This window comes from Clostridium sp. CTA-6 (genome assembly GCF_054768115.1).
Window position 1 is genome coordinate 57,672 of record NZ_BAAAAU010000004.1, and the last position, 57,671, is coordinate 115,342.

49 protein-coding genes, 1 tRNA gene and 1 other annotated feature (2 of these 51 cut by a window edge) are annotated in these 57,671 nt (G+C 26.2%); of the genes, 40 read left to right on the plus strand and 10 right to left on the minus strand.

What is annotated here, in order from left to right; all coding sequences use genetic code 11:
- The 4 genes from ACYUDJ_RS07410 to ACYUDJ_RS07425 form a co-directional block, all read left to right on the plus strand.
- A protein-coding gene (locus ACYUDJ_RS07410; RefSeq protein ID WP_042386105.1) for an exonuclease SbcCD subunit D crosses the window boundary here: on the plus strand, positions 1-272 show its 3' end. 958 nt of this gene lie to the left of the window's left edge; the window shows 272 of its 1,230 coding nt (coding positions 959-1,230); its start codon lies beyond the left edge, outside the window; it ends in the stop codon at positions 270-272.
- On the plus strand, positions 247-3,777 hold the full coding sequence (locus ACYUDJ_RS07415) for an AAA family ATPase (protein ID WP_043031271.1): 3,531 nt from the start codon (positions 247-249) through the stop codon (positions 3,775-3,777). Before ACYUDJ_RS07410 ends, ACYUDJ_RS07415 begins: the two co-directional genes overlap by 26 nt.
- A 27-nt stretch (positions 3,778-3,804) precedes the next feature.
- Positions 3,805-4,353: an NUDIX domain-containing protein gene (locus tag ACYUDJ_RS07420; RefSeq protein ID WP_003488364.1), complete on the plus strand. Its 549-nt coding sequence runs from the start codon at positions 3,805-3,807 to the stop codon at positions 4,351-4,353.
- An 864-nt stretch (positions 4,354-5,217) separates the two neighbouring features.
- Positions 5,218-6,069 carry a YitT family protein gene (locus ACYUDJ_RS07425; RefSeq protein ID WP_003488366.1) on the plus strand — a complete coding sequence of 284 codons (852 nt, stop codon included), beginning with the start codon at positions 5,218-5,220 and terminating at the stop codon, positions 6,067-6,069.
- A gap of 94 nt (positions 6,070-6,163) precedes the next feature.
- On the opposite strand, the gene ACYUDJ_RS07430 is transcribed toward ACYUDJ_RS07425, so the two are convergent.
- On the minus strand, positions 6,164-6,325 hold the full coding sequence (locus ACYUDJ_RS07430) for a DUF1540 domain-containing protein (RefSeq protein ID WP_003488367.1): 162 nt from the start codon (positions 6,323-6,325) through the stop codon (positions 6,164-6,166).
- 213 nt (positions 6,326-6,538) lie between these two features.
- Here ACYUDJ_RS07430 and ACYUDJ_RS07435 point away from each other — a divergent pair, with 213 nt between their 5' ends.
- The 4 genes from ACYUDJ_RS07435 (at position 6,539) to ACYUDJ_RS07450 (ending at position 9,872) form a co-directional block, all read left to right on the plus strand.
- Positions 6,539-6,904: an ArsR/SmtB family transcription factor gene (locus ACYUDJ_RS07435; RefSeq protein WP_003488369.1), complete on the plus strand. Its 366-nt coding sequence runs from the start codon at positions 6,539-6,541 to the stop codon at positions 6,902-6,904.
- Between the two features lie 75 nt (positions 6,905-6,979).
- Entirely contained in the window at positions 6,980-9,214 is a 2,235-nt protein-coding gene (locus ACYUDJ_RS07440) for a heavy metal translocating P-type ATPase (RefSeq protein WP_003488371.1), read from the plus strand.
- 425 nt (positions 9,215-9,639) lie between these two features.
- Positions 9,640-9,714, plus strand: a tRNA-Glu gene (locus ACYUDJ_RS07445).
- A gap of 11 nt (positions 9,715-9,725) precedes the next feature.
- Positions 9,726-9,872 (plus strand): hypothetical protein, encoded by a 147-nt coding sequence (locus tag ACYUDJ_RS07450; protein WP_154698160.1) that lies wholly within the window; start codon positions 9,726-9,728, stop codon positions 9,870-9,872.
- Positions 9,873-9,900: 28 nt separating this feature from the next.
- Here the strand turns inward: ACYUDJ_RS07450 and ACYUDJ_RS07455 are convergent, their stop codons facing one another.
- Positions 9,901-10,038, minus strand: a complete 138-nt coding sequence (locus tag ACYUDJ_RS07455) for a site-specific integrase (protein WP_003488373.1) — start codon at positions 10,036-10,038, stop codon at positions 9,901-9,903.
- Between the two features lie 315 nt (positions 10,039-10,353).
- Between ACYUDJ_RS07455 and ACYUDJ_RS07460 the strand changes: the two genes are divergently transcribed.
- Entirely contained in the window at positions 10,354-11,319 is a 966-nt protein-coding gene (locus tag ACYUDJ_RS07460; RefSeq protein WP_003488375.1) for a C40 family peptidase, read from the plus strand.
- Between the two features lie 455 nt (positions 11,320-11,774).
- Here ACYUDJ_RS07460 and ACYUDJ_RS07465 read toward each other — a convergent pair whose 3' ends face one another.
- A complete protein-coding gene (locus ACYUDJ_RS07465; protein WP_003488379.1) occupies positions 11,775-11,954 on the minus strand; it encodes a hypothetical protein in 180 nt (59 codons plus the stop codon).
- 559 nt (positions 11,955-12,513) lie between these two features.
- Here ACYUDJ_RS07465 and ACYUDJ_RS07470 point away from each other — a divergent pair.
- The 18 genes from ACYUDJ_RS07470 (at position 12,514) to ACYUDJ_RS07555 (ending at position 32,053) form a co-directional block, all read left to right on the plus strand.
- A complete protein-coding gene (locus ACYUDJ_RS07470) occupies positions 12,514-13,890 on the plus strand; it encodes a PhoH family protein (RefSeq protein ID WP_003488381.1) in 1,377 nt (458 codons plus the stop codon).
- 449 nt (positions 13,891-14,339) lie between these two features.
- Positions 14,340-15,344 carry a phosphodiester glycosidase family protein gene (locus ACYUDJ_RS07475; protein WP_003488383.1) on the plus strand — a complete coding sequence of 335 codons (1,005 nt, stop codon included), beginning with the start codon at positions 14,340-14,342 and terminating at the stop codon, positions 15,342-15,344.
- A 9-nt stretch (positions 15,345-15,353) separates the two neighbouring features.
- On the plus strand, positions 15,354-16,370 hold the full coding sequence (locus ACYUDJ_RS07480; protein ID WP_003488385.1) for a hypothetical protein: 1,017 nt from the start codon (positions 15,354-15,356) through the stop codon (positions 16,368-16,370).
- 321 nt (positions 16,371-16,691) lie between these two features.
- Positions 16,692-16,865 carry a clostridiolysin S gene (closA, locus tag ACYUDJ_RS07485; RefSeq protein ID WP_003359769.1) on the plus strand — a complete coding sequence of 58 codons (174 nt, stop codon included), beginning with the start codon at positions 16,692-16,694 and terminating at the stop codon, positions 16,863-16,865.
- Positions 16,866-17,029: 164 nt separating this feature from the next.
- Positions 17,030-17,986 carry a SagB/ThcOx family dehydrogenase gene (locus tag ACYUDJ_RS07490; protein ID WP_043031275.1) on the plus strand — a complete coding sequence of 319 codons (957 nt, stop codon included), beginning with the start codon at positions 17,030-17,032 and terminating at the stop codon, positions 17,984-17,986.
- A gap of 2 nt (positions 17,987-17,988) precedes the next feature.
- Entirely contained in the window at positions 17,989-19,071 is a 1,083-nt protein-coding gene (locus ACYUDJ_RS07495; protein ID WP_043031277.1) for a streptolysin associated protein SagC, read from the plus strand.
- Positions 19,072-19,086: 15 nt separating this feature from the next.
- Positions 19,087-20,445: a YcaO-like family protein gene (locus tag ACYUDJ_RS07500; RefSeq protein WP_043031279.1), complete on the plus strand. Its 1,359-nt coding sequence runs from the start codon at positions 19,087-19,089 to the stop codon at positions 20,443-20,445.
- Positions 20,420-21,058 (plus strand): CPBP family intramembrane glutamic endopeptidase, encoded by a 639-nt coding sequence (locus ACYUDJ_RS07505; RefSeq protein ID WP_042386110.1) that lies wholly within the window; start codon positions 20,420-20,422, stop codon positions 21,056-21,058. The genes ACYUDJ_RS07500 and ACYUDJ_RS07505 overlap by 26 nt, the downstream gene beginning before the upstream one ends.
- 49 nt (positions 21,059-21,107) lie before the next feature.
- Positions 21,108-21,794, plus strand: a complete 687-nt coding sequence (locus ACYUDJ_RS07510) for a SagF family protein (protein WP_242867296.1) — start codon at positions 21,108-21,110, stop codon at positions 21,792-21,794.
- Between the two features lie 161 nt (positions 21,795-21,955).
- A complete protein-coding gene (locus ACYUDJ_RS07515; RefSeq protein ID WP_043031283.1) occupies positions 21,956-22,888 on the plus strand; it encodes an ABC transporter ATP-binding protein in 933 nt (310 codons plus the stop codon).
- An 11-nt stretch (positions 22,889-22,899) separates the two neighbouring features.
- Positions 22,900-24,024, plus strand: a complete 1,125-nt coding sequence (locus ACYUDJ_RS07520; RefSeq protein ID WP_043031285.1) for a SagG family ABC transporter permease subunit — start codon at positions 22,900-22,902, stop codon at positions 24,022-24,024.
- Between the two features lies 1 nt (position 24,025).
- Positions 24,026-25,168: an ABC transporter permease gene (locus ACYUDJ_RS07525; RefSeq protein ID WP_043031287.1), complete on the plus strand. Its 1,143-nt coding sequence runs from the start codon at positions 24,026-24,028 to the stop codon at positions 25,166-25,168.
- Positions 25,169-25,410: 242 nt separating this feature from the next.
- A complete protein-coding gene (locus ACYUDJ_RS07530; protein ID WP_080333485.1) occupies positions 25,411-26,061 on the plus strand; it encodes a site-2 protease family protein in 651 nt (216 codons plus the stop codon).
- A gap of 791 nt (positions 26,062-26,852) precedes the next feature.
- Positions 26,853-27,413, plus strand: a complete 561-nt coding sequence (locus ACYUDJ_RS07535) for a sensor histidine kinase (RefSeq protein ID WP_265450141.1) — start codon at positions 26,853-26,855, stop codon at positions 27,411-27,413.
- A gap of 171 nt (positions 27,414-27,584) precedes the next feature.
- On the plus strand, positions 27,585-28,217 hold the full coding sequence (locus ACYUDJ_RS07540; protein WP_242850917.1) for a response regulator transcription factor: 633 nt from the start codon (positions 27,585-27,587) through the stop codon (positions 28,215-28,217).
- A gap of 613 nt (positions 28,218-28,830) precedes the next feature.
- Positions 28,831-29,766, plus strand: coding sequence for an ABC transporter ATP-binding protein (locus ACYUDJ_RS07545; protein WP_043031293.1), 936 nt, complete (start codon positions 28,831-28,833; stop codon positions 29,764-29,766).
- A 2-nt stretch (positions 29,767-29,768) separates the two neighbouring features.
- Positions 29,769-30,905 (plus strand): ABC transporter permease, encoded by a 1,137-nt coding sequence (locus tag ACYUDJ_RS07550; protein ID WP_242867271.1) that lies wholly within the window; start codon positions 29,769-29,771, stop codon positions 30,903-30,905.
- On the plus strand, positions 30,905-32,053 hold the full coding sequence (locus ACYUDJ_RS07555; protein WP_003488413.1) for an ABC transporter permease: 1,149 nt from the start codon (positions 30,905-30,907) through the stop codon (positions 32,051-32,053). Before ACYUDJ_RS07550 ends, ACYUDJ_RS07555 begins: the two co-directional genes overlap by 1 nt.
- 125 nt (positions 32,054-32,178) lie before the next feature.
- Here ACYUDJ_RS07555 and ACYUDJ_RS07560 read toward each other — a convergent pair whose 3' ends face one another.
- The 3 genes from ACYUDJ_RS07560 to ACYUDJ_RS07570 all read right to left on the minus strand — a co-directional run bounded on the left by ACYUDJ_RS07560 (position 32,179) and on the right by ACYUDJ_RS07570 (position 35,479).
- On the minus strand, positions 32,179-32,649 hold the full coding sequence (locus ACYUDJ_RS07560) for a hypothetical protein (RefSeq protein WP_003488415.1): 471 nt from the start codon (positions 32,647-32,649) through the stop codon (positions 32,179-32,181).
- A gap of 106 nt (positions 32,650-32,755) precedes the next feature.
- A complete protein-coding gene (locus ACYUDJ_RS07565) occupies positions 32,756-34,018 on the minus strand; it encodes an ArsB/NhaD family transporter (protein WP_042386453.1) in 1,263 nt (420 codons plus the stop codon).
- 126 nt (positions 34,019-34,144) lie between these two features.
- On the minus strand, positions 34,145-35,479 hold the full coding sequence (locus tag ACYUDJ_RS07570; RefSeq protein WP_163247283.1) for a hypothetical protein: 1,335 nt from the start codon (positions 35,477-35,479) through the stop codon (positions 34,145-34,147).
- 261 nt (positions 35,480-35,740) lie between these two features.
- On the opposite strand from ACYUDJ_RS07570, the gene trmB reads away from it, so the two are divergent.
- Positions 35,741-36,394, plus strand: coding sequence for a tRNA (guanosine(46)-N7)-methyltransferase TrmB (trmB, locus tag ACYUDJ_RS07575; protein ID WP_043031295.1), 654 nt, complete (start codon positions 35,741-35,743; stop codon positions 36,392-36,394).
- Between the two features lie 218 nt (positions 36,395-36,612).
- A complete protein-coding gene (locus ACYUDJ_RS07580) occupies positions 36,613-36,876 on the plus strand; it encodes a DUF3892 domain-containing protein (protein WP_003356414.1) in 264 nt (87 codons plus the stop codon).
- A 96-nt stretch (positions 36,877-36,972) separates the two neighbouring features.
- Here the strand turns inward: ACYUDJ_RS07580 and tpx are convergent, their stop codons facing one another.
- Positions 36,973-37,467: a thiol peroxidase gene (gene tpx / locus ACYUDJ_RS07585; RefSeq protein ID WP_003488423.1), complete on the minus strand. Its 495-nt coding sequence runs from the start codon at positions 37,465-37,467 to the stop codon at positions 36,973-36,975.
- 372 nt (positions 37,468-37,839) lie between these two features.
- Here tpx and ymfI point away from each other — a divergent pair, with 372 nt between their 5' ends.
- Together ymfI and ACYUDJ_RS07595 are read left to right on the plus strand one after the other, a co-directional pair.
- Entirely contained in the window at positions 37,840-38,583 is a 744-nt protein-coding gene (gene ymfI, locus ACYUDJ_RS07590; protein ID WP_003488425.1) for an elongation factor P 5-aminopentanone reductase, read from the plus strand.
- Positions 38,584-38,644: 61 nt separating this feature from the next.
- Complete coding sequence (locus ACYUDJ_RS07595; RefSeq protein WP_042386118.1) at positions 38,645-39,595, plus strand: response regulator; 951 nt, start codon at positions 38,645-38,647, stop codon at positions 39,593-39,595.
- A gap of 146 nt (positions 39,596-39,741) precedes the next feature.
- On the opposite strand, the gene ACYUDJ_RS07600 is transcribed toward ACYUDJ_RS07595, so the two are convergent.
- Positions 39,742-41,958: an SH3 domain-containing protein gene (locus ACYUDJ_RS07600; RefSeq protein ID WP_061329591.1), complete on the minus strand. Its 2,217-nt coding sequence runs from the start codon at positions 41,956-41,958 to the stop codon at positions 39,742-39,744.
- Between the two features lie 306 nt (positions 41,959-42,264).
- Here ACYUDJ_RS07600 and ACYUDJ_RS07605 point away from each other — a divergent pair, with 306 nt between their 5' ends.
- The 8 genes from ACYUDJ_RS07605 to ACYUDJ_RS07640 all read left to right on the plus strand — a co-directional run bounded on the left by ACYUDJ_RS07605 (position 42,265) and on the right by ACYUDJ_RS07640 (position 55,078).
- Complete coding sequence (locus ACYUDJ_RS07605) at positions 42,265-43,209, plus strand: alpha/beta hydrolase (protein ID WP_043031299.1); 945 nt, start codon at positions 42,265-42,267, stop codon at positions 43,207-43,209.
- 512 nt (positions 43,210-43,721) lie between these two features.
- On the plus strand, positions 43,722-44,969 hold the full coding sequence (locus ACYUDJ_RS07610) for a response regulator (RefSeq protein WP_003488429.1): 1,248 nt from the start codon (positions 43,722-43,724) through the stop codon (positions 44,967-44,969).
- A 295-nt stretch (positions 44,970-45,264) separates the two neighbouring features.
- The gene (locus ACYUDJ_RS07615; protein ID WP_042386125.1) at positions 45,265-45,849 is read left to right on the plus strand and encodes an HD-GYP domain-containing protein; all 585 of its coding nucleotides are present in this window, start codon (positions 45,265-45,267) and stop codon (positions 45,847-45,849) included.
- 35 nt (positions 45,850-45,884) lie between these two features.
- Positions 45,885-47,915, plus strand: coding sequence for a methyl-accepting chemotaxis protein (locus ACYUDJ_RS07620; protein ID WP_003488431.1), 2,031 nt, complete (start codon positions 45,885-45,887; stop codon positions 47,913-47,915).
- A 214-nt stretch (positions 47,916-48,129) separates the two neighbouring features.
- Positions 48,130-48,924 carry a Na-translocating system protein MpsC family protein gene (locus ACYUDJ_RS07625; RefSeq protein WP_043031301.1) on the plus strand — a complete coding sequence of 265 codons (795 nt, stop codon included), beginning with the start codon at positions 48,130-48,132 and terminating at the stop codon, positions 48,922-48,924.
- Positions 48,925-49,033: 109 nt separating this feature from the next.
- Positions 49,034-49,241 (plus strand) — a binding site (T-box leader).
- Between the two features lie 78 nt (positions 49,242-49,319).
- A complete protein-coding gene (serS, locus tag ACYUDJ_RS07630) occupies positions 49,320-50,597 on the plus strand; it encodes a serine--tRNA ligase (RefSeq protein ID WP_043031303.1) in 1,278 nt (425 codons plus the stop codon).
- Between the two features lie 588 nt (positions 50,598-51,185).
- A complete protein-coding gene (locus ACYUDJ_RS07635; RefSeq protein WP_043031306.1) occupies positions 51,186-53,540 on the plus strand; it encodes an ATP-dependent DNA helicase in 2,355 nt (784 codons plus the stop codon).
- A gap of 182 nt (positions 53,541-53,722) precedes the next feature.
- Complete coding sequence (locus ACYUDJ_RS07640) at positions 53,723-55,078, plus strand: MATE family efflux transporter (RefSeq protein WP_003488435.1); 1,356 nt, start codon at positions 53,723-53,725, stop codon at positions 55,076-55,078.
- Positions 55,079-55,366: 288 nt separating this feature from the next.
- Here the strand turns inward: ACYUDJ_RS07640 and ACYUDJ_RS07645 are convergent, their stop codons facing one another.
- On the minus strand, positions 55,367-55,558 hold the full coding sequence (locus tag ACYUDJ_RS07645) for a hypothetical protein (protein WP_003491632.1): 192 nt from the start codon (positions 55,556-55,558) through the stop codon (positions 55,367-55,369).
- 372 nt (positions 55,559-55,930) lie between these two features.
- A complete protein-coding gene (locus ACYUDJ_RS07650) occupies positions 55,931-56,551 on the minus strand; it encodes a TrkA C-terminal domain-containing protein (protein ID WP_003488437.1) in 621 nt (206 codons plus the stop codon).
- A 258-nt stretch (positions 56,552-56,809) separates the two neighbouring features.
- On the opposite strand from ACYUDJ_RS07650, the gene ACYUDJ_RS07655 reads away from it, so the two are divergent.
- Positions 56,810-57,671 carry the 5' portion of a N(5)-(carboxyethyl)ornithine synthase gene (locus ACYUDJ_RS07655; RefSeq protein ID WP_003488438.1) on the plus strand. 92 nt of this gene lie beyond the right edge of the window, so only the first 862 of its 954 coding nucleotides appear in the window; it begins with the start codon at positions 56,810-56,812; its stop codon lies beyond the right edge, outside the window.

A 57,671-nucleotide genomic window follows, 5' to 3' on the forward strand; every position in this document is an offset into this window, starting at 1 on the left:
ATTTACATATAAAAACAAAGGAATATATAAGTACGGAAGATATAAAAGCATTAAAAGAAATAAAAAAAGATATAGTGGAGATAGTACCAGAGATAGAGGAAAAAAGGGAAGAAGTTTTTAAAGGAAATATAAAAGAAAAATCTATGGCAGAATTATTTAAATCCTTTTATTTTAATCAAAGAGGAATAGAGGCTAATGAAGAATTAATGGATTTATTTTTAAGTATAGCTCAAGAGGAGGATGCACATGAAACCGAAGAAACTTGTGATTAAAGGTTTAAACAGTTTTATAGAAAAGCAGGAAATAGATTTTGAAACTTTAGTTAATAGAGGTTTGTTTGGTATATTTGGCCCTACGGGCAGTGGAAAATCCAGTATATTAGATGCTATAACTATTGCTTTATATGGAGATATAGCAAGGGATAGTACTCAGTTTATAAACTTAGATACAGATTCCTTATTTGTAAGCTATGAGTTTGACATAGCCTCAGTGAACAAAAGAGAAGACTATATTGTTTCTAGAACAGTAAAAAGAGATAAAAAAGGTGGTTATAAGACTACTGCAGCTAGGTTAGTTAAAAATAGTGAAGGTGAAGAAGAAATAATAGCAGATAAGCCTAGAGATATACAAAAAAATATAGAATCTATAATAGGTTTAACCGCAGAAGATTTTACTCGTTCAGTAGTGTTACCTCAAGGTAAATTTAGTGAGTTTTTAAAGTTAAGTGGGAAAAGCAGAAGAGATATGTTAGAGAGAATATTTGGACTAGAAAAGTATGGCAAAAAACTTTCAGAAAGAATAAGAAAAGCAAGAAATAAGGAAATATCCTCTTTAATATTAATAGAAGGAAGATTAGAACAGTATAAAGATATATCCAAGGAAAAATTACAAGAGCTAAAAATACAATATGAAAATTTATTAAAAGAGAAATCTAAAATAGCAAAAGAAAAAGAGGAAATGGATAAGCTTTATGAAAAGTATAAAAATATATGGGAACTTCAAGAAGAGTTAAATGTTTATTTAAATAAATTAGAAGATCTTAAAAAAGGGTTATTGGATATTGAAGGGAAAAAAGTAAAAGTAGAAAAAGGAAAGAATGCCTTAAATGTTAAACCCTATATAGATGAGATCAACAAAATTGAAAGAGATAAAAATATAAATGAAAAGGAATTAAATGCTGCAATAGAGCAGTTAAAAAATATAAATTTAAATTTGAAAAATTTAGAGGATGAATATAAGAAAGCATCAAAGGATAAAGAAGAAAAAATCCCTTTATTAATGCAAAAAGAAAATAATTTACTACAGGCTATAGAAATAAAGAAGAAGGTTGAAACTATAAAGAGAGAAAAGGCAACTTTAGCACAAAAATATAAAGAAAAAGATGCTTCAATAAAAAATAAAAATATAGAGAAGAGAAATATAGAAGATAATATAAATAAAATTTCTGAGGAAATAAAATTAAAAGATGAAGAAACAAATTCATTAAAAATAGATGGGGATAGAAGGGAAAAGATACAGAAACTATATGAAATAGATAAAGAATATAAAAGATTAAATTTAGAAGTTTATAATATAACAGAAAAAATAAATAAAAAAATAAAAAGTTTAAAAGAGTATGAATTAAAGTATAAAGACACATTAGAAGCACAGAAGGATATAAATAAAAAATTAGAATATGTTTTAGATAAAAAAGAGGAATTAATAAAAAACTCTCATGGAAGTAATGATATTTTGCTTGATAAAAAAGATTACATAAATAAATTAGGTGAAACTTTTAATAATTTAAATAAAATAAATGATAAAAAACAGGAATTAAAAAAAAATCTAAAAGAAAAACAAGTAGTAAAATTAAATTTAGAAAAACAGCATAAAGAAATATTAGAAATATTAAAGTTTAAAGAAGAAACGGTTGTGAGTCTAGAGGGAAAAATAAAAGATATAGAAAAAATGGATATGGCCTTTATATTAGCTGCTAATTTAAAGGATGAAGAACCTTGTCCTGTATGTGGATCTATGCATCATATTAAATTAGCTAAAAAGGTTGATATAAAAGAATTAGAAATTTTAAAAGAAGAACATAGTACTATTTTTAAAGAATTAGAAAATATAAAAATAGAAGAAAATGAAAAAAATATACTTTTAATTTCTATGGAAAAAGAAGAAGAATTAATATTAAAGGAATTAGAAAATTTAAAAGAGCAATTAAAAAATAGAAACTTAAAGAATTTAAGAGAAGAACTACAAAAAGAAAAAAATGATTTTCAAGAATTAAATAAAAATATAAAGTCCTGGGAAGAAGAAAAATTAATATTAGAAGAAAATATAAACAGGCTACAAAAAGAAAAAAACCATATAGATAAAGAGGAAGCTAAAAATCATGAAGCTATATCAAAGGAGAAAGAACTAATAGCTTCTATAAAAAAGGACAAGGAAGAAAGAGAAATATTATTTAAGGGAAAAGAAAAAGAATATTTAAATTTAAAAGAAGAAATTAAAGTTTCTAATGTGGAAGAAGAAATAAGCAGAATTAGAGCTTCTGATAAAAAAATAGAGGAATATAATAAGGTTATAAAAAATAAAAGAGAAATTTTAGAGAGTGAGAATAATAAAAGAGAAGAAATAATTAAGCACATAAATACTATGGAAATAGAGTTAGGCAAAATAATAGAAGCTGGAAAAGAAAAGAAAAATTTTATAGACAAAGAAGAGGGGGAAATAAAAAAATTAAATGTAGGAGAGATTTCTAAGGAACATTTAGATGATGTAAAAAAAGCTATAGAGAATATAAAGGGAAAAGAAGAAACTTTAAAATCTAAGTTAGAGTTAGAAGGTAAAAATAGAGAAGTATTATGGGAAAATAAAATAAGTAAGGAACAAATAAAAATTAATCTAGAAAAACTTTATAATGAAAAATTTATTCAGTTAAATAAAGCATTAGAGGAAAATAAATTCCATACTTTAGAAGATGCAAAATTAATGTTAATATGTAAAGAAGAAATAAAGGAATTGGAAAAAGAAATAGAAAAATTTGAAAAAGAGTATAATAATTTAAATATGAATATAGAAAGAGTAAATAAAAAATTGAAGGGGGAAAGGATAGAGGAAGAAAGCTGGAAAGATATAAGGCTTAAAAAAGAAAATAAGGAAAAAGAACTAGAGGATATAATTAAAAACATTGTAATAGAAGAGAAACTTATAAGTGATATGGAAAGTAATATAAAGGCACTAAAGGAACTATTAGATGAAAAAGAAAAGGTATCTCATAAAAAAGCTTTGTTAGAAGATATAGATAAACTAGTTCAGGGAAATAAATTTGTAGAATTTGTAGCTATGAATCAGTTAGAGTATATAGTTTTTGAAGCTTCTAAAAGACTTAAGGATATAACTAGAGGAAGATATGCATTAGAATTAGATTGTAATGGGAACTTTACTATGAGGGATGATTTTAATGGAGGCGGTATAAGACCTACAAATACTTTGTCTGGTGGGGAAACCTTCTTAACATCATTGGCGCTAGCTTTGGCGCTGTCTTCACAGATACAGCTAAAAGGAAGCTCCCCTTTAGAGTTTTTCTTTTTAGATGAGGGATTTGGGACTTTAGATAGTGAGCTTTTAGATACAGTTATGACTTCTTTAGAAAATTTAAGAAGTGATAGATTAAGTGTAGGAATAATAAGTCACGTAGAGGAACTTAAAAATAGAGTACCAATAAAACTTATAGTAGATCCTGCGGTGCCAGGAGAGGGTGGAAGTAAAATAAAAATAGAGTATAGCTAATGGTAGACAAAATATGGAGGTAATTAGATGAAGAAATTAGAAGAGAAAATATTATACAAGGGTAAATGGATAAGTTTTAAGGAAATAAGTTATTTAAATAATGAAGAAGAGATTTTAAAATGGGAGGCAGTAGAGAGAACTAATACAACTAAAGCTGTGGTTATTGTGGCAAAATTAGTTCCAACAGAGCGATATGTATTTATAAAACAATATAGACCAGCTATAGATAATTATGTTATAGGATTTCCTGCGGGATTATTAGAACAGGAAGATATTGAGCTAGAGGCTAAAAGAGAATTAAAAGAAGAAACAGGTTATATAGGTAAGGTTGTGGATATAAGTCCAGAGATAAGACCTAATCCAGCTTTATTAACAGATTATACTATATTAGTTCAAATGGAAATTGATGAAAATGATGAATTGAATAAAAATCCTAAACAAGAACTAGAACCTTCAGAGGATATAGAAGTTATATTAGTGTCTAAAGAAGAAAGTAGAGACTTTTTAATAGAACAAAAAAATAAGGGTGTAGATGTGGGGGTAGGTCCTTGGTACATATTTGGATTTAAATTATAATTAACTGTTTATTAAGTGAATATAGTTTTATTTTTTAATTTAAATATAAAAAATAAGGTGTTTCAAAATAGATTTTATATTATATGTATTAAATTTAAATCTGTTTTATTATGAAACATCTTCTTTTTTTGATTCATCAAGTGAGCAAAAGGGGCTTAAAAAATTTTATCTATATTTTAATTAAATTATAAAGTATTTTTATAGAGTTAACTTATATAAAATATATATATGAAACCTTCATAGTTAATGAAAAATATATAGAAATTAAAAAAATATATAACATTTGCATAATTTCCATCAAAAAAGAAATGAAATAAAAAATTCACTAGTGTATAATTGGGATATAATTAAATATAGTAACATATTATTAACGAAACTAGAATCCATTGATAAATAAGAGGTTGACACATCATGAAAATATTTATATATTAAATAAAAAGAAGGTTTTTATTCATTTGTTTAAAATATTTGCAAAATAAAATTTTAGTTTATATATTTTAAAAAAAATAAATAAAATTTTATTGATAAAAATGCAAGTTTTCATTCAATGTGTTTCATAGCTGCTACTAATAATATAAAAACTTAGTACAATATACTTTAAAAAAATAAAAAAATTTAAAGAAAATATAAATATAATTGCTGCGTAATACAAAGTAACTTAATAAAAAAATAAATGGGGTGTTAATTTTATGTTTGACAGCGGGTAATATATTAAATTTCCCAATAAATGAATATTTAAAAATTAATTATTCATTTACCTAAAAATAATTACTAATAAAAATATTTTTTAAAAGAATAAACATATAAGTATGTATGTTATAGTAAAAAATAAGTTTAATTTTATTTTGGAGGTTTTTATTTATTATGCATCTTAAAAAGGAAAATGTAAAAAGATTGCTTTTAGTAATGATGGGAAGTTTAATATATGCCATAGGAGTTAATATGTTTCTTATTCCTCATAGATTACTAAGTGGGGGAGTTGCTGGTATCGCAATAATGCTTCAATATTTAACTAGTATACAATCAGGATATTATATCCTTCTTATAAATATACCTATATTCCTTATAGCTTTTAAGGAAGTAGATTTAGACTTTGGTATTTTCAGCTTTGTTGGAATGATAAGCATGTCTTCATTTTTAATTTTAAGTAGAAATTATATGGACTTTTACGTTATGAATGATATTTTACTTTCTTGTATATGTGGGGGCGTTCTAAGTGGAGCTGGTATGGGACTAATATTTAGAAACAGAGCTTCACAAGGAGGAACAGATGTAATATCTGTTTTAGCAAAAAGGAAACTTGGAATAAAGATATCAACTATAGATTTTATGATAAATTGTGTTGTAGTTACTATCGGTGCTTTACTAGGAAGTTTTGAAGTAGCTATTTATACAATGATATCTATGTTTGTAAAGTCACAGGTTATGGGAAAAGTTATAGAAGGCTTTGATGGTAAGAAAATACTATTTGTTGTGACAGATCATGATGAAGAAATAAAGAAACAATTATTAGAAAAATTAGGAGTAGGTGCAACTATTATGTATGGTGAGGGTGCTTACTCTGGAGCAAAAAGAAAAATAATATATTGTATTATGACTAGCCAACAAATAGTAAAAGCAAAAAAAATAATAGAAGATTTTGATGAACATGCATTAATATCTGTATCTAATACTACAGAATGTCAAGGTGGAGGTTTTAAAGCAGCGGCCTTTTAAAAATAAAAAAATAATAAGATTAATTATTAATTGAGAAAATAATGAGGGTTTATATTAAAATGCTTTTAATATAAACCCTTATTTTTATCTTTAATTAGTGGCTAGCTTCAAAGCTTCCACAATCTGTGGATTCAACACTTGCAGCCTCATGTGTATGCTTAGTTACTTGGATTTTGTTAAGTGTACAATAGTCTGTGCTTTGAGCGTGATATTTACATTCATGAACACTACATCCTATACTATCATTATGATTCATATTAAATTACCTCCTACAAATTGAAATGTTTTTTTATTTCTCTATTATTATTTGATTATAGATTTTTTTTATGTGTAGAAAAAATAGTAAATTATTTTTAAAATAATATTGTAATTTAAAAATAAATGTGATACATTATATTTAAACATATGAACAATTATTCATGTGTTCACATATAATATTAATTAAGATACAGTAAAGGAGAACATAAATATGGATAAAGAAAGACAGATAGATACTTGTACATGCAATGTAATTCACCATGATGTAGTAGATAAAGTTAAAGATAATATGATAGAAGAGGATAAAGTACAAGATTTAGGAGATTTTTTTAAGGTTTTATCAGAACCAACTAGAATAAAAATTTTATATGCATTGTCATCATCAGAAATGTGTGTATGTGATATTTCAAATCTTCTTAATATGACACAATCAGCAGTGTCTCATCAACTTAAAGTTTTAAGAACAGCTAGACTCATAAAATTTAGAAAAGAGGGTAAAGTTGTTTATTATTCATTAGATGACTCACATGTAGAAAATGTATTTAAGCAAGGATTAGAACACATAATGCATAGATAAAATTAAGTTTAATATTTTATTGTAATTTCAGAAATTTTGATTTTTTAATAACTATTTTAGAAGGATGGTGGGAGTATGATTATAAAAAAGAAATTGCTTTTAAAAGGCTTACATTGTGCCAATTGTGCAGCAAAAATAGAAAGAGCTGTTCAAAAGCTAGATGTAATAGAGGAGGCTACCTATAATTTTAATAATTCAACTTTAATTATAAACTTAGAAGAAGTTCATAAAGATAGCATTATAAAAACAGTGCAGGAAATAGTAGATAGAATAGAACCTGGAGTAAAGGTGATAGATAAAGAAAATTTAAAAAGGAAGGTAGTACAGGCACCTGTTAAAAATAGTAATAATTTGAACGTGCAGAATAATAAAGAGGAAAATTTAAAATTAGATAAAAAAGAAAATAGTTATGAGCATAATCATGATCATAATCATAATCATGGACACAGTCATGATGGAGAAGATAGTGATGCCTTAGAAAAGAAGACTCTTATAAGAATTATTTCAGGAGTTATTTTATTAATTTTAGCTACCGCATTTAAATCTAGAGAAACTTTATCTATAGGTTTATATTTAGCTTCCTATGTATTAATTGGAGGTAAGGTAATATTAAGTTCTATAAGAAATATATCTAAAGGACAAGTATTTGATGAAAACTTTTTAATGGCTGTTGCAACTGTAGCGGCTATAGCAGTAAAACAGTATCCAGAAGCAGTAGCGGTTATGCTGTTTTATGAAGTAGGAGAGTTCTTGCAGGATAAAGCTGTTAACAAATCTAGAAAATCTATAACAGCACTTATGAATATAAGACCTGACTATGCTAATTTAGTTAAAGGTGAAGAGATAGAAGTAGTTTCTCCAGAAGATATTAATATAGATGATATTATAATGGTAAAACCAGGAGAGAAAATTCCGCTAGATGGTATAGTGATAGAGGGACAATCTTCTGTGGATACATCAGCTATAACAGGTGAATCTTTAATAAGTGAAGTTGCAAAAGATAGCAATGTATTAAGTGGATATATAAATAAAAATGGAGTTATAAAAATAAAAGTTACAAAAACCTTTGAAGAATCTACAGTTTCAAAAATATTGGAATTAACAGAAAATGCATCAGCTACTAAAGCAAATACAGAAAAATTCATAACAAAGTTTGCCAGATATTATACTCCTGTAGTTGTTTTTGCAGCTTTAGCTCTAGCATTAATCCCTACACTAGTACTGAAAGATCCAGATATATCTAAGTGGGTTTATAGAGCAGCCGTATTTTTAGTAGTATCTTGTCCCTGTGCTTTAGTAATATCAATACCTTTAAGTTTCTTTGCTGGTATCGGAGGTGCATCTAAAAAAGGTGTTTTAATAAAAACAGGAACAGCATTAGAAGCTTTAAATGATGCAGATACAATAGTATTTGATAAAACAGGAACTCTAACTAAAGGTGTATTTAAAGTATCAAAAATTGAGCCAGAAGAAGGAGTAAATTCAGAAGAATTAATAGAATATGCCGCTTATGTAGAAAGTTATTCTAATCACCCTATTGCAAAATCTATACTAAAATATTATGAAAAAACCATAGATAATAAAAGAATAGAAAATTATGAAGAAATAGTTGCAAGAGGTGTAACTGCTTATATCGATGGCAAAAAAGTTTATGCTGGTAATAATAAATTAATGGAAGAATTAAATATTAACTACAAAAAAGCTCCGGAGGATGGGGTAATCCTTTATATAGCATTAGAAGATAAATATATAGGTTATATAGTTATAAATGACGAAATAAAGAAAGATTCAAAAGAAACAATAAAATCATTAAAAGATATAGGCATAAAAAAAGCAGCTATGCTTACAGGAGATAGAAAATCTACAGCCAATAATATAGGGACATTCCTAGGAATGGATGAAATATATTCAGAACTTTTACCACAGGAAAAGGTAGAAAAGATGCAGTCTTTAAAGTCCCAAACATCTAAAGATGGAAAAATTGTTTTTGTAGGTGATGGAGTAAATGATGCTCCAGTATTAGCCATGTCAGATATAGGGGTATCTATGGGAGGATTAGGATCTGATGCAGCTATAGAAGCATCTGATTTAGTTTTAATGTCTGATGAACCATCAAAATTAATAGATGCTATAAAAATAGCTAGAAAAACTCATAAAATAGTATGGCAAAATATAATTATAGTTTTAATAATTAAGTTTGCAGTACTAGCTCTAGCTATAATGGGAAAAAGTACTATGTGGATGGCTGTTTTTGCAGATGTAGGAGTTGCTTTAATAGCGGTAATAAATGCTTTAAGAATACTAAAATAAAAATTTACTAAAATTATAACTTTCTAAAGAACAATAGAAGTGAATGATTTTAAATAAAGATATCTATATAATCATATTTAGATTTATATGGTTTTAATTAAGTAATTTTTAGGTTCAGATGGAGTTGCCTTAGAATAATTACTTTTCTCCATCTGAACATTATTATTTATTAGAGAGCAATAAATATAGAAGATTAATTTTTATGAAAACATAAAAATATCAAATTGTATAAATAAAAGTATACTTATGAGAAATTATAAGATAAGCATTGTGTGTTTCTATATATTTTTCAATGGATGTTATGTAAGAATAAAAGGTTTAATAATTCAATAAAAAAATTAAAAACAAATGAAAATATTTCTAAAAAACATTGACTTAAAATTTAGGCTGTAATATAATTATAAATGTTGAAAGAAAATAATTGAGGCTTCTTGGTCAAGCGGTTAAGACGCCACCCTCTCACGGTGGAATCAGGGGTTCGACTCCCCTAGGAGCTACCAGATTTGAAGAAATGCTGCAAACACTAGTGTTTGCAGCATTTTTTTATTTAGAGTGGAATTTTTTATGCTTGATACCAGCATTTTTTAGTATACTAGTTTATGATTTAGAAAAATTATTTTCATTAATAGGCAATCCAGTATTAGTTGTAAATACATAATCAGTATCATTATAATAATTGCCACATTTTAATTTATCAGCTTTTTTATTTTAGATTCTTTATCAAATAATTTAATTAAGTTGCTAGGAATAGGAACAGAACATATAGAACTTTTACTTTTAGGTGGTTGTTTTATTACTTTCCATTCCTTTTTATTATCCTCCACATGGTGGATATATTTATGGTAAATATGTAAGATATTAAATTTAAAAGGTACTTATATAATGGGAGTACCTCCTTTTTTATGAATTATGATAAAATTTTTAAATGAAATAAATGAATTATAGGTAGATTTTCAAGACAATTAGAATATTAAATTAAGAAAATACTTCTATATAATAAGTTATATTTAAAATATAGAATAATGCATGAAAAAGTACGAATATGCAGGATAAAAAAAGAAGGAGTTCGATTAACTGTGAAGAATATGGATATTGATAGTAAAAACATAAAATAAAATAGACAAATAGGAGGAAGCAACATGAAAAAAAAGGCAACTTTATTAAGTATCTTTCTAGCTGCATTTATGACTTTATTATTAAATGTAGGTAATGTTAAGGCTGCAGCAACTGGGCAAGATATAGTAAACTATGCCAAACAATTTCAAGGAGTTCCATATGTTTGGGGAGGTAAGTCACCAAGTGGATTTGATTGTGCAGGCTTTGTATACTATGTATATAAAAATGCTGCAGGTATAGAATTGCCAGGAGATACATATGGACAGATTACAAAAGGTACTCCAGTATCACAAAGTAATTTACAACCGGGAGATTTAGTATTTCCACATACGGGTCATGTAGGCATATATGTTGGAAATGGGCAAATGATACATGCTCCAAAAACAGGAGATGTAGTAAGAATTGCACCAGTATATGGATTTTATGCAGGTAGAAGAATTATAAATAAACAACAATCTTATGTTAAAGTAGATGGTTGGGGAGCATTACCTCATAATGGTACCTCCGCAATGAATTTAATAATAAAAGATTACTCCGATGATGTAGCTAGGGTTTTTGCATGGGTTGACAATGATTCAAATTCATCTTGGGCATTTGAAAAAGTACCAGAAAATGATAAGTATACAAAATTGTATAAAGGAACAAATAGGTATATAAATTTTAGAAATGGTGGACAACCTTTCACACCTGGTGCAAGTTACAAAATAACAGTTAGAGGTTATGATAATAATAGAAAGGTTATATGTACAGAAACTATAAGTTTAAAAGTGCCAAATGCAATAACAAATTCATCAGCTAAACCAGTTTTATCAGGTTCATTTACTGTAACATCATCAACAGTAGCAAGAGATTATCCAAGACAAAACGGTTCAGTAACTAGAAATTTAAAAAAAGGTGATAAAGTAGATGTATATGCGGTATATGGAGATTGGTATTTAGTTGCAAGAGGAACTCCTCAATGGGTAGAGAAACAATATTTAACAAGATAGATAATTGAAAGCAGTCCATAATTGGGATGCTATTTTTTATTATTTAAAGGAATTTTTAGTATTTATAGAATATTAAATATAATAGCTTTCTATAAGTTATACATAAACCTCTACATAAAAAAAGAACCCCATTTTATTACTGGAGTTCAGGCTGCTGATAAACATATTTTGTTAACAGCCTGGGGTGGCAATTACGATATTGCTACCTGAATCTTTTCCACACTAGTTTCAAATGTCCTTGATTTCGTACAAAATATTATAACCATAAACAGAGTAATATCAACGGATACAGGTATGTAAAAATTTTATTAAACTTTGCAAAAACAAATTAGGGGTTCGATTCCCCTAGGAGCTACCAAATTGTAAGAAATGCTGTAAACACCAGTATTTGTAGTGCTTTTTTTATTTTAAATTTTAAAGCTGGGTACTGCTAAACACTATAATTTAATATATATTTATTTATTTTCAAGATTTTGTTTTTGAGCTGCAATGGTTAATAAGATAGTTCCTACTGCGGCAACGAGATTTCCAAGTACATTTAATTCGTTGGCATTTTTCCCTCTAGATAGTTCTAAGGCTATTAAATTAGCAAGGAGAGCCAATTCTTCAGGGCTTATACAATTTAGATCCTTCATATATATAACTCCTTTTATAGTATATACTATATTAAATGATATACTATAAAATTTGGTTAATGAAATATCCTCATTAATAATAAAAAGTCGATTATTTAGTATATAAAGATGATAAATATATAATAAAATTTAGAGTAATTTAGAAGTGTTTATTAATTTGGATGCTTTTAATTATTTGTAAAAAATAAGTATTAGGAAAATTTAGAAAAAAATATTGACAACCCTTAGGATGTGATATATAGTTTTATTAAGTGGTATAGTTTACTACTTAATAAAACTATTTTTACTATTTATTATTATATAGGGGATATTCTTATTTACGCCTCTTTATTTTATTTTTATTTAAAGGATTTCTATTAATATAGGGGTCTTTTTTTTATTTAAAGGATTTTTATTAATGTAGAAATCTTTTTTATTTCAAATTATATAAAAAGAGTATTAGATAGTTTAGAGAATATAGTACTACAAGAATATAATATTTTTCATTTAATAAAGTGAAGAATTTAATAAAGTTATAACTTTAGTTGAATATAATAATATAAAGAGAGGAGGAGTAGACTTGAAACTAACTTATGTATTAGATACTAATGTTATTTTGTATTCACCAGGAGCTATATTTTCTTTTGCTGATAACGATGTAGTTATACCTGAAGTAGTTTTAGAAGAATTAGATAGCTTTAAAAAAAATAATAATGATTTAGGGGCTAATGCTAGGTATGCGGCAAGAATAATAGATAAATTAAGAAAAAATGGAAGTTTAATAGATGGTGTAGTGTTACCTGGTGGAGGAACTTTAAGGGTGCAAATGAATCATTATGATGTAAAATTGCCTCCATCTTGGGATAAGAGTAAGCCAGATAATAGAATAATACAAGTTTGTAAAGGATTAAAAGAAAAAGGGGAAGAGGTAGTATTAATTACAAAGGATACTTTTGAGAGGATAAAGGCAGATACTATTAATATAGATGTAGAAGATTTTTATGAAAAGGTAGTACCAGAATATGAAAGTCAATATAAAGGAAGATGTGAAGCTTTTGCATCTCACAATACTTTAGAAAATTTTTATAAGAATAAATATATAAATGTAGAAAACCTATTTTTTTATTCAGAGGAAAAGAATGATTACTATAAAGCAGAAATTAATATAAATGAATTTATATTAATTAAGTCTATGGAAAATCCAAAACAAACAGCGCTGGGAAGATATAATGGAGAAAAAGTTGTTCCTCTTTTTTACAAAGATATCAAGCCTTTAGGAATAAGTCCTAGAAACATAGGACAAAAGTTTATGTTAGAAGCTCTTTTAACAGATTCTAAAAATGCACCATTAGTCATAGTAAAGGGACCTGCAGGTACAGCTAAAACTTTATTTTCTCTAGCCACAGGACTTCATAAAGTTATGGAAGAGGGAGAAGAGGGATATAGAAAGCTTTTAGTATGTAGGCCTAATGTAACTATGGATGAAGATATAGGCTTTTTACCTGGAACAGAGGAAGAAAAAATAATGCCTTTTATGCGACCTATTTTTGATAATTTAGAGATCTTAGTGGATTCTGATGAAAAGGAAAGATATAAAAATGAAAAGGAATTATATGATAAAATAAAAGAGTTATTTGATAGAAGAATTATAACTACAGAAGCAGTAGCCTATTTGAGAGGTAGATCTATAGTAAAAAATTGGGTTATAATAGATGAAGCTCAAAATTTAACACCAAAACAAGTTAAGGCTGTTATAACTAGAGTAGGACAAGGAACGAAACTTATATTAGTAGGTGATCCAGATCAAATAGACCAACCATTTTTAGATTCTAGGTCAAATGGTTTATGTTATGCATCAGAAAAAATGAAGGGAAGTAAACTTTGTTATCAAGTAACATTAAAGGACCATGAATGTGAAAGATCACCATTAGCCTATGAAGGAGCAAAGCGATTATAAACAGAGTTCTTGGCTTCAGAGGAAGTTATTACTTCCACTGAAGTTCATTAACAGAATTCTTAGGAGTTTTACTCCTTAGAAGTCGTTATCCTTTAGGGAAAATCGTTATCCAGGGACATAGCCGCTCTTTACTCTTAACTTTAAGAAGATGGGAGTATTAGAGCGGGTAGTCATCGGATAAATTTTATACTATAGATAAGTAAAGGGTGTCTCAAAGTTAAATATATTTTGAGATGCTCTTTATATTTTATGTAATATAATTTATTTTAATGAAAATTATGGTGATTACTGTATAAATAGCTTTAATTTGGACAATTTATTGTGGTTTAAAGAAAAATTAAATGAATTTTAGAAAGTTTTACAATATTTCATAAAGCTTACTATTTAAAAAAATTTATATTTAGTGTACAATAATGAAAGATGTAAAATAAAGAGAAAGGAATTTTTAGATGGAAAATAAAGAGAAAAAGTCGAAAAATAAGAAATTTTCTTTTAAAATATTTTTATATTTTATAATTTTTGAGTTGTTTTTTACAGCAGCTACAGCGCCCTTTATAATATTTCATGGGCCTTTTAAAAATGTTAAGAAAACTATGGTGGGAGCAGCTATGACTACTTTAAGCCATCAATATATAGCTAAGACATTTTTGTCAGATGCTGAAATAAAAGAGATACTAGGTGAAGATTCTATACAAACTATAAAACAAGATAAAAATTCTGTACTAAAATTTGAAAATAAACATGATAGTACAATAGAAAGATATGATATAAGTTACGGTAAAAAGTTTAAGGGATATATGTTAGTAGTTCATGATCCAACTAGAGTAAAGGTTGGATATAGTTCAAAATTAGGGGTACAGGGAGAACTTACAAGTCAGATAGCAAGAAACAAAAGAGCTGTTGCAGCTATTAATGCTGGTGGTTTTACAGATAAATCAGCTAATAGCAAGTGGACAGGTACCGGTGGAAATGTTGAAGGAGTAATAATTAATAAAGGTGAAGTTAAATACAATAGTGATAAGCAAGGAAACTTTACAGGAGATGTAGCAGCCATAACTAAAAAGGGAGCTTTACTTGTAGGTAAACATAGTTTACAAGAATTAAAAAATTTGAATGTACAAGAAGCCATAACTTTTGGACCAGCTTTAGTAGTAAATGGACAAGGTACCATAACTTCTGGAGATGGTGGATGGGGAATGGCACCTAGAACCGCCATTGGACAAAAAAAAGACGGAGCTATACTTATGCTGGTTATAGATGGTAGGCAAGCATCTAGCTTAGGGGCTACCTTAAAAGATGTACAAGATATCATGTTACAATATGATGCATATACTGCTACAAATTTAGACGGTGGATCTTCAACTACAATGTATCATGAAGGTGAAGTTATAAATAATCCTGCCAATTCTTTAGGCGAAAGATCAGTACCATCTATTTTGTATGTTGAACCTTAGGAGGAAAATATGAAAGTAGTAAAAAAAATAATATTATGGGTAATGATTTCATTAACGTTACAATTCGCAGGATTGTTTTATATTGATAAATATTTTTTAGCATCAGGGGGAACTAAGATAAAGGCTAAAAAAGTTACAAATACAGGAACGGAAAATAAAGATTATGATGTAAATATACCAGAAAACGTAGAAGAGTTAGATGTATCCTTTAATGGAAAATATATTTCTTATTTTAAAGATAATAAATTGAATGTAATCAACACTAAAAATGGTGAAAAAAAGAATATTGAGTTTGAAAGTAAAAAAGATAGATTAGAATATATATGGCTTTCAGATAGAAATAGAATTATATATACGGAAAATAAAGAAGGACAAGTATTGCTAAATTCTTATGATGTAGATAAAGATCAAAAGGATAAAATATGTGAATTCAATTTTGAAAGTTCAAGTGCTAAAATTGAGGATATAAAAGCAGCACCACTTATGAATTTAATATATGTTAAGGTAAATGTTGGTGGAAATAATAATAGATTATATAGTGTTAATATAATGAAAGAAAAAGATAGAATAGATATAATGACAGAAGCGGTTGGAGACATGAATATAGTTCCTCATGAAGATATATTGATTTATGAGGATAAAATAAATAAAAAGATTTTTGCTACACATAGTGAATCATCCATAAATATAGAAGGCGTAAAATCACCAAAATTGTTATCTATAGATGATAACGATAATGTATATATAGGAGAATTACAGGAAGAAAAAGTAGTAAAAGTTTATTATGGTAATGTAAAAAATAACACATCTACTTGGAAATCATTAGATATACCTAATGGAGCTAAAGTAAAAGATATTTATGTTTCACCACTAGGAAGCGTATATGTAAATGATGACTTAAGGGGTGTTATAAAAGAGATAAGCACAGGAAAAGAGACAAAGTATTCTGGAGTTATGATGAAGATGTATATAGATGGAGTAGCTTCTATTAGTGATGGTAAGTTAGTAAAAACTAAGTTTAAATAATAATATAAAATCCAAGTGTACATGAAAATAATTAAAAAGGATTATTAGGTATAATAAATTTGAGGTTGTCTCAAAATAAAATATATTTTGAGATAACCTTTTTTTCTATAATTCTATTTATAAGATGAATTTTCTAATACAAATAATAGGGTATAGCCAATATTTTTATAAAATATATAACAATTTGGTTATTTTTTTTTACAAAATTGTTAAAAAGTATAAATTATATATAAAGCTATTCGATACTATAAATATAAAGAAGTATTAAATTAAATATTAAATGTCATTTAATTTAATATTTAATGGTAAGGGGTGAAAGATATGTTAAAATTTAATGAACACGTACTGACAACTACTAATAACAATAATAATAAGGTTACTGTGGCTCCAGGAAGTTGTTGCTGCTGCTCTTGTTGCTGTTGCGTTAGTGTTAGTGTAGGTGGCGGTTCAGCATCAACAGGTGGCGGAGCAGCTGCTGGACAAGGTGGAAATTAATAATTTTATCTTGTACAAGCATCTTTCACAATTCAATTATTTAATAATAATTTAAACCCAACTAGCCAGGTGATTATAATTTAATATTATTTTATCACCTGGCTAATATCATTTAAATATTTAATTTATATTTAAGATTTAAAAATATACACAAGGAGCTAAAAATGTTACTAAAAAACTTGAAGAAACAAAAAGTAAAAAAGCAAAAAAATACTGATATAGAAAATAGAATGCTTATTCATTTTAATACTCAGTATTCTAGTATATCACCCTATGCTGATAGTACTGTGGTTAAAACCCCAGATACAGTAATAAAAGGGAGTTTATACTCTAAACATAACAGATTTGTAAGTGAAGAATATCTCTTAAATTATAGATCTAACAATAATAATTTAGGATTTAGAACAGGAGTAGCAAGTTTTTTCCAAAGGGATGCTGCTTTAACTTCTGTAAATTTAAATATGGAAGAAGAAGGGGAAGATATTATAGAACTTCCATCTTTTAAAAATATAAGAGTAGGTTTATCAACAGCTATAAAATCCAGACGGAGTGTAAGAAGATATTCTAATAAATTTATGTCTTTAAATGATGTGGCAAATATACTTTACTATACTCAGGGGATATGTGATGAAGTAGAACCATATAATCTTGAAAGTAATGAAAAAAAAATTAAACTGCGAGCTAATCCATCCGCAGGAGGGTTATACCCTATACAATTATATGTATATATGAAAAATATAAAAGACCTAGAGGATGGCGTATATACATACTATCCTTATTCTCATAGTCTAAAACCTATTAAAGTGAATAAAGAAAGTTTAAAGATAGATAAGTTCGCAGAATTTGGAACTTTGAATTCTGAAAATGCAAATATAATTGTTTTTTATGTATATAATTTCTTGAAAAATTCAAGAAAATATGGGGATGGAGGTTTTGCTTATGCATTAATTGAAACAGGAGAAATTGCTCAAAATCTGCAACTAGTGTCTACGGCTTTAGGTTATGGAGCTTGTGATATAGGGGGATATGAAAAACAATACATAGAAGAGCTTTTAAATATAGATGGAGTATTAAAACATGTAGTACATATGACTGTTGTAGGTTGGGAACAGGAGGATTAATTATGGAAAATAATACCATATACAAATTAAGCAATAATTTAAGAATATATGATAGCGGTGAAAATGAAATAAGATTTAGAAGTGGATTGTGGAACTATAATGAAGCAGTTTTAGACTTAAGCTCAGAGACACCAAATTTTATAAAAGCTTTTAGAATTATTATAAATGATTTGAAAAATAATAAAGCTTTTTCAATGAAATATTTAGATAAACATAATCTAAATGACCAAGAGAAGAATAATTTAATTAATGTTATAAGCTCTTTAAGTGAAGCAGGTATGTTATGTAGTGAAAATGAAAAAGACAATGAATTTGAAATGTCAAAGGTATTATTAGGGGATTTTAGATATAATCTTAATAAAAAAGAGGGGGAGCCCCAAAAAGTATTATTTATATCAGATAATGATTATGCTAAAGAAACTGCTAAAAGTTTATCTGATGGAATGAATATGAAATTAGATTTATGTGCAAAAGAAACTATAGATAATATAATTTCTATAGATTTAACTTCTAATTTGGATGCTTTAGAAAAAAAATCAAACACAGAGAATCTAAAAAATAAATTAAAGAATTACTCTAGCATATTAATATGTATGGGTCACATTAATATGAATTTATTTAGAAATATAAATAGAGTATCTATAGAACTTAAAAAACCTATTATTATGTCCTTTATTGATGGCCCATTTATAACTATTTTAAGTACATTACCACCTAAAACGGGATGTCTAGAGTGTTTTGAACAAAGAATACTATCAAGACTTGAAGATCATGTTTTATATCATAAATTTATAGAAAGTGACTTCAAAACTAGTGAAAAACCTCATAAATCCATAATTCCTTTATTAAATATTATGACTAATATGTTGATATCTGAAGGGTTTTTAATAAATAATTTTAATACTTGTAAAATTGAAGGTAGGGTACTTAGTATATTTGTACCTACTTTAGAAATACAAACTCAAGATTTATTAAGAGTACCATTTTGTCCTGCTTGTGGAAATATATCAAAGGCTAAGTTAAGTGAAATAAATATATCCACTAGAAATATTGTGGATGAAATTTTAGAAGATATTAATTCTTAACTAGGAGGCTTTGAGATGATAAAATTTTACCCAAGTTTTAATAATATATTAGAGAACTTTAAAGCTTTATCAGGAAATCAAAGTGGTATATTAGAAGCATCCTGTATGCCTGTAGTTAATTTTAATAGTGATGTGTTTTTGAAAAGTATAACAGGAAACATGCCAGATTATCATAAACAAGTATTTAATAAGGATGTATCTATGCAATATCACATAATAGGTTATGGATCCCATTATGAGGAAGCTTTAATTAAATATACCGGTGAAAGTATTGAAAGGTATTCTAGTATTATGGGACCTACACTATTAAAGGATAAGATTATATATAAAAGTTATAAGGAATTAAGCAAAAATAATAAAGTGATGCCTTTAAAATATATAGATGTATTTACAGAAAAACAAATAAAAAAAGCTAAAGAATTAAATGTGGCTATTTGTGATAAAAAAGTAAAAGAAGATGACATAATAGGATGGATTAAATGCCCTTCTTTATTAAACAAAGGTGAAGAAATATATGTACCAGCAAAAATGATGTTTGTAGGCTATGAAGAGGATAAAAGTAAAGGAGAAATGAATTTTATACCATCCTTTAGTACAGGTACTGCAGCTCATAAAAGTTTTAAAAAAGCTCTTTTAAATGCTCTAATTGAATATATTCAAATTGATTCTTTTATGATTACCTGGTATACAAAAGGGAAATGTTCTTTAGTTAAAATAGATGATGAAAATGTGCTTAAAGTTTTAGAAGATGTAAATCTAGGAGAAAATTCTCCCTATGAAATAATACCTGTATATATGGCTTTAGAGGAATGCCCTATACATAATTTTGGAGTTTTTTTAAGAAGAAAGGATAATAAACTTCCTTATTTACTATTTGGTGTACAAGGAGGATTAGATGCTTCGCATGCTCTAACTAGAGGAATAATGGAAGCAGCTTCAATATCCTATGGAGCATATTTTAATACGATTTATAATAAAAATATGCTAAATAATGTGATGAAAGATGATCATAAATTTTTGGATTTAGATTCAAATGTGCTATATTATTCTCTTCCAAGCAAAATTGAAGAAAAAAATAAACTAGTAGAAGAGTTTATAGAGAATGAAATTAATTTAAGTTCTTTAAATAAATTAAATATAGAAGATGTAGATGAGCAGATAAAGACTTTATTAAATTATTTAAAAAATATGAGTGAATATGCAGTATATTTAGATTTAACGCCGCCAGAAACTAGGGACAAGGGTTGGTATGTTATGAGAGTTATGATTCCAGAATTAATTGAAATGTGTATACCAGAGTTTCCCTTTGAAAATCATCCAAGAATGAAAAAATATGGGGGGGTAATTAATGAACATCCGCACCCAATGCCTTAATTTATTAATACTATTAGTTACCTTTAATCCGATAGTATTAACTCAGTTATTTTTAAATAATGAAAAATCCTACAATGAATCATTGAAAAAAAGCCTTAAAATACTAGCTATAATTTATATAATAATACTCATGGGGATATTTGTTATTTCCCAGGAAAAATTTTATATAAATATAGATAATAATTACTATTGGTATATTATTGCTGTTATATTTGTACCATTAACTATAATTTTGGAAATAATTGTAGGATATATTGTGATAGGTATTTCTGATAAGATCCTTCCCAAATTTAAAATATCCTTGGCATTTACAAAAACCAATATTAATGTCATTATATTATCTGTTTTTATAGGTATTTTTGAAGAAGTTGTATATAGACAATTATGGTTTAATATTTTATTTAAAGATTTTAAGTTACATATAGTGGGAGTTTTTATTATTACATCCTTTGTATATGCCTTAAATCATATATTTTTAGGTAAACAGGTATTATTTCAAAAAATACTAGCAGGGGTTGTTTATGGAGGATTATTTTATTTTAGTGGATTTAATATATTAATTCCTATAATAACTCATTGCTTAGAAAATACAGTCATTCTCTTGAAAGGTTGATAAGTTTATGAGTTTATATTTTAAAATTTTAGTATTTATTTTAATGAGTATGTACATAGTACTGCTTTATTTACCTATTAATATTAATTATAAAAAATTTAAATCTATAAAAAAATTATGTTTAAATTTAGGTGGATTTATAGGAATATCACCAACTAATTGTTGGAAATTAATAAAATATATACATTTATTAATTATAGGTGTAATACCCATGGCATACTTTTTATACAAAGGTTTTGTTAAAAGTTATAACATATATACCCAAACAAATATAATTGAGTCTTTTATTTTGATAATATTGTCTTTTATAGGGGTTTTAGAAATAAGCTTTTTTATAATTATAGTTATTATTTCATATTTAATGAAAAAGGATAGTAGAAAAGAAATGAGTAAGGTATCCTGGATAAAATTTAATAAAAGATATCCATTCCATACAGGAATAGTTAAACCAATAATATATGCTTTCTTTGAAGTGATTCTTTATTATTATGTAATGTTATATATATTTAATGATTTTTTAGAATTACCTCTTATATATTCTATTACTGGCATAGCAATATTATATTGCGTAAGTAAATTAGTTTTTACAAAAAACAAAGAGCAAGCCTTAATATATGGAATTTGGGCCTTTGTTTTAAATTTTATTGGGTCTTGTATAATGATTTACAGTAATTCCATCATTCTTACTCTTATTCTATATTTATTTTATTCATTTATAATAGCTTTTAAAGAATAAACCTTAAACATTATACTTTTAGAGAATAGTAAATCGTATATTTTATACAAGAAATGTTATATGAAAAAATATACACTATATCCTTTTATCATATGTATAAAATATTATAAATGTTTATTTTGCACGATTACTGTAGGAGATATTACAAAGGAGATGATCTTATGAATATTGTAGAAATAAAAAATCTTGAAAAAAAATTTGGACAAAATACTGCCGTTAATAACATAAATTTAGCTGTTAAAGAGGGACAAGTCTTTGGATTTCTAGGGCCAAATGGGGCAGGAAAAAGTACTACTATAAATATGATTTGTGGACTTTTAACTCCAACTAAAGGTGAAATATTTATCTTAGGTAAGAAAATGGACAATAAAGCTAAGGATTTAAAAAATAATATTGGCATTGTTCCTCAAGATATAGCTATATATGAGGATTTAACTGCCTATGAAAATGTAGCTTTCTTTGGAGGTCTTTATGGTATAAGAGGACAAGAACTAAAAGAAAGAGTAAAGGAAACCTTAGAATTTGTTGGTTTATTAGATAGAGCAAAGGATTTTCCATATAAATTTTCTGGTGGTATGAAGCGTAGATTAAACATTGCTTGCGCTCTAGTACACCAACCTAAACTTATTATAATGGACGAGCCTACCGTAGGTATTGATCCCCAATCAAGAAATCATATCTTAGAGTCTATAAAAAAGCTAAATGAAAGAGGGTGTACAATAATATATACAAGTCATTATATAGATGAAGTAGAACAATTATGTACAGATATAGCTATTATTGATAAGGGAACTATCATTGCTAAGGGTAAAAAAGATGAACTAGTAGAAAAATATTCGGACTTAAATATGGTTGTAATTAATACTGAAAATTTAACTAAAGTAGATATAAAAGCATTAAAATCTATAGATGGCGTAATAGAGGTTAATATTAAAGAAAATACTATTGAAATTACAAACAAGTCATCTGATAATTTGGATGATATAATCATGTACTTTTTAAAGAATAAAATTAAAATAAAAAATATAGAAAATAAACATAGTGATTTAGAAACAATATTCCTTAAATTAACTGGCAAAAAATTAAGAGATTAGAGGTGACCTCTATGAAAATATTAAATATATTAAAAAAAGAAATACTTCAAAATTTGAGAGATAAAAAATCTATGCTTTTAATGACCTTGTTTCCTATGCTTTTAATTACTATACTAGGAACGGTTTTTTCAGGAAATTTTGCATCTACAATTAATATCCCAGAGATTAATGTTATGTATTCTATAAATAAGGATGTAAAAATAGATAAAAACTTTAAGGATTTTACTAAAGAAATTGAAAAAACTATGAAAGTTAATTTTAAAGAAACTAAAGATGAAAAGGATGCTTTAGAAAAAATAAGTAATGGTAAAACTGATGTATATATAAAGATTCCAAATGATAAAAAAATATATATTTATGAAAATAATTTGCGAGCATTTAACTCCCAATTAGTTAGTACTTTGTTGGATGCTTTTGTGGATAAAGTGAATATGACAAAAGAAGTGGCATCAAAGAATCCAATGGCTTTGTCTAAAATAAAAGTTAATACCTCACCTAATTTTGTAAATACAAAAACTATAGATGGTAAATATTCTCCAAGGGGAATAGATTATTATGCTGTTACTATGCTTACTATGACTATTTTATATGGAACAGCAGTAGGAGCTATGAGTATTGCTAGTGAAATAAAAAGAAGAACTTATAAAAGATTAATCTGTAGTAATACCTCACCTTTAAAAATATTATTTTCAAAAATATTAGCTTCTTTTTTGGTTATAGCCTTTCAAAGTTTTTTAATATATTTGTTTAGTAAATATATTTTAGGGACAAATTGGGGGAATAATAAATTAGCTTTGGTTTCTGTGGTAGCATCTTTAATATTTATGGCAGTATCTGCAGGGGTTTGTATAGCTAATACTATAAAAAATGAAGGGGTTATGTCTATAATTATATATATGTTCGTACCTATTTTAACTTTCCTCGGAGGAGGTTATGTACCTTTAGAACCAATAGGAAGCAAAATGTTAAATTCTGTATCAAATATATCACCACTTAAATGGAGCAATGATGCTATATTTAAAATTATTTTTGGCAATAATCTAAGTATATTTGGCATAACTATGCTAATTAATATAGGGGCTGGAGTTTTATTTTTATTAATAGCTATATTATTTCCAAGAAAGGATGTGATATAAAATGAAACAAGTATTTTTATTAACCAAAAGTATTTTAAAAAGAACCTTTAGAAAAAAGTCTAATATAATAACCTTTATATTACTTCCTTTATTGGCTGTATTTATAGCTTTATTTTTAAATGCCTCTGGAACTTCTTATAGCAAAATAGGAGTGGTAGATTTAAATGAATCTTATTTATCTAAAGATATGATAAAATCAATAGATTCTAAGAAAAATTTTGTTGTAGTTAAAGTTTCAAAGAATAATATGAATAAACAATTATTGGATAAAAAAGTAGATTGTGTAGTAGTTATTCCTAAGGATTTTCATAAGGAAATAATAGAGGGTAATTTTAAAAAACTAGATATAATATCTGTTAGAGGAGAAGATATTACTTCTTGGATAAAAAATTATTTGAATTATTATATAGATACTCTTAATAATATAAGTACGGTTTCTAATAAGAATGAAAAAACTTTTAAAGATATGTATGATGGATTTAAAAAACAAGATTTAAAGCTTAATTATAAATCTATAGGAGATAAAACTAAGAGTAAATCCGTAACAAAACAAAGCATAGGGTTATTACTTGTATTTATGCTTATAGCCTCTAGTACAGCATCATCTTTTATATTAAGGGATAAAGCTAATAAAACATATTATAGAATATTTTGTTCTAATATTAGTAAAAGTAAATATATAATAGCTAATGTAATAGCTAATTTTATAATTTTTTTAATACAGATATTTGTAATTTTGTTTATGTCATTATATGTTCTGAAACTTAATTTTTATATAGATACAAAGATAATGTTTATAATATTATGTTCCTTCGGATTTGTATCTATTGGTTTTGGAATAATTATTGCAGCTTTTTCTAAAAGTCTTAATCAATCATCCTATTTATCAAATATACTAATAACTCCAACGTGTATGCTATCAGGATGCTTTTGGCCTTTAGATATGATGCCAAACTTTATGCAAAAATTAGCTAATATATTTCCTCAGACCTGGATACTTAAAACTATAGATTCTCTTCAACAAGGGAAGAGTTTTAATGAGGTTGTTTTATATATTGGTATAGTAATTTTATTTGCAGTAAGTTTTTTTATTATAGGAATATTAAAATTAACTAAGGATGAAAACTTAAAAAGTATTTTTTAAGATATAAAAAATAAATGTTGATAAAAATTTTTAAATAGGTTTTTATTAAAATTAGTGGACTAAAATAAAATTAGTATGTTAATATTTGTAAAGTTATAAAAGCATTTTGAGAATTTTAAAGTTGATATAATGTGAATATATGAATATCCATTTATTTTATATTAATATTTATTTAATTGTTGTATTTATTTAAATTTGCTATAATTGTTTTGAAGTTTCAATTTTAGGAGAGGATGAGTTTTTTGGACTTAAACTATAGAATACTTTCAAAAATACTAATAATACCAGCTATATTAGTAGGTCTTACAGTACATGAATTTGCTCATGCCTATGTAGCAGATAAATTAGGGGATAAAACTCCTAAATTTCAAGGAAGATTAACATTAAATCCCTTTTCACATATAGACATTATAGGTTTTGTAATGATATTATTGATTGGATTTGGATGGGCTAAACCAGTACAAATTAATCCAAGTGCATTAAAAAGAGGATATAAAGATGAGATAAAAGTTTCTGTAGCAGGGGTAACTGCAAATGTAATTACAGCATTTTTATTTGCATTATTAACAGCTTTCTTGTTAAAGTTAAATTTAGTGAACTTTGGAGATATAACTTCCTTAGGTGGTATAATAGGTTTAATATTGAACTATATAGTTAGAATAAATTGTATGCTAGCAATATTTAATTTAATGCCTATACCAGGACTTGATGGCTTTGACATATTGAGAGATTTATGGCCTAAGACTTTTTATAAAATATCTGATGTAATTTATAGATATCAAATGATTATTCTATTGATATTTGTGGTAACTCCTATTTCATCATTTTTAGTAGGAATTCCAACTAATTTTTTACATTCTTTTTTTATCAAAATAGCTATGATTATATTTTAAAATTTAAAAAAGAGTTCCTCAAAATTAAATCTATTTTGAGGAACTTTTTTAGTTAGTGGAAATTATAGACGATTTACATAAAATAATCTAAGTAAAAGTAATAGTAAAACTGATTTATTGCTTAAAAATAAAAAGATTGTTGATTCAATTGCAAATAATGAATAGAATTAATGATATAAATGCATTTTATGTTTTGTGATATATAAATTTAAAACTGTATTTTTTATTAATATGCTTAGCATACTAAGTGGGAGAATTTTATGAGAGAATACATAATTTATAATAAAATGATAATATTTTTATATTGTGCATATACGTATACGGAACAAAGAGTTTATACTTGGACTATTTTATATTTTCTTTTATATATAATATTTAACTTTTCTATAGAAATTTCAAAAAACAATAAGGTAAAACTTATTTTAAATTTGTGTTCTATAATTTTGTGGTTATTGTTTATAAGCAAGGGTGAATTTAATATATTTTTAATAATAGTTAATATATATGATATAAACTATTATTTTAATGAGAAAAATCATATAGCATTAATTATAATTTTTATATTAAGTTGTTTTATTCCTTATGAAATAGCCAAGGAATTTTTAGTAATAGCTCTACTAAGTCTTATGAATTTTTTATTGTATAAAAAATGTTATAAAAGGATAATTGAATTGACGGAAAAAAATTATAATATTACACAAAAAAACCATAACTTAAATAATCAAATAGTTCTAAATGAAAAGCAAGAAAATTATAATTTATATTTGTCACAATAGGAGGAAAGAAATAAAATTTCTCAGGAAATACACGATAAAATAGGACATGTGTTAGCAGGGAATATAATGCAGTTGGAAGCTTGTAAAATATTAATGGAGAAGGATAAAGAAAAAAGTGAAAAATTAATAGAAAAATCCATATCATCTTTAAGAGAGGGATTAGAAGAAGTAAGGTTAACAGTTAGAAATTTAAAACCTCCAAGGGAACAATTAGGTTTGACAAAGATAGAAACTGTTATAAATAATTTTATGTTAAAAACAGATATAGATACAAAATTGGTTACTAAAGGGGATTTAAGTTTAGTAGGCTACAAGCAGTGGAAAATAATTCAGGAAAGTTTGCAGGAATGTCTTACCAATATAATAAAATACTCTAAAGCTACCAAAGTTTCTATAATTATAGAAGAGCTAAATAAATTCATAAAGTTTAATATAAAGGATAATGGAATAGGGTGTATAAATATAGAAAAAGGAATGGGAATGAGAGGGATAGAGGAAAGATGCGAAAATGAAAATGGTAAATTAATAATAGATGGAGGAGATGGTTTTTCACTCATAATACTTTTACCTAAGTAAAAAATTATTTTTGGTGAACACATTGTAAATTGCTCATTCTTTAGTAATAACACTTAAGGTTAAGAAATAATTTATTTTCTATATATTTTAAGATTGTATGTATTTAAAATAGTAATGTAATTAGAAAGTGTATTTAAAATATAATTAATGCATAAAAAAGGGGGGAATAGAGTGATTAAGGTTTTAATTGCAGATGACGATGCTTTTATAAGAGAAAGCTTAAGTATAATATTAGATATGGATGAAGATATAAAGATAGAGAAAACCGTAGAAAATGGATTGCAAGCAGTAGAATATTGTAGAAATAATAAAATAGATATAGCACTTTTAGATATAAGAATGCCTATTATGAATGGAGTAGAAGCTACAAAAATAATAAGCAAAGAAGGTTATGGGAAGGTTTTAATATTAACTACTTTTGATGAGGATGATTACATAAGAGAAGCTCTTCATTTTGGGGCTAAGGGATATATTTTAAAAAACAATACTCCAGATACTATAATAGATACTATAAAAATGGTTTATAAAGGTAATTCTGTTATACAGGACGTAGTTATGGATAAAGTACTTAATTCCTGTAAATCAAATATTAAAAATATTAATAAAGATATGTTTTCAAGAAGGGAAATAGATGTAATAGAGGCTATATCAGAAGGATTATCTAATAAAGAAATATCAGCAAAATTATTTATTTCAGAGGGAACTGTAAAAAATTATATAAGTTCTATTTTATCTAAGACTGGTTTAGAACATAGAACTCAAATAGCCATATACCATTTGAAGGGGGAATTAAGTGATTCTTAGATTTAGATAGAATTTGATTATAAGGATACCCGCTCCAGTTAAATCTTAGAAGAACTTATTCAAAGATATAGTTTTCGTTATTTATAATATTTAATAATATAAAGATATTGTGGTAGGTAGGCAGGGGATAATTAAATATATTACTTTCGTCATACATATAAAATGACCTTTTACACTGATGTGAAGGGTCATTTTTTTATAGAATTAAGTTATCCGATGACTACCCACTCTAATACTTCCATCTTTTTCAAAGTGAGAGTAAAGAGCGGATACGTCCCTGGATAACGATTTCTAGGCTTTAGAGGGAGTGAAAACTCCCTCTAAAGCCAAGAACTCTGTTTATAAACTAAGTTCTAATTTAGTTTAATTAAAACATTATATAAGTAAAGATTTGATTAAGAATATACTTTACTAGATCTGATATCACTAACAGAGTTTCTAGGAGCTTGGTTCTTATTAATGAAGGATATAGATATATGAACAGCAGTTAAAAAGTATTGGGCAATTATAATTTTGTTAAGCTATTTGTTAAATATATGAAATAGTATAGAAAGGAAGTGAATATTTAGTGGGGAGGTATAGATTCAATACATTGTCTCACTAAAGATAATTTATGAATATTGTTAAAATAGATAATTTGAGTAAGAATTTTAGGAAAGTTACAGCTTTAGATAATGTAAGTTTAGAAATAAAAGAAGGAGATATATATGGACTTTTGGGGCCAAATGGTGCAGGGAAAAGTACCATGATAAATATAATTAGCGGACTATTAAATTTTAATAAGGGAAATATTGAAATTTTAGGTAAGGACATAAAAAATAATATGAGGGAAATTAAAAAAAATATAGGCGTAGTTCCTCAGGATATAGCTTTATATAAAGAACTTACTGCCTATGAAAATATTAAATTTTTTACTTCTCTTTATGGTTTTAAGGGAGATGAGTTAAAAAATAGAGTGGAAAAAGCATTGGAATTTGTTGGACTAAAGGATAAGGCTAAGGGACACCCTAATGAATTTTCTGGGGGAATGAAAAGAAGATTGAATATTGCTTGTGCTATTTCTCACACACCTAAATTAATAATAATGGATGAGCCTACAGTAGGTATAGATCCACAATCAAGAAATCACATATTACAATCAGTAAAAAAACTTAATGAGATGGGATCAACCATAATATATACTAGTCATTACATGGAGGAAGTTGAAGAAATATGTACTAATATAGGAATAATAGATCATGGTAAATTAGTGGCAGAGGGTACAAAGGAAGAATTAAAAGCAATAGTTAGAGATAAAAATACAGTATATATAACAGTTGGTGGAATAGAAAATATTGATGAAAAAGAAATAAAAGATATAAATGGAGTTACTGATGTATATGTGAAAGATAATTTAATAAAAATAGATAGCTATAAGGAGGTAAATAATTTAGATAAAATAATTTTGTTTTTTACTAATAAAAATATCCCTATTAAAAATGTTGAAACTAAAAATCCGGATTTAGAAACTGTATTTTTAAGTTTAACAGGAAGAAAATTAAGAGATTAAGGGTGAGGAAAATAAAATTTTTAAATATAGCTATTAATGAAATAAAAATTAATTTTAGAGATAAAAAAAGTATGATAATGTTTATAATTTGGCCTATGATGCTTATTACAGTGCTAGGATTTTCTTTAAATAGTGCTTTTAATAAAATTGATTTATTCAAGGATACTAAAGTTATATATACCATGGGAGAAGATACAAAGAATAAACAAGCATTTGAAGAATTTTTAGATATAATAAAAAAACAAGGAATAGAAATTTATAAAGAAAATAATACAAAAATAGCTAAGGAGAAAGTTCAAAATAAAGAGTATATTTGTTATTTGAATTTTCATAAAGAGGGTAATAAAATTGATTTTTATAAAAATGATAAATATAGTTCCCAGGCTTCAGTAGTAGAAGTAATAACGAATAGCTTTATTAAAAAATATAATACGGTGGTAGAGGTAATAAAAATAAATCCCACACTTATTAAGAAAGATAATATAAATAAAATAAATAAATATGTGGAAATGGAATCCTTAGAAAATAAAAAAACGCCTAGTTCTTTGGAATATTATGCTGTAGCTATGATAGTAATGATAATTCTATATATATCCTTAGCAGCAGTGAATTCTTTTGGCAATGAATATACTAGAAATACTATAATTAAGTTAACCTCTTCTCCTGCCTCAAAGCATGAGATATTTATAGGAAAAGTATTAGGGTTAACTTTTGTATCTGTAATACAAATCTTATTGGTATTTTTATTTAGTAAATATGCATTAAAAGTGTATTGGGGAAAAAGTGAAGGAATAATACTTTTAGTTTTACTATCAGAAATAATTATGGCTATATTTGCAGGAATATCTATAATATATTTATTCAAAAAACAAAGTGTAGCAGAATCATTTTTAAATGGTATATTGCCCTTTATAACATTTTTGGGAGGGGGATATACACCTATAGACTTTCAGGAGAGTAAAGTATTAGGATTGATTTATGATTTTAATATATTTAGCAAGATTAAGGATGCTATATTTAATAGTATGTTTTTTAATAATAATGATTTAAGTTATAAAATTATAATTATAAATTTATCTATAGCATTTATATTTTTAATTATCTCCTCTTTAAATTTTAGTAGAAGGGAGGCAATATAATGAGGGAAAGCTTATTAATAGTTTTTAATACGATAAAAGTAGCTATGAAGAAAAAGAGTACCATATGGATAACTTTCGTACTACCAATTATATTAGCAGTATTTATGATAATAATGAATACTAGTGGTGGAAGAGATATAAAAATTGGTATAAATAATAAGGATGCTGGAATAATATCTAAAAAATTAATAAAGTACGTAGAAAAAAGAGATAGATTTAAAATAGTAAACGTAAAGGAAAAAGAAATAAATAATTTTATTTCAAAGGAAAAGGTAGATTGTGTAATAGTTATACCACAGGATTTTTCAGAAGAAGTATACAATAATAATATAAAAAGAATAAAAATAGTATCTATAAAAGGAGCTGAAGTTACGGGTTTATTAGAAAATTATTTAAATATATATATAGATAATTTAAAAATTATAGGTAACCTCCATAAGGAGGATAAAAAAAGTTTTGATGAATTTTATAATAAGACTGAAAACGGAATACTTAAACTTAATGTAGAAAAAGTTAAAGATAAATCTAGAGAAAAAGAATTAAGCTATATAACTATAGGAATGTTATTGATGTTTGTATTAACTTCCTCTTCTAATATAAGTAAGTTTATATTAGAAGAAAGAAAAAATAAAACCTATAATAGAATTGCAACAACTCCTGTAAGTCCTAAGCAATATATTTTGGGAAATATACTCTGTAATTTTATGTTTAGTTTAATTCAAATAATTATAGTTATGATTATAGTAGACAAATATGTATTAAAAGAAAATCTTATGGGAAGTAAAAATTTTATAATACTTTTAATATTAATTATTTTTTCTATAGTTGCTATTTCTCTTAGTATATTTATAGTAACTATTTGTAAATCTTCATCAGAAGCCTCTAATTTAAGTGTAATAGTTACAGTATTAAGCACCATGATAGGAGGAGGCTTTTGGGAGATAAAAATAATGCCAAAATTTATGCAGAATTTAGCTAGCTTTACACCACAAAAATGGGCTATTGACGCTATCTTTAAGATAAATACTGGAGCTAATTTTAAAGATATAGGTATAAATATGCTAATTTTAATATTGTTTGCAAGTACATTTTTCATTATTACAGTATATAAGCTAAAAATGGAAAATAAGACAGAGGAGTTTATATAATTTAAAGAAAAAAAGTCTAGGAACATATATTTGAAAAATAGGTTCCTAGACTTTAATAGTTTACTAGTATTATAGTTTTTATACTTTCATACATTATAAATTATTTTTAGTTTAATAATCTTCAGTTATTTTGTAGGCTTATCATAAACTACATCAGCTTTAGTAGATACTTCTTCTAACTTTTCTTTTAGGCTTTCTATATTTTGCTGTATATCAGCTAAATCATATTTTGAAACATTATAGTGTAAATAAAGATCTTCAAAAGATTTAACTATATCAACAAAATCTTTCCCAGTATTAATAAATTTATTAAATTTATTACTATTTTTTGCATTTTCAAACTTAGATATATCTATTTTTATGGTGTTTATCACATCTTCTTCTTTCTCAAACTGTCCAATAGCTACATTGTAGGGAGAAATTCTTTCTAAGAAGTATTTATTTTTTTTATCTAAGTGATACATATATTTTATAATGACAGAGTGTATGGTGAATTCAACATAGCATACTATTCCTGTGATTCTATGAATTTTAGCTCCCATTTGTTCTAATAAAAAAGTTAACATTGAATTTTTAACTTTCATATAATTGTCCATTTAAAAGCCCCCCTATAAACTAAGTGAGTTATCCTTTGTTTATATTATACCATTAAGCAAGTGTTAATATCCACAATTTTCAAAATATTATAAAATAATTTTAGAATCATTTCAAAAAAAACATTAAAAGATAAGCAGTACATATTATTATTGACACTAACATTACAGGAAATCCAAGTTTAAAGTAGTCCTTAAAAGAAATTTTATAACCACTTTTTTCTGCTATGCCAATTACTACTAGATTAGCAGAAGCTCCGATCATAGTTCCATTTCCACCAAGACAAGCACCCAAAGATAATGCCCACCAAAGTGGAGTTATATTCATACCGCCCATGGTGCCCATAGCTTTTATTAAAGGTATCATAGTAGCTACAAAAGGAATATTATCTATAAATGCAGAGGCAATAGCAGATATCCAAAGCACAAATATTCCCGTCATAACTAGGTTGCCTTTTGTTAGTGACAAGGTTTTTTGTGCTAAGACCTCCATGATGCCAACATCTTCTAAAACCCCAGTCATTATAAATAAACCTATGAAAAAGAATATAGTACCCCATTCTGTTTCTTGTAGTATTTCATCTGGTTCTACCTTGCTTATAGCTAATAATATAGCAGAACCAGCTATGGCGATAGTTGCAGATTCAAAACCCAAATAACTATGAGTTAGGAATCCTACTAAAGTTAAAAATAGTACTGTTAGACATTTTTTCATAAGAGACCTATCACGAATAGCTTTACTTTCATCTAAAGCCATAATTTTTTTCTTATCCTCTTCAGAAGTTTGCATAGAATTTTTATATAATTGGTTTATTCCTAATAATGTAACTATAAGTATTATTATAATTACAGGAGCTAAGTTTTTAACAAAATCTAAAAAGCTTAATCCTGCAGCACTTCCTATCATTAAGTTTGGTGGATCTCCTATTAAAGTAGCAGTGCCTCCTATGTTAGATGCAAATATTTCACACATTAAAAAAGGAATTGGATCTATTTCTAATGTTTTAGTTATAACCAAAGTTACAGGTACTATTAAAAGCACAGTAGTAACGTTGTCTAATACTCCAGATAAAACAGCAGTTATTACAGAAAATAGTATTAATATTTTAATAGGATTCCCCTTAGAAAATTTAGCTGCTTTTATAGCTATATATTCAAAGATACCTGTTCTTTTAGTTATATTTACTATAATCATCATCCCAATTAATAAGCCTATAGTATTAAAATCAATTTTTAAGAAAGCTTTTTCTTGGGTAATTAATTTTAATATGAGCATAATAGCAGCTCCACTTAGAGAAGCAACAACCCTGTTCACCCTTTCCGAAATAATTAATCCATAAACTATTATAAATATAATTGCTGGAAGCATCATGTTAAAATTATTAAGTATTTTAATCATCCCCCTATAAAAAATTTTAGTATGTACCTCTAGATTTTAATACTAATTTGGAAATAAATAAACCCCTTTTCAATTAATTATATATTTAACAAAGATTTCTTATTTTACCGCTTTTTCTAATTCATTAAATAAGGATTTAACACCCTTCCACCAATTAACATCTTCAGCATATGTATTGTTCACCCATTTAAAAGGATCTTGTCCTTTAGGCATAGTATTTAATAAATTAAATACAGTTCTTCCTGCTATTCTAGAGGAATCTTTAATATCAGAATTATACTCCTTCCAACTATGAAAAACATTGAATGGATTATTTCCTATTTTTTTAGCAGACTTATTGTTTTTAGGGACAAAGCCTTGTTCTTGTCCAGTTATTGCAAACAATATTAAAGGATTTATATCAAATTCCTCTGCAGATGCTATTATAGATGAAAAATAAGGTTCGTCTGCTAATAAAGAGTTTTTGGTATATAAATATTTCTTCAGTTTTTCATTATTTAAAGTTTTATATTTAACATATTGGGGTAGATGCTTATTTTTATCAAGAGTATTATTTTTTTTAGTTTTAACATTTTTATTTTCATAAACAATAATATTTTTACTATTAGTTTTAATGCTAGTATTTATATTTAATAAATATATAGATATTAAAGAAATAAATAATATAGTTAATGCAAAAGCAATAGAGTTATTATAAAGTTTAAATATATTATTTTTATATAAAAGATCTATATTGAGTTTTTTAGTAATATTTTTAGGATTATATTTATCATTTATTATATTTGTTGGATTTTGTTTAATATTAATAACATTATTATTAAATTCTGTATGGATATTTTGTAGATAAATAGAATCATCCTTTTTAATTTTTATATCAGGTTGTTCATTTGAGAGCTTAGTGCTAGAATCTTTAGAACTAGAACTAGAACTAGAACTAGAACTAGAACTAGAACTAGAACTAGAACTAGAACTAGAACTAGAACTAGAACTAGAACTAGAACTAGAATTATCTTTAATTTTAGTATTTTTTTCATCATATTTTAGTAAATTATTTCTATATAAACAATTTACTAAAGATTCTTTATCAGTTTTATTTTTTATATTAATATTAGTCCAATTTAATAATATTTCTAGGTTTTCTTTTTTAAAATCTGCATAATCTATATAAGAATAAAAGATATCCCATAAATAAATGGAATCTTTATCATTTAAAAAAGTATTTTTTAAAATAGTATTTTTGAAATCTTTCTGTATTGATTTTGGAAAGAAATCTATTTTACTTTCAATAATATTATGAATAGTAGAAGATACCATATAAGCTTTTTTTTTGCTATCTTCATCTTTATACTTAATATTTATAAATTTCTTGATTTTTTCAATATCATTTTTGCTTATAACTTTAGTGGTTTTTAATTCTTCTAAAAAATTATTCATAATATATGTTCCTATATAATCCTTCCAATAATAATTCTACTAAATAGTATAATTATCGCCATATAATGAGCTTACTTAAATTATTATAGTAAATAATAGACATAATGTGAGGGAAGTATTAGTCTTGTAGTTACTTGTTAGAATAATTACAGCATGGTGAAGTTGTATTTTAAAATATAATTAAATTATAGATTACTAATAATAATAGATGTTATGATATAATATTTCAGTAATAGATTAAAAATATCTGGAGGTTAAAAGATGAGACTTAGAAAGAAATGGTGGGCAAGACCAGAGATAGAAGCTAGTGATAAATTTGCAGATGAACCTAAAGAACTAAAAGGAAGATGGAATAAGGAATTTAATAATAATAATGAAATACATTTAGAATTAGGTTGTGGAAGAGGAGGATTTATATCACAATTAGTAGAAAAAAATAAAGATATAAATTATGTAGGAATAGATTTAAAAGATGAAGTTATAGTTTATGCTATAAGAAAAGTTGAAGAAAAAGAAGAAGAAGTTGAAAGAAAACTTAAAAATATAAAATTTATTACAATGAATATAATGGAAATAGCAGAAGTATTTGATAAAGATGAAATAAGTAAAATATATATAAACTTTTGCAATCCTTGGCCAAAAGAAAGACATAATAAAAGAAGATTAACTCATACGAAATTGCTAACAGAATATAAAAAATTTTTAAAACCAAATACAGAAATATGGTTTAAAACTGATGATAAAGAACTTTTTGAGGATTCACAGGAATATTTTAAGGAAAGTGGATTTAATATAGAATACATCACATATGATCTTCATAATAGTGACTTTAAAGAAAATATAAAAACAGAATATGAAACAAAATTTGAATCTATGGGAATGAAAATAATGTTTTTAAGAGCTAGGTTATCATAAAAGAATTTATATGTAATGAGCTATAGTATAAATTATTTGCCATAGGATAGATGTTAGATTTTGTGAAAACCATTTTAGAAAAGTAAAGAGGGCTAATACATAAATTTAAAAATAATACTAGAAATTAATTAGAGAATTTTAAAAAATATATTTATAAAATATATAAATATATTTTTATTGGGAAACATAATAACATATCCTTAATTGGAGGTGTTATTATGATTGGTGGTAACAATAATTTTGGTAAAGATATTGTAGCTCTAGTAAAAGATGGAAAAGGTGCTGTAACTGGTTATAAATTAAATAATGGTGAATTATTAACTAAAGAACAGGCTATAGAAAGAGCGGCAGAGGGAGAAATAAATGATGTAGTTATAGGTACAGCTCAAAATGGAGAACAATATTTACATGGTATACCAGAAAAAACTGGCGGAATAGATCTTCAAACATTACCAACTGTAAAACAAAACTCATTTGAATAAATTTTAGTATTCTTTTAAATAATATTAAAACAGGTATTTCTACAAATTAAGAAATACCTGTTTTAATATATATGTTTAAATAAGTTTTATTTTATATTATTGGGAAGCTTTGGCAGCTTCTAATACTTTATCAAAATTTGGTTGACTTGTAACTTCTGGTACATATTCAACAAAAGTTATTTTATTATTACTATCTATTACAAAAACAGCTCTTGTTAATAAACCTAATTCTTTTATATATGTGCCATAATTTTTACCTACTAATCTATCCTTAAAATCAGATAAAGTTATAACTTTATCTACACCATGAGCTCCACACCATCTAGCCTGTGCAAAAGGTAAATCCATAGATATGGTATAAATAGTTACATTTGGAATTTCAGCAGCTTTTGAATTAAATGTTCTTGTCTCAAGATCACAAACTTCAGTATCTAAAGAAGGTACTACGGAAAGTATTCGCACACCTTTGGTATCCTTTAAAGAAACTGGTTTCATATTATTGTCTATAGCAGTAAAGTCTGGTGCCATATCTCCAACTTTTAATTCATTTCCTTCAAGGGTTATTGGGTTTCCCATAAATTTTATTTCCATTTATATTACCTCCTGATAATTCATATTAAAAAATAATTAATATTTATTAAAAGCATATCATAAAATTTTTCATTATGCAATGAATTTTATGATATTTTAAAATAATTAGAAAACAATTACAATATAATATAGTTTTTACTAATAAACTTACATTATATTATAAATAAGTTTGTCAGTAAAAGAACTTAATGTTAATATAAATTTGATAAATATTGTAATTAATAAGTCAAATTATAAATGCTCTTAATATTATAAGTTATGTAAAAGTATTTATAAAAATACAACATAAATATAATAAAAAAAATTTAATTAAATTAAAAATTGCACTAAAGAATTATTGGTTTTAATAGATAATTAAAGGGAGAGATAAAAATGGTAAATTTAATAGGAAAAGTTGCAATAATTACAGGTGGTTCTAGAGGTATTGGTAGAAGTATAGCTTTAGAGCTTACAAAGGCTGGTGCTAATGTAATTATAAATTATAACAAAAACAAAGAAGATGCCCTAGAAACTTTAAGTTTAATTAAAGACTTAGGGGGATATGGATATGTATGTAAGGCAGATGTTTCAAATTATAATAGTTCAAAGGAATTAGTAGAATTTGCAATAAATAAATTTGGTAAAATAGATATTTTAGTTAATAATGCCGGTATAGCTAAAATAGGACTATTTATAGATATGGATGAAAATGATTGGGATAATATAATAAATACTAATTTAAAAGGAGTATTTAACTGCAGCCATAATGTAGTTAAATACATGTTAGATAAAGGGGAAGGAACTATTATAAATGTGTCATCTATGTGGGGAAATATAGGGGCATCTTGTGAAGTTATTTATTCAGCTTCAAAAGGGGGGATAAATGCTTTTACAAAGGCATTAGCTAAGGAACTTGGTCCTAACAACATAAGAGTAAATGCTGTAGCGCCTGGAGTTATAAATACAGATATGAATAGTTCTTTATGTGAGGAAGATTTAAATAGTCTTAAAGATGAAATTCCACTTATGAGATTGGGAGAAGGAGAAGAAGTAGGGAAGGTTGTTGTATTTTTAAGTAGTAAAGATTCTTCTTATGTAAATGGACAAATCATAACAATAGATGGAGCTATGTGTTAATTAATATTAAACATAAAAATTTCAAAGTATAAAAAATAATTTAAATATGAGAGTGATAAGTGTGCAAAATATTATAATATTAGATGATATGAGTTATATGAGATACAGAGTTAAAGATCTTTTAGAGGAAAAAGACATAAAAGTTTATGAGGCTTCTACTTCCTTTGAATTTTTTAATAAGCTTTATGAAAAAAAGGATAATATAGATTTGATAATACTAGAGTTAGGTTTAACTAGGGAAGATGGATTTGAGGTAGTTGAAAAAATAAGAGAAAGAAATGTGGACATTCCTATAGTTATATTAACTAAGGTAAACACTAGAGATGCCTTTGCAAAGGTAATAAGAGAAGGTATTTCAGATTATATATTAAAACCTTTTGATAATAAAGTTCTATTAGATAGAATAGTTAAAACTATAAAAGAAAGTAAAGGTAGTAAAGAACAAGTATCAACAGAAAAGGAATCTAAAGTTCAAAAAATATATATTAATGAAGATAATGAAAACACTAATGAAGTTAAAGAAGAAGTTTTTAAAGAAAAAGAAATTATAGATCTCAATGTTAAGGAAGAAGAATTACCGGAAGAGTTTAAAATTTATTTTGTTGATGAATTAAATAAAGCTAAAACAGATAACACAAAAGTTTCTTCAGTTATATTTACTCTTATAAAAAATACAGATGAGGAAGAAAAAATAGATGTAAAAGAAAGTTATATAACATTAACAGATGTTTTTTATAAAGGAATAAAAGATATTTTTAAAGGTCCAAATTTTATAACAAAACATGGTTTATTAACTTTTGTAGGTGTATTGCCAAATTGTGATGAAGATAAAGTTGAAGATATGAAAAATAAAATACAAGAAAAATATAAAATGCTTTCTTTAATTTATCCTCAATTATCACAATATCATGTAGGATATGGAAATGTAACTTATCCTGTAGATGGAGATACTGTAGAGGAACTTTTAGATAAACTTATGGATAAGATGAGGGAAAATATAAAATTAAAATAATAATAATTAGGAAAAATTTTATTGTTATTTTAAAATAAAGAGTAATCAAAAGAAGCAAAGGCCTCCCAGCAATTATTTTGCAGGTAGGCCTTTTATTCATACTAAAATCCTTTTATAGTTTTTAAATTTATATAAAGATTTGTTAATTATTTTATTCTTACTCCTGCATAAAATGCCCATACTGATGAAATTTTTACTACATCACCTGGTTTTGAAGCATGTATCATTTGTCCACCACCTATATATATGCCTACATGACCTGCATCTGGGAATACTAAATCACCAGGCTGTAATTGATCTTGTGAAACTCTAGAACCTGCTCCAATTTGTCCATAAGTATCCCTTGGTAATGATATACCTGCTGCATTTCTATACACATATTGTACAAAGCCTGAACAGTCGAATCCACTTGGTGAAGTTCCACCCCAAACATAAGGAGTACCTAGATATTGTCTAGCATATGATGTTACGTCTCCATGTGTTGCTGGTGCTTTTTCTGATACATTGCTTTGTCCTTTTGACTGAGACTCGGAAGCCTCAACTTCAGCTTCTTTTCTTTGGGCTTCTTCAGTTGCTTTTCTTTGAGCTTCTTCAGCTGCTTTTCTTTGAGCTTCTTCAGTTGCTTTTCTTTGAGCTTCTTCAGCTGCTTTTCTTTGAGCYTCTTCAGTTGCTTTTCTCTGAGCTTCTTCAGTTACTTTTATCTGTACTGGCTCAGATGATTTCTTTCTTTCTTGTTCTTTTTCTTTTTCTGATTTCATTGTAACTAATTTTTTTTCATTTTCTGTATTAGACTTTGCTACATCAGCACTCTTATTATTTATAGTAACATTATCTTCTTTAACTCCATATTTTTTGTCCTGTGTAGCACTTTGATTAAACGCCACAACTTTTTGAGCTGTATCTTTTATGTATTTGCTATACACGTAACCTGTAGTATTTTTAAAGTTAATTTTATACCATTCACCGCTAGAAGATAGTATTTCTACTTTACTTCCATAGGCTAATGATGAAATTACACTGCTATTTGTTCCAGCATTTTTTCTTACATTTAAAGTAGAATATTTGTTGGATAGATATACGGTACCAAATTTTTGGTTTGTTACGGAAGATCCGCTACTATTTGAAGAGTTGGAAGTAGTTATAAATTGGCTGCTTACATAACCAATTTTAGAACCATATTTAATTTTATACCAAGAACCAGTTTTACCCAGTATATCAACAGAAGAACCATGTGAAAGTCCACCTAATATTTTAGAGGATAGACTTGGATTATCTCTAAGGTTTAATGAAGAGCTTGTACTAGATAATTTTACAGTTCCTTTACCAGTTGAAGTACTAGAATTATTATCAGAATTAGAGTTAGAATTGTTGCTTGATGAAATATAATTTGAACTTACATAAGCAACTTTAGAACCATATTTAATCTTATACCAAGAACCGGTTTTACCTAATATTGATACAGAGGATCCATTTTTAAGGGAACCTATTATACTAGAAGATAAATTGGCTGAACTTCTAACATTCAATAATGAACTACTGTTAGATAGTTTAACAAAACCAGGTTGTACACTTTCATTACTAGAAGAACCACCATTACCAGAATTGATAGTATTATTTCCAGCATATAAATATTGGGAGCTTACATAACCAATTCCAGAGCCATATTTTATTTTTGACCATCCATTACTTTCACTGATAATAGAGACAGTTTGATTTTTTGAAACACCACCTATAACCGCTGATGATAGAGAAGGATTGCTTCTAACATTAAGGCTTGAACAAGAAACCTTAGATGTTTTTATTATAGTATAGTCGTTATTGCTATTATTGTTAGAGCTATTTGAACTACCATTTAAATAGATATATCCTTTTAAAAATAAGTTACCTCTATTTTTTATAGCTTGTTTAGATATAGTTTTTACATAACCATCATAATAGCCTCTTCTTTCAACATTTCCTTCGTTGTAATAAATGGTATCGCCTACAACTTTTTCTACAAAACCAACATGTCCATATCCTTTTGAACCTCCACTCCAAACTACTATAGAATTAGCTTGAGGTTCTGAACCATAGGAGAATGTATTTGATCTAATATTAGAATACCACCAATCTATAGCATTACCATAAAATTGACTTGGAAGTTTCATGTTTAATTTTTCTAAAGCCCTTCCATAGGTAAACCAAGTACATTGTCCTTTAAATCCGCATTGAGTAAATATATTGTTAGAATTATATGCACTACTATTAACATTAGGGTACATGCTATCACTAGCGGCTAGAACGTTTTGAGAAAATAAAAAATTTTGTCCTAATAAAGCAGCGGATATGGCACAAGTAGTAAAAGCCTTTCTTGATTTATTCAAAGAAAATCCTCCCTTCATATTTAAAATAAGTATTTATTAATATTTATCGTTAATTCTAACAATTTTATTATACCATAGAGAAGAAATAACAAAAGTTTTAACAATAATATACCATATTTTGGTATAAAGTTCAAAATACAGTTAATTCACTATTAAATTTTTATAAATTAGGTATTTTTAAGTAGTATTTTTTTTATAAATTTAATAATATATCTTTATAGGACAATTTTGAAAATTATATAGAAGAAATTTTACAAGCATTGATAGAATTTAATAAAAAAGTAATTTCATGGAAGGGAGACCCATATGAAAAGTTGTTGTTTTTCATTTAAAGGTAGAGAAGATACAAAAATAAATGTTTATAAGTGGGAGCCAGATAATAAACAAGACATAAAGGCAGTCATACAGATATCCCATGGCATGGCTGAAACTGCTAATAGATATGAAGGCTTAGCTTCCTATTTAAATGAAGCTGGATATATAGTTTATGCAAATGACCATAGAGGACATGGTAAAAGTGCATTAAGTTTAGATAAATTAGGATACTTAGGAGAAGAAGATGGCTTTATGTCCATGGTAGAAGATGTACATACATTAAATACTATAATAAAAGAAGAAAATGAAGGATTACCTGTATTTTTATTAGGTCATAGTATGGGTTCTTTTATAAGTCAAAGATACATACAATTGTATGGACAAGAATTAAATGGAGTTATATTAGTAGGAACTAATGGCAATCAAGGCTCCTTAATAAATATAGGGATTTTAGTAGCTAAATTAGAAATGAGATTTAGAGGAAGAAAACATAAAAGTAATCTTTTAAATAATCTATCCTTTGGAGGATATAATAAAAAATTTCAACCTAATAGAACAGAATTCGATTGGTTAACTAGAGATGAAAGGGAGGTTGATAAATATATAAAGGATGAATACTGTGGAACGATTTTTCCGACCTCCTTTTATCATGATTTTCTAAAAGGATTAAAGTCTATATGGAAAGAAGAAAACAAGAGTAAGATACCTATAAATTTACCTATATTTATAATAGCAGGAGATAAAGATCCAGTAGGAAATTTTGGTAAAGGGATACTAAATTTATATAATTTTTATAAAAGTATAGGTGTAGTGGATGTAAACTATAAACTATATAAAGAAGGAAGACATGAAATTTTAAATGAGATAAATAGAAAAGAAGTGTTCCAAGATGTGTTAAATTGGATTGATAGCAAATATAATAAAACTATTGAATAAATGGTGTTTAATAAAGGTGTCTCATAATGAAGATAGCCTTAATTTTAATATAGTAAATATAGATAATACATGTAATAAACATATGAATGAGCTTTAATAGTTCTTAATTTGACGGAATTAAAAATTTTTGTAATTTCTCACAGGATGTGAGGACCCAGTAGTGAAGACAAGGAAGGCGCCTCTACTGGGTAAAAAATTTTTAATGGAGTCAAATTTAGAACTGCTTAGCAAAATGAATTGTTTTATGAATGTATTATTTATATTTACGGTTTCAAAATTAAGGCTATTTTGAGACAGCCTCATTTCTTTAAAATAATATATGAATTTCTAAATCCAATCTCCTAAATACATTTTTATATAAAATAAAATGAAAATATTGAAGAATTTATTATAATTTATAAGGCAATAGTTCTTTTATAATATATGAATATGTATAAGTTTTCCGTAAAAACTTCGAAAACTATAGTAGTATGTTTAAATTTATAATATATGTATAGGGAAGGATAAAATTTATGATAAAGTATGGGGATATAAATGCTTTGAATTTATTTGTGGGGGAGTTAAATAATGTTTCCATATTCATTTTGGATAAAGATTTTCATTATATAAAATTAAATAATAGTCATAAAAAATTTATGGAAAAATTATTAGGAATTCATGTAGAAGTGGGTATGAATATATTAGAAATAATTGAAGACTATTGTCCTTTAAACATTAGTGATAATTTAATATTAAGAATAAAAGAAAAAATGAAGAGCGCATTAAAGGGAAATAAGATTATAACAAATGAGGAAGTTCTAATTAATGGTAGTAAAGTAGAGTTTTATGAAATAGAGATAATTCCTTTAAAGGATGAAGATAACAATATACTAGGGGTAGGTGCATGTTGCTTAAATATAACAGAGAATGTAAATACAATGATAGAAGTATTAAAAACTAAGTTAGATTTAACCTATAAAGAACATTTAAAAAATAGTAAATTATTAAATGGGAATAATGGTAACAAAAATATATTTAAGATATTGATAGCAGAAGATAATAATGTAAATCAAATAGTAATGAGTAAATTAATTGAATTAAAGGGATGGGTGGCAAAAACGGTTTCTAATGGCCGAGATTCCATAGTAGCTTTAGAAAAGGATAGCTATGATCTAATTTTTATGGATATATCAATGCCTATAATGAATGGATTAGATGCATCAAATATAATTAAAAAAAATCCTAAATGGAGTAAAATACCTATAGTAGCTTTAACAGCATATGATTCTTTAGAGCAACAGAAGAAATTTAAATCATTAGGTATGGATGATTATTTAAGTAAGCCTATAGATTCAGATAAGTTACAATATATAATAGATAAGCATTTAAATAACAATAGGCAAATTAATAATAGTAAAATCAAGCTAAAGAAAAAAGAAATATATAGTAGTTTTGAGCGGTTAGAAAAAAATTTAGATGGTAATAAAGAGTTAGTAATAGAATTGGCTCATAAAATAATAGAGTTATTTTCTAAAGAACAAATGGATGAAATTATAAGGTTATCAAGAGATGGAGATATAGAAAATTTAAGAAATTTAATACATAAATTAAAGGGAGCCTCTTCAAATTTTGATTTATATGAGGTGAAAAAATTGCTAAATGAGATTAAAGAAAGAGCTATAGTAGGTGACATTGAGCATATTTATAAATTAGTAGAAAAGATAAGAATAAATATAAATAAATTAGAGCAAGATTTGATGTATTATAGTAAAAATAAATAAATTTATAAAAAATATTTTTAATTTAGTTGAAATTTGGGAATTAATGATATAAAATTAAAATATAAGGTAATATTAGCAATATATATGGAGAATAAGTATTTATTTTGCCGCATATAGGTTAATATAAAAATAAAAAATAATATTTACTTAATAATTTAATAAGTGATTGGTGTAATAGATAGAAAATAAGGAGTTATTTAGCTAGATATAGCCAACATAATTAGTTTACATATGTGGACTAATTATGTTGGTTTTTGTTTTTTATAAATTTATAGGGATGGGGAGGAGCAATAATATGTATAAATTAAGTAGTTTATCAACAAACACCTTGAAAATATCAAAGGATGAAAAATTAGATTTAGAAATATTTTTACATAGTAAGAGAGTTGCTATCTATGTGAAAAAAATTGCAGAGTTGATGAAGATTAGTTCAAAACAAAGTAATAATTTAGTTCTATTAGCATTGAACCACGATATAGGAAAGGCTAGAATACCTTCTAATATACTAAACAAAAAAGATAAATTAAGTCATAGTGAGTTTGAAATTGTAAAAGAACATACCCAGTTTGGTTCTGATATACTAAGGGAATATGGATATTGTTTAGAAATTTGTAATGTTGTAAAATTTCATCATGAAAATTTTGATGGTAGTGGTTATTATGGGTTAAAGGGAAAATCTATCCCTATGGCAGCTAGAATACTTCGTATAGCAGATGTATATGAGGCTTTAACTTCAGATAGATGTTATAGAAGAGCTTATACAAGAGAAGCAGCTTTAGAGATTATGGTAAAAGAAGAAAACATATATGATCCTGAAATATTAGAATTATTTGTTAAAAATATATATACAGATTCTTTTAACTTACAATTATGTATATAATTAGTCAGTAACTATATATAACGAGGAGGAAATTTATGAAGTCTAAATTTAAAAGTACTAAGGATAAAAATTTTATAAGTGTAAAAAGTGTTATAAATATACAAATATTGGGTTTGATTATTTTGATTTGTGGAATTTTAGGAATTGTATCCTATAAGAGCGCCTCTAAAGCTCTAACTAAAAATATTAAAATGCAACTTGAAAATAAGGCTAAAAATGGATCCACTATCTTGGCTAATAGAATGAATGAAGCAAAGGATAAATTACAAATAATAGCCGATTGGCCAGAAATAAAATCTATGGATTTAAAAAATCAAAAGTATCAATTAGCAGATGAAGCTAAATCATGGGGATTTAAGAATTTTAAAATAGTAAATTTGCAGGGTAATGCGTATACTATGAGCAATAATGAAGTAGAAAATATATCTAATAAAGAATATTTTAATAGAATATTAAAAGGAGATACATTTATAATAGATAGTGATATAGATAAGAACACTAATGTTCCTTTAATAAAAGTAGTTACACCTATTAAATCTGATGATAAAAAAGTAGTAGGTGCTTTAATAGGTTCTTTAGATATAAAAGATATAAATAAGTTAGTAAATGATGCACAATCAAGTAATAAAGAAGAAATTGGTTTTGTAATTAATAAAGAAGGATATTATATAGCAGATGATGATATTAACTTAGTTTTGAAGAGAGGCAATGATTTAAAAAATTACAGTAATGATTCAAAGTTTAAAGAACTTTTAAATTTTCAGAAAAAAATGATTAATGGTGAAAATGGTTTTGGAGAATATAAATACAATAATGTTAGAAGATTTATGGCCTATGAACCAGTTTCAGGCACAGAATGGTCTATGGCTATAGCTGTTGAAAAAAATTATTTATTTAAAGATATTTACACATTAAGAATAGTAATACTAATTTCAACTATCTTATTTATAATTTTAGGTATGATAATATCAAATGTTATTTCTAAAAATATTAAAGATCCACTTGTTAAAATGAAAGAGCATGCAGAGCAATTAGAAAAATGTAATTTAACATATAAAAATTCTATTAATAGAAAAGATGAATTTGGGGAAACAGCCAGGGCTTTAAATGAAGCTAGCAATATATTAAATCAAACCATAAATTCTGTAAAAAATGAAAGTGAAAATATATTACAAAGCAGTAATTGTGCAAAAGAAACTTTTAATAAGGTAAATGCTGAGGTACAACAAATAACTGCATTTACTGAAGAGATTTCTGCTAATATGGAGGAATCTTCAGCTGGAATAGAAGAAATGGCATCTATGACTGCCTCTGTCAAAGAAGATATGAATATTACTAAGGAAAAAGCAAAAGAAGGACTTGATTTAGCAATAAACATTAAGGAAAAGGCAGAAAGTGTAAATGAAGATGCTTGTAGTTCAATGAGTGAAGTGGAAAAAATATATGAAAATTCAAAGGAAAAATTAGAAAAAGCTATTCGTGAAGCTCAAGTGGTAGAAAATATATCTGAAATGGCTGAGAGTATTTTAGGTATAGCTGAAAAGACAAACTTATTAGCTTTAAATGCGGCTATTGAGGCTGCTAGAGCAGGAGAACAGGGTAGAGGCTTTGCAGTAGTAGCAGAAGAAGTAAGAAAATTAGCAGAGCAATCCTCTAATGCAGTTGAAAATATTCAAGTTAATGTTAAGACTGTATTAAAAGCAGTAAGTGAACTTTCATCTTCTTCCGAATTTGTTTTGGAACTTATAGAAGAGAATGTATTAAGAGATTATAAAAAGCTTATAGATATGAGTGTACAGTATAAAAATGATGGAAATGTTGTTAAAGAGTTAATTGAGAATTTTTCAAATTTATCAGAAAAAACTTCTAAAGCTATTGAACAAATAGCAAGAGGTATGGAAGAGATGTCTGGATCTGTAATAGAAGTAGCAGAATCTTCAGGTGAAATTGCAGAAAAAATAAGCAATGTAAATCAACAAAATGAACTAATATTGAAAGAAAATGAAAAGAATTTAGAAATATCCCAACAATTAGTGGATACAATGGATGAATTTGAAAGTATTTAGAAGTATTTAAAACTATATAATATAAAATTAGAATAAAGTTATAAACAATATTTGGCTTATTGTTTATAACTTTATTTTTACAAAAAAATTGAATAATATATACATATTTGATAGAATTAATTTGATATTCTTATAGCGCAAAACAAAGGTTACTATATGCTAAAAATCTATTAAAGTTATTTAAAATATGTTTAAATAAGGAGCTTGTTAAATAATGGATGCTATTGAACGAGTAATGAATAATGTTAAAATATTATACGTTGAAGATGAGGCCATAACTCAAATTATTGTAAAAAAAATATTAAAAAAAATTTCAGGTAAATTATATATTGCTGAAAATGGCCAAGAAGGCTTTGAATTATTTAAGGTATATAGACCAGATATAGTAATTACTGATTTAAGAATGCCTATCATGAATGGCATAGATATGATCAAAAAGATAAGAGATTATGATCAAGAATGTGGAATTATTATTAATACTGAAGTAGATGATATAGAATATATAATAAAAAGTGTAGACATTGGTATTGACAAATACCTTGTAAAACCTATAGAAAAAGAAGAAATTATAGAAGCTATAAAAAATGTATTAAAAAAAGTTATAAAAAGAAAAAATGACAAAGGAAGTCTATGTGAATTTGTGAATTTTAGTAAAGAACATAAGCTAAAAATAACAGAAGAAATAAAAACAAAAATCTCTTTTTTAGTAAAAAAATATACGAGAAAAGGACCTAAAGATATTCAGGTATTTTGGGGTGGCAGTACTATAGAGATTAATACTTATGATATATTAACTCCTATGGAAAAAGCAGTTATAAAAAATAACAATAATGTGGCTTTGATTGAATATTATAGGGAAGTATTTTATGAGCAGGTATCAAAAGAATTTAATGATTTGATTAGTGATATTATTGGATTTACTGTTGAAATTTCAGAAATAAATATAAATGTAATAGAAAACACTGAAAGAATTATAATGAAATTAAATTTAAATAATATGTTTAAATAATATAATAATGAAATTAATACATTGAAGGAAAATTTACAAGTCAAAATAAGTTTTTACTTGTAAAAAAGCATAGAGGAATATATAATTAATCTATAATTGATAAAGATTAAAAACAGTGTTGATAAAAGCTACGATTTATAAATTTCTTCAGAGAGCCGATGTTTGGTGAGAATCGGTGAAAGGTTAAATCTTTCCACTTTTGGAGCTGCTAGTGATAAACTGAAAGGTTAGTACCCTTTATCTTACTACTGTCGAGTGGCTGGTTCTTATGGTAGACTAGCAATTTGGGTGGCAACGCGGATACTTCCGTCCCATATTTATATATGAGATGGAAGTTTTTTATTTTATAGTTTGAAAATTATTATATTACTTATATTTATGTAGGAGGGAAAACTATGTTAGATTTAAAATTTGTAAGAGAAAATCCAGAAGTTGTTAAGGAAAACATGAGGAAAAAATTTCAGTATAATAAGCTGGAGTTAGTAGATGAAGTAATTGCTTTAGATATTGAACTGAGAAATATAAAACCAGAAGCAGATACTTTAAGAGCTAAGAGAAATAAGATTTCAAAACAAATCGGTGGATTAATGGCTCAAGGGAAAAAAGGAGAAGCAGAAGAACTAAAGAAACAAGTCACAGCAGCCTCAGATCATTTAGCTGAATTAGAAAAAAGAGAAGGTGAACTGGAAGAAAAAATAAAGAGAATTATGATTACTATTCCAAATATTATTGATCCAAGTGTTCCCATCGGTAAAGATGATAGTGAGAATGTGGAGATTCAACGATATGGCGAACCAATTGTGCCAGATTTCGAAGTTCCTTATCATACTGAAATTATGAAGAAATTTAGTGGAATTGATTTGGATAGTGCTAGAAAAGTTGCTGGTAATGGCTTTTATTATTTGATGGGGGATATTGCCAGACTACATTCTGCAGTGATTTCTTATGCCAGAGACTTTATGATTAATCGAGGATTTATATATTGCATTCCACCTTTTATGATTCGTAGTGAAGTGGTGACTGGTGTTATGAGCTTTGCAGAAATGGATTCTATGATGTACAAAATAGAAGGTGAAGATTTATATTTGATTGGAACCAGTGAACATTCTATGATTGGTAAATTTATTGATACAATATTACCGGAAGCTTCTTTACCACAAACATTAACTAGTTATTCACCTTGCTTTAGAAAGGAAAAAGGAGCACATGGTATTGAAGAAAGAGGAGTATATCGAATTCATCAATTTGAAAAGCAAGAAATGATTGTTGTATGTAAACCGGAGGATAGTACAATGTGGTATGATAAGCTATGGCAAAATACAGTAGACTTTTTCCGTTCTTTGGATATTCCTGTAAGAACTTTGGAATGCTGTTCTGGTGACTTGGCAGATTTAAAAGTAAAATCAGTTGATGTAGAAGCTTGGTCTCCTAGGCAGAAAAAATATTTTGAGGTAGGAAGCTGCTCTAATTTAGGTGATGCACAAGCACGCCGTCTTAAAATTCGTGTAGATGGTGAGGATGGCAAATATTTTGCGCACACATTAAACAATACTGTAGTTGCACCTCCAAGAATGCTAATTGCTTTTTTAGAGAACAACTTAAATGCAGATGGTTCTGTCAATATTCCAGTTGCATTACAACCATATATGGGTGGAATGACTGTCATTAAATAATTAATGTCTGTTTTTTTAGAATATATGGTTCCAAATTAAACTTAATGAACGTTTGGAGAGTAATTTAGAATATAAGGAAATTATGACTTAACAGCTTTTAAAGATTGAGAATTAAAACAAGAAATACTTTTGTTCAATAGATAGCTATAAAAATAAAGAATACTAATATTTGTGTCCTAATATTTAAGCTAACACTCTAATGTCACGTCCTGCAGAGCTAAGTAAACGTTCTGTTTATTTTACGCTTAAATATTAGTTCACAAATAAAGTATTCTTATTATTTTTTAGATATCTATCTTCTTTAAAAGTAGTTCTTGTTTTAATAACTTTAAAAGCTGTTATAGTAATTTCCAACTGAAAGGGAAAACTACAAAATGATGATTTTGTTCCGCTTTTTTATACAAAATCTTTAATTATAATATTACCGCTAACTTAGTTATAAGTCTAAAGATTATAAAATCAAATATAGATTCAGTTAATAATATTTTTATTTAAAATAATAAAATGCAAATTTGTTATAAAAAATTAGTTTATATAAACTTATGATATAATTTGTATTAATAAACTATATTGAAAAGGTTGATTTATATGGAATGCAAGGGTGAAGTGAATATATCCGTTAGAAATTTAGTGGAATTTATATTAAGAAACGGAGATATTGACATTGGATATCTAGGGGGAAGCAGAGCTCAAGAAGGAATAAAAGCACATAAAAAATTACAAAAAATTAGGATGGAAAGTGCTACCCCTTTACTTATGATGGAGTATGAGAAAGAAGTTTTATTAAAATATTCTATAGAATATAAAAATTTTTTATTTAATGTAGAGGGAAGAGCAGATGGAATTATTATAGAAAATGACTCTATTACTATAGAAGAGATTAAAACTACAACTAGAAATTTGGATGAGATTAAAGATAATTTACTGCATTGGGCTCAGGCTAAGTGCTATGCTTATATTTATTCAAAAGATAAAAATCTTGAAAAAATTAATATTAAATTAACTTATTATAATATTAAAAATGAAAACATTAAAAGTATAGATAAAACTTTTAACATACAGGAATTAGAAGAGTTTTTTTATGGTATTATACATAAATATTATGTTTGGATAGAGTTTAATTATAAATTTAAACAGGAAAGAAATAGGGACATTAAATTATTAAAGTTTCCCTTTAAAGAATACAGAGAAGGGCAAAGAAAATTAGCTGTATCTGTTTATAAAACTATAAGTGAGAATAAAAATATATTTATAGAAGCTCCCACAGGTATAGGAAAAACTATTTCTACAATATTTCCTAGTATTAAGGCTATTGGAGAAGGTGAAGTAGATAAAATTTTTTATTTAACAGCTAAGAATACTACAAGAGATTTTGTTTTGAGTAATTTTAAAAACATGATAGATAAAGGCATTGCTTTTAAAGTTATCACTTTAATTTCCAAGGAAAAGATTTGCTTTAAAGAGGAATTTAAATGTACACCAGAGAAGTGTGAGTTTGCTAAAGGTCATTTTAATAGAATAAATGAAGCTATATTAGATATTTTAAATAATGAAAATGTTATAGATGAAGCTGTTATTAAAGAATATGCCTTAAAACATAGAGTTTGCCCCTTTGAGTTTTCTTTAGATATAAGTTTATGGTGTGATGGAATAATTTGTGATTATAATTATGCTTTTGACCCTAGGGTATATTTAAGAAGATTCTTTTCTGAGGGGAAAGATGACTTTGTATTATTAATAGATGAAGCTCATAACTTATTAGATAGATCTAGAGAAATGTTTTCTTCAGCTATATCTAAAAATAATGTTTTAAATTTAAGAAAGTCTATTAAAGATAAAAGTAAAGTTTTATCTAGAATTTTAGGAAAAATAAATAATGAACTTTTAGACATAAAAAAAATTTATGAATTAGATAATTATTATATAGAAAAAGAGAAACCAGAAAAATTACAAATATTATTAAATAATTTTACATCAGAGATTGAAGTGCTTATGATGAAAGGAAACTTTCAAATAAATGATGAATTACTTAATTTTTATTTTGAGGCTTTATATTTTTTAAAGATATGTGAATTATATGGAGATAATTATATAACCTATGGAGAAGAATACAATAGGGATTTTATAATTAAACTTTTTGCTATAGATACTTCAAGTTTATTAAATGAAACTTTGAAAAAATCAAAGGCAAGCATATTTTTTTCAGGAACATTATCTCCTATAAAATATTTTAGAGAAGTTTTAGGGGGAGGGGATGAAGATTATGTTTTAAAATTAAATTCCCCTTTCCCAATAGAAAACCATAAGATTTTAATAGGTTACAATGTTTCAACAAAATACAAAAATAGATGCAAGAGCTATGAGAATATATGTGATTATATAAATATGGCCTGCAAAATTAAAAAAGGAAACTACATGGTTTTTTTCCCATCTTATAAATATATGAAAGAAGTTTTTTCATTATATAAAGAAAAATATCCAGAAGAAAATATTATAGTTCAAAATTCTTCTATGAGTGATGGAGAAAGAGAAGAATTTATAAATAAATTTGAAAAAGGAACAGAAAATGTACTAGGCTTTTGTGTATTAGGTGGTATTTTTTCAGAAGGAATTGATTTAACAGGAGATAAAGTAATAGGAGCTATAATAATAGGAGTAGGATTACCACAAATATGTGTAGAAAGAAATTTAATAAAGAATTATTATGATGATAAATTACAGTCTGGCTTCCAGTACTCATATATTTATCCAGGGATGACTAAAGTTATGCAGGCTGCTGGTAGGGTAATAAGAACAGAGATAGATAAAGGAATAATATTACTTATTGATGAACGATTTAATAGTTATTCCTATAAGAAGCTATTTCCTAAACACTGGTATCCTAATATTAGTGTAAAGAATAAGAGAGAGTTAGAAACGGCTTTAAAGGAGTTTTGGAATTAATATAATATATATTATGAAATGAAATGTTCTAAATTTAATTTTTGGAGCATTTTTATTTTTTGGAGGAGATATTGATATTGATAATCATTTATAATTGTATTAAGACATATATAAGTAAGAGAGAAATAAAATTATATATATCAGCAATTTTTTATATGTTTAATTAAAGGAGAGGTACATTTATGAATAAGAATAAAGAGGAATTGCTTCACAAAGAACCTAAAGAGTTGATGTTTAAATTATGCATTCCGGCAATTATAGGAATGGTAGTAATAGGTTTATATTCATTTATGGATGGGGTTTTTGCTGGACAATTAATAGGAAAGAATGCTATGGGTGCTGTAGCAGTCGCATATCCAATTACATTTTTAAATAGTGCTATAGCTACTTTGATAGGAATTGGGTCTTCATCTATTTTGTCAAGAGCTATAGGGAAAAATGATCAAGAAACAGTAAATAAAATTATGGGGAATTTATTATGCCTAGTATTGATATTTTCCACTATTATCATGGTTATAGGAATTGTATTTGCAAAAGAACTTTTACTTTTAACTGGGGCCGAAGGAGAAATTTTAGAGTTAGCTGTAAGATATCTTCGTATTATTTTCATAGGCTCAATTTTTGTTAATTTTGCTCAAAGTGCAAATATGGTAATGCGTGGAGAAGGAATTATGAAGAAAGCTATGCTTTTTATGACAATAGGAGCTGTTTTGAACATAATATTAGACCCTATTTTAATAACAGCTTTTGGAGAATATGGAATTGAAGGTGCAGCAACAGCTACTATAATATCTCAAGTTATACAAGCTGTTATTACAATGGTTTACTTTATAAGAAAAAGTAAAAATGTTAGATTTCATAAAATACAAATTGAAAAAACACTTCTACCAGAGATATTTTCCGTAGGATTATCTGCTATGATGATGCAACTTATGAGTATGATACAACAGACATTAATGTATAGAATGGCAGCAAAGTATGGCGGTAATAATCAATTAATATTAATGGGAGCAACATTAAGAATCCAAGCACTATCTTTTATCCCTCTTTGGGGAATGAGCCAAGGATTACAGCCAGTAGTTGGAACAAATTATGGAGCAAAATTATTTCCAAGAGTAAAAAAATGCATGAACATATTTATACTAGGAGCTACTATTCTTGCTTGTGTATTTTGGATACCTATTGAACTGTTTCCTCAAAAGGTATTATCACTAATGATAACAGATGTGGAGATAGTTAACGAAGGAATTACTAATTTTAGAATAATGTACAGTTTATTCCCAGCGCTAGGAACCTTTATTATGGGAGTAACATTTTTTCAATCAATAGGTAGTGCTAAAAATGCTGGCCTTTTGGTTTTGTTAAGACAGGTCATATTGTTTGTGCCAGCAATTATAGTATTTCCTTCTATAGTAGGAATTAGTGCTGTATGGTTTGTAAGTCCATTAATAGATGGAATAGTATTTATTATATTAGTATATTTAATTTTAAAGGAATATAAAAAGATGGATACAGTAAATTTATCTGAAGCTATATAAAAATATAATTTTTTAAAATGGATATGCAAATTAATTTTTATTAAATTTAAAGATTTATATTAAAAAATCAAAAAATAATTAGAATACTTCATTTGTGTACTAATATATAAGTGTAAAAGGAACAAGATGTTTATTTAGTATGGGGGACATCAGTGCCTTAGCTTAGATATTAGGACACAAATATTAGTATTCTTTATTTTTATAGATGGTTATTTTTACTAAAGGTACTTTTTATTTTAATTATGAATATTTTTAGTTTGTTAAGTTATAATTTTTTTAATTTTATGTTTAATAAGAGTCATATTTGTCTAATACATTACGAAGTTTTTTTGCTTGAATAGCTTCATTTTCTGCAAATTCTCCAAAAAGATCAGCTACAACTTTATCATCTATTTTATGAGAGTACATTTGATAGTCTCTCACGTTTTCTTGAGCATCTAATATTTTCTTTTTAATAATGTCTTTAGTTGTTAAATCCATATTCATTCCTCCTTTTTTTTATTAGTTTTCTCTTTTTAAAATTTATTATGCAAAGCTTTAAACAGTAATAATAAAAAATAATTTTTACAAGAATTTATATAAATAAAAAACATTGAATTTAAAAATAAAAAAAATTTAATTTTAATACTTCAAAGATAAAAAATACACTTAATAATTTTATTAAGTGTATTTTAAAATTTTTGATATATTTAAATTAAACCTATTTTAAAATAATCTTTTTGAAGTTTCTAATATATTTATATATTTAATATTAAAAATTGTTCATATTAAATATTATTTATATAATAATTTAATTATTAATACAAAATATAGTAAAGATAGTATTTTATATGTATAAATAATTAAGGATATTTATATTTCATATAAGAAGTTATAAACTTTTTTGTAAACATTATGAGTTCCTATTACAACTATAATATCACCTTCTGTAAATATATAATTTGGACCAGGAGATATTATAATTTCTTTTCCTCTTCTATAGGCTACCATAGTTGTACCAGTTTGTTGCCAAAATTTAACTTCATTAACTTTTTTGCCGATAAATTTACAATTCTCCTCAACAGCTACTTCTATTAAAGTAAAAGGGGAAATGTTTTCAAAACGATCCATTAAGTCTAGTATCTTATTAAAATTCTCTTGCAATTCTTCATCTAATCTTTTTTTTCTAAGAAGAATATCCTCTATATTTTCTTTAACTGTAGCCAGATATACATTAGACTTATTTCTTTCTATAAATTTTTCAGCAGCAGATATAGATAATATTTCTATTCCACTACCCTTAGTAGATTTTACCACACTCATATCCTCTAATAGTGCAACAGCTCTCCTTATAGTTTCAGGAGATACATTATACATACTAGCTAAGGTAGATCTACCACTTATTTTTTCGTCACTTTTTAATTTTCCCCTAACTATACGATTAGCTATATCTAAGGCTATATTTTTATATAAAGGACCAGTACTATTTTTCATAAATGATTCCTCCTAATATGCATAATTAAAAATATGAGTACTATATATGGTATCCCTATAACATCTTACTATATTTTGAATATTAATGCTACTAGTACTAAGTTTAAATTTAACATTTTTTATATTTTTGACACAAAAATCCGTATAGTGTATAATATTATTGATATTTAACAACTTTATATATGCCATAAAGTTGTAACTATAATAAATATTATTAAATATTATAGTTATTGTAAAAATGAATAAAGGAGGTAATATATGAAATTAGGATTTTTGATACCAAACCATCCAAATGAAAAAAGAGTTGCTTTATTACCAGAACATGTTAAGGGTTTTAACAATGAGCTAGTTGTAGAGACAGGTTTTGGTGAAACTCTAGGAATTTCAGATGAAGAATATGTAAAGGCAGGTTGTACTATAGCTTCTCGAGAAGATATATTTAAAACTTGTGAAGGTGTATTTTCATTAAAGGTTTTAAAGCCTCAGGACTACCAGCATATAAGAGAAGGTCAAATTATAGTGGGCTGGACCCATCCAGAGGGCTCAGGAAAGACATTTATGGAAGAACAGGGCATACCTAAAAACTTAATTATAGTAGATTTAGATAATATTCATCCTTCAATCTATTATAAAAATTATGTAATACCAATGGATTGGATTCCATCTAACTTTGTAAGAAAAAATAGCTATATAGCAGGTTATGCATCTACTATGCATGCAGTTATGAATTATGGAAGCATACCAACTTCAGAAACTAAAGTTGCCATATTAGGATCAGGCAATGTATCTCAAGGTGCTTTTTCAGCAATATCTAAATTTAATCCAGATATAAGAATGTTTTATAGAAAAACTATGAATCAATTAAAAGATGAATTGGAAGAATTTGATATAATAATAAATGGAATAGAAATGGATAATCCTAATAAGCATATACTAACTTTAGAAGATCAAATGAAATTAAAGAAAAATTGTTTAATTATAGATGCAGCAGCTAATCTTGGAAAAGCTATAGAAGGTGCAAGGCATACTACAGCATCTGATCCTATATACAATAAAGATGGGAAATACTATTATGCAGTTAATAATTCACCATCTATATTTTACAGACAATCTAGTAAGG

Bases quoted from the DNA above. Each gene is read 5' to 3' on its own strand.
- ACYUDJ_RS07425 (WP_003488366.1), top strand. From the start codon at position 5,218: ATGCATCTTAAAAAGGAAAATGTAAAAAGATTGCTTTTAGTAATGATG.
- ACYUDJ_RS07500 (WP_043031279.1), top strand. From the start codon at position 19,087: ATGATAAAATTTTACCCAAGTTTTAATAATATATTAGAGAACTTTAAA.
- ACYUDJ_RS07615 (WP_042386125.1), top strand. From the start codon at position 45,265: ATGTATAAATTAAGTAGTTTATCAACAAACACCTTGAAAATATCAAAG.
- ACYUDJ_RS07450 (WP_154698160.1), top strand. From the start codon at position 9,726: ATGCTGCAAACACTAGTGTTTGCAGCATTTTTTTATTTAGAGTGGAAT.
- ACYUDJ_RS07610 (WP_003488429.1), top strand. From the start codon at position 43,722: ATGATAAAGTATGGGGATATAAATGCTTTGAATTTATTTGTGGGGGAG.
- ACYUDJ_RS07510 (WP_242867296.1), top strand. From the start codon at position 21,108: ATGTACATAGTACTGCTTTATTTACCTATTAATATTAATTATAAAAAA.
- ACYUDJ_RS07625 (WP_043031301.1), top strand. From the start codon at position 48,130: ATGGATGCTATTGAACGAGTAATGAATAATGTTAAAATATTATACGTT.
- ACYUDJ_RS07525 (WP_043031287.1), top strand. From the start codon at position 24,026: ATGAAACAAGTATTTTTATTAACCAAAAGTATTTTAAAAAGAACCTTT.
- ACYUDJ_RS07640 (WP_003488435.1), top strand. From the start codon at position 53,723: ATGAATAAGAATAAAGAGGAATTGCTTCACAAAGAACCTAAAGAGTTG.
- ACYUDJ_RS07605 (WP_043031299.1), top strand. From the start codon at position 42,265: ATGAAAAGTTGTTGTTTTTCATTTAAAGGTAGAGAAGATACAAAAATA.
- ACYUDJ_RS07560 (WP_003488415.1), bottom strand. From the start codon at position 32,649: ATGGACAATTATATGAAAGTTAAAAATTCAATGTTAACTTTTTTATTA.
- tpx (WP_003488423.1), bottom strand. From the start codon at position 37,467: ATGGAAATAAAATTTATGGGAAACCCAATAACCCTTGAAGGAAATGAA.
- ACYUDJ_RS07415 (WP_043031271.1), top strand. From the start codon at position 247: ATGAAACCGAAGAAACTTGTGATTAAAGGTTTAAACAGTTTTATAGAA.
- ACYUDJ_RS07490 (WP_043031275.1), top strand. From the start codon at position 17,030: ATGTTACTAAAAAACTTGAAGAAACAAAAAGTAAAAAAGCAAAAAAAT.
- ACYUDJ_RS07620 (WP_003488431.1), top strand. From the start codon at position 45,885: ATGAAGTCTAAATTTAAAAGTACTAAGGATAAAAATTTTATAAGTGTA.
- ACYUDJ_RS07555 (WP_003488413.1), top strand. From the start codon at position 30,905: ATGAGGGAAAGCTTATTAATAGTTTTTAATACGATAAAAGTAGCTATG.
- ACYUDJ_RS07650 (WP_003488437.1), bottom strand. From the start codon at position 56,551: ATGAAAAATAGTACTGGTCCTTTATATAAAAATATAGCCTTAGATATA.
- ACYUDJ_RS07515 (WP_043031283.1), top strand. From the start codon at position 21,956: ATGAATATTGTAGAAATAAAAAATCTTGAAAAAAAATTTGGACAAAAT.
- ACYUDJ_RS07465 (WP_003488379.1), bottom strand. From the start codon at position 11,954: ATGAAGGATCTAAATTGTATAAGCCCTGAAGAATTGGCTCTCCTTGCT.
- ACYUDJ_RS07570 (WP_163247283.1), bottom strand. From the start codon at position 35,479: ATGAATAATTTTTTAGAAGAATTAAAAACCACTAAAGTTATAAGCAAA.
- ACYUDJ_RS07475 (WP_003488383.1), top strand. From the start codon at position 14,340: ATGGAAAATAAAGAGAAAAAGTCGAAAAATAAGAAATTTTCTTTTAAA.
- ACYUDJ_RS07495 (WP_043031277.1), top strand. From the start codon at position 17,989: ATGGAAAATAATACCATATACAAATTAAGCAATAATTTAAGAATATAT.
- ACYUDJ_RS07435 (WP_003488369.1), top strand. From the start codon at position 6,539: ATGGATAAAGAAAGACAGATAGATACTTGTACATGCAATGTAATTCAC.
- ACYUDJ_RS07635 (WP_043031306.1), top strand. From the start codon at position 51,186: ATGGAATGCAAGGGTGAAGTGAATATATCCGTTAGAAATTTAGTGGAA.
- trmB (WP_043031295.1), top strand. From the start codon at position 35,741: ATGAGACTTAGAAAGAAATGGTGGGCAAGACCAGAGATAGAAGCTAGT.
- ACYUDJ_RS07420 (WP_003488364.1), top strand. From the start codon at position 3,805: ATGAAGAAATTAGAAGAGAAAATATTATACAAGGGTAAATGGATAAGT.
- ACYUDJ_RS07545 (WP_043031293.1), top strand. From the start codon at position 28,831: ATGAATATTGTTAAAATAGATAATTTGAGTAAGAATTTTAGGAAAGTT.
- ACYUDJ_RS07565 (WP_042386453.1), bottom strand. From the start codon at position 34,018: ATGATGCTTCCAGCAATTATATTTATAATAGTTTATGGATTAATTATT.
- ACYUDJ_RS07520 (WP_043031285.1), top strand. From the start codon at position 22,900: ATGAAAATATTAAATATATTAAAAAAAGAAATACTTCAAAATTTGAGA.
- ACYUDJ_RS07480 (WP_003488385.1), top strand. From the start codon at position 15,354: ATGAAAGTAGTAAAAAAAATAATATTATGGGTAATGATTTCATTAACG.
- ACYUDJ_RS07645 (WP_003491632.1), bottom strand. From the start codon at position 55,558: ATGGATTTAACAACTAAAGACATTATTAAAAAGAAAATATTAGATGCT.
- ACYUDJ_RS07460 (WP_003488375.1), top strand. From the start codon at position 10,354: ATGAAAAAAAAGGCAACTTTATTAAGTATCTTTCTAGCTGCATTTATG.
- ACYUDJ_RS07430 (WP_003488367.1), bottom strand. From the start codon at position 6,325: ATGAATCATAATGATAGTATAGGATGTAGTGTTCATGAATGTAAATAT.
- ACYUDJ_RS07580 (WP_003356414.1), top strand. From the start codon at position 36,613: ATGATTGGTGGTAACAATAATTTTGGTAAAGATATTGTAGCTCTAGTA.
- ACYUDJ_RS07440 (WP_003488371.1), top strand. From the start codon at position 6,980: ATGATTATAAAAAAGAAATTGCTTTTAAAAGGCTTACATTGTGCCAAT.
- closA (WP_003359769.1), top strand. From the start codon at position 16,692: ATGTTAAAATTTAATGAACACGTACTGACAACTACTAATAACAATAAT.
- ymfI (WP_003488425.1), top strand. From the start codon at position 37,840: ATGGTAAATTTAATAGGAAAAGTTGCAATAATTACAGGTGGTTCTAGA.
- serS (WP_043031303.1), top strand. From the start codon at position 49,320: ATGTTAGATTTAAAATTTGTAAGAGAAAATCCAGAAGTTGTTAAGGAA.
- ACYUDJ_RS07505 (WP_042386110.1), top strand. From the start codon at position 20,420: ATGAACATCCGCACCCAATGCCTTAATTTATTAATACTATTAGTTACC.